This is a genomic window from Micromonospora sp. NPDC023814, from assembly GCF_040639595.1.
Lineage (GTDB): Bacteria > Actinomycetota > Actinomycetes > Mycobacteriales > Micromonosporaceae > Micromonospora.
On the sequence record NZ_JBFAAF010000036.1, the window covers coordinates 1 to 57,671 of the forward strand.

General features: G+C 70.8%; 3 protein-coding genes (1 of these 3 running past the window's edge). 1 reads left to right on the forward strand and 2 read right to left on the reverse strand.

The features are described 5' to 3' along the window. A partial coding sequence (locus AB0G14_RS20185) for a zeta toxin family protein (RefSeq protein ID WP_357699484.1) occupies window positions 1–49,203 on the reverse strand: 49,203 nt, incomplete at its 3' end. 529 nt (window positions 49,204–49,732) lie between these two features. On the opposite strand from AB0G14_RS20185, the gene gcvH reads away from it, so the two are divergent. Continuing rightward, window positions 49,733–50,122, forward strand: coding sequence for a glycine cleavage system protein GcvH (gene gcvH / locus AB0G14_RS20190; protein ID WP_357699518.1), 390 nt, complete (start codon window positions 49,733–49,735; stop codon window positions 50,120–50,122). An 85-nt stretch (window positions 50,123–50,207) separates the two neighbouring features. On the opposite strand, the gene AB0G14_RS20195 is transcribed toward gcvH, so the two are convergent. Next, window positions 50,208–57,671 carry the 3' portion of a hypothetical protein gene (locus tag AB0G14_RS20195; protein ID WP_357699486.1) on the reverse strand. The gene runs 243 nt beyond the window's last position, so the window shows 7,464 of its 7,707 coding nt (coding positions 244–7,707); the start codon falls outside the window, past its right edge — the gene reads right to left on this strand; it ends in the stop codon at window positions 50,208–50,210.

Genomic DNA, 57,671 nt, shown 5'->3' on the forward strand with positions numbered 1-57,671 from the left:
GACGACGAGCCAACCAGCCACCTCCGGAAGCGCCGCCCCGGCAACCCCATCCGCCCCCGCACCCGGCCCCGGGAAATACAGGCGCGCCGACGGCCAGCGCAACGCCGGCATGTAATGGTTGCCCGGACGCACCAGGCGTAGCACCGGTCCGCCGTCCGGTCCGTAGAAGGTCTCGACCCCGTCGACGTTGAGCACCGACACCGGGACCTCCAGCAGATCCGGCGCCATCCGCAGGAACTCGTCCCACAGCTCGTGCGTCCACTGCCCCGGCTGGTTGAGCTCGTCCCGGAACGCCCGGTACCGCTCTACCGAGCCGGCCAGGGCGGCGAGCGCCGTGCTGTGCTCCGGTGACCCGTCGAGCAGGTCGCCGAGGTGACGGCGCAGCTCCTGCGAGGTCAACGCGGTCAATTTCGCGATCTGGGACGTCGGCTCCTTCACCTCCGCCGCCGCACGGCCGACCGAACTGAACCAGCAGTCCCCATCCGGCGCCGTCCACGCCGCGTAGCGGCCCGCATCGGCCAACACGGCGGCCTGCGCCGCAAGCGGGCGGTTCAGCATCGGTAGCGTCTCGGCCGGCTCCGCCGCATCCGGCCCGCGTCGTTGACGACCGAACTCCCGGGCAATCGCCACCGCGGCGTGGTAGTCGGCCCGCAGTGCCTCCGCGACGTCGAGCAGCACCGGCGCGTCCCCGACGATCAGCTCGATCTCCTGAACCGGGGTCAGCCGGGAACGTGTCGCCTCGCCAAGCGCGCCGAGCACCGGATGCGCAGCGGCCAGATCGGATTCCTCTGGCACCCCCAGGCCGACCCGTCGCACGATCGCCGCCGCGTCCAGCAGCAGCAGTTCGGCACCTTCGGGCCCGAACTCAGTCACCAACGCGGCCTTCCGCTCGGCCTGCGTCAGCGGTGGCTCACTCCCCCGTTGTAGTGCCGATCGAGCGGGGGCATTTCCCGGGCCGGCGGGAACGCGACCGCCGCCGACCGCGGAGGTGGTCCCGCCCGTCCGAGGCAGCGCGATCTGCTCCACTGCGGCCGGCCTGCCCTGGCCCGCCTCGAGCTCCCGGGAGAGCAGGTTGATGAACTCCTCGCTCAGATCCGGACCGTCGACAACGATCCGTACGCGCAGCTCGGGTGTTCGGTCGCTGTTCGGGTCGGACAGCACCCGGGTCAGACCGACCGCGTCGAGAGCCTGCTCGGCGCCACCGGCCACCGGCACGATGACCCGGTCCCCGCTGTCGTTGGACCGCACCACGACGTGGAACGAGCCGTGGCCGTCCCGAACCGTGTTCCAGCGGCGGTGATCAAGAATCAGCCGGGCATACCGTAGGTAGGGCAGCAGGGCCAGCCCGGACATCGGCGGTCGGCCGAGCCGTTGACCGATGGCCACGACACCTTCACCGGCTGCCAAGCGCACATCGCCGAAGTGACCTGACACGCCGGTCATCGGCACCGGGTGCAGGACCCCCATGAGCATGATCGCTCCGCGCTGTTCGAGCGGATCCGCGCCCGCCGGCAGGGAGGCCGCTCCCCCGACCGATTCGGGCCGGCTGGTGCTCGTGTCCTCGAATTCCGCCAACCGTGTGACATAGGGCGTTCCGTCCGCCCGACGGGCCACCATCACGGCAAACACGGTGCCCTCGGCCGCGACCGCGACCTGCGCCCTGGTCGCCCGCACCGTCACCAGGGCCGGCTTCTCCTCAGCCGCCAGACCGGCTTCCAGACTGGCGCGGAGGTTGACGACGAAGTCGCCTATCGCGGCTTCGTCCGCCAGCACGACCGCCGTCGAGAATCGCAGACCGAGTTCCACCAGCACGTCGGCCAGGACATCGGGGAAAACCTCCCGTCCGTCTACATAAATCTGCCCGCCGTTGCCGTTCAGCATGAGCCACAGCTCGCCGGACGCCGGCAACGCCCGTGCGGCCCGTTCGGCATGTGCTCGGTTGCGGTGGCTACCGTCGGCTCCGGTGTTGAACCAGACGACGTGTCGCTCCGGTCCGGAGCTGCTCACCTGTACGGCATTGAGCAGGTCCTCCGCCGACCACGGCTGACCGCTCGCGACCAGCCGTCCCCCCGCGAAGGTCAGGTTACCGGCGAGCACGGCCCGACCCGGTGCTGCCGGCTGAGGAAGCGTGCTGGCCCATTTCACGATCTCGCGCTGGGGGATGTGATGTACCAACATCGACTCGAAATCGAGCACCTCGAACATCGGCCCGGCGGTGGAGGTGAACACCGACACATAGCGCAGTGCGTCCGGTGGACCGACCAGCATGGCCCCGAGGCTCCGCACGCGATCCCAGAGCTTCCGCCCGGCCTGGAAATCTGTGGACGCTTCACCCTTGATCAGCTGCCACTCGACGACGCCAGGCAATCGGAAGACCTGGTAGACCAGTCGGCGATAGGCGTTCGTGTCGAATCGCGGCACACGGCGTGAGCCACTGGCCGGCAGGCTTCGCACGGAAGCCAAGGAGGTCAGCGACGGCGATCGCCTCAGCACCCCGGGCACCGAGGGGCGTTCCCCGCCCAGCGGGCTGGGCCAGGTCGCCCGCGGGGCGGGGGACGTGAGAAGGAGCGCCACGCGCTGCATCGCCGTTTGCCAGTCACCGATCAGCGCAACCCGAACCTCCCCGACGCGGGCGACGGTCACCGGGCCGGCGGCGCTGTCGAGCAAGGATGTCAGGGCACGCTCGATGCGGTTGAACGCGGACCTGGCGTCGGCGATCTCGCGCATCGCGTGCTGCGTGAACGTCGCTCGTGGCCCGTCGACCTGGCCACGATTCGGGGTGGCTGCCCCGAAACTCCGCTCGATCGCGTCGGCCAGCCGGCGCCCGATGAGGAGCAGGACCGGGATCAGCGACGAGGACCGGAGCAGGACCTCCTGGTCGATGGCCGCCGCGGCGGCGAAGGACGGGATGAACCCGGGCGTTTGACCCACGAGCATCATCTCACCCAGGGCGTCGCTGGCCAGAACCAGTTCGAGCAGCCGGTCGGCGCGCAGTTCCTGCCGCGTCTCCGGCCGGAGGTTGAGCAGGCTCAGCCGGGCCAGCCGCTCAGCCAGGGCTTGGTTGGGCCGGTAGCCGATGTGGGCCAGTGTGCCCGAGTCGTCGAACGGGTCTCGACCCTCGTCCACATCGTCGACAAGCCCTAGGAGCACCGAGGAAAGCGTATCGGGCGACAGAACGCGCAAGACCTCTCGACGGTGGCCATTCTGGCGGGTCGGCACGAGCGCGGTGGAAAGCAACAGATCGTTTACCGCCGAGAGCAAGGATGCGCTGTACTCGTGGTCCTCGTTCCACGGAAAGAGCTGCCTCAGCAGGTCGAGCCGCTCGACGACAACCTCGTCGCGCAGCACACCTACGTGATCTTCTAGCCTCACATTGGCCGCGATCGAGGTCAGGTCGATGATCCGACGGTCGGTCTCCTCCTCAGAGACCTGCCACTCCGGATATTCCGCCAGGAATTCCTGGAACGCGGTGACGTGGCCCTCGGCAACGATTCCGGGCGGGCGCGGACGTGTCCTCGGAAGTGCCGCCCGGTTCGGTTCGAGGATCGCGACGTGGGCCGCGTCGTCCGAGGTGGGCGCCGGCGCGGCCTCGACCCGCATCGGGATGGCTTCGGCGGTGAAGGCGAGGGACGTGTCGGGAAGACCGCCCAGCAACGCGGTGATCGGCGGTTCGATCGGCGTCACCGGTGTGCCGGCGCGCAGGCGCTCGACCTGCTCGAACAAGCCCTCGAAGAGACGGCGGTATTCCCGGCCGGCAGCGACCGCCGCCCGCAACGCGATCAGGTCCCGGTGGGCATCGAGCAGGTCGACTCCTGACATCCAGCCGTGCAACAGCCGCCCGGAAGGCTGCGGCCAGCTCGCTACCCGGCCTTCCGCGTCGTCGATGTCCCGTTGGATCGAGGACGTCTCGACCCCGGCCGCCGTCAGTGCTCCCAGCGCGTCCCGCAAGTGGCCGAGAGCCACGTCGGGAACGAACTCCTCGTCGAGCGCGGACCATTCGGCACGGAGCTGCTCGATCTGCCGCACCAGGCCGGCAGGCGCCCTGACCCCACGCGCGGCTTCCTCGCCCTCGGTCACCACCTGCTCGAGGGCCTCAGCAGCCCGCAGTTGCTCGGTGAGCGAGGCATGGTGCTCGCGCACCTGGTGCGGCGAGTAGTCGTACGGGTTGGTGTCCGAGTCGAGGGGCAGCGCCCGCGCGGCGGCGTTCGCGACGTCGGCGACAGCGCCGCCGATCCGCGCCCGCAGGGCAGACACGTCGAGACCCGCTTCTCCGTCGTCGCCGGCCACGGCCAGGGCCTGCAGCAGGTTGTCTGCGCGTCGGTCGACCGACGCCCGGTGCTCGGCGGTGTCGGAGAGTCTCTGCCGGAGGCCGAGCAGCTGCCGACGCAGGGGGGAGGTCTCCTGCTGGGTGGGTGGTTTGAGGTCGGACAACCACGACTCCAGGCTGGCCTGCAGGGCGCGAAGGTCGCCGTCCAGCGTGGTCTCCGCCTGCCGCACGGCCCACAGTTTGAGCAGTTCGTACGCGGCCCCACCCGCGGCGGGCGTCTCGGTCTGCCAGCGGCGCACGACGCCCCGGGCGCGATCGACCTCCCGGGAAACTCGCTCCCAGTCGCGGCGCACTGCGGTCACGTCACGCCCGGCGGCCTTGCCTGCGTCGATCCAGTGCCGAAGGTAGCGCGTCCGCTCGCGGAAGGCCAGGACGGCGGACCCGAACCGGTTGACGCGGTTCTGGTGATCATCGCCCTCGGGCCGCAGTAGCTCGGCGTGTCGGGTGAACAGACGGTTGACCGACTTGCGGTGGTCCCGGATTGACGCGTCCACCTCTCGCAGCGCCGCGGTGTGCGTGGTGAGATTCAGCGCGGCAGTAAGGATGTCCACCACGTTCAAGGCGGCGGGATCGCCCTCGGTGCCCCGCAACGCTTCGGCGATCGCGGCCGCGTGTTCCTCGCGCAGGCGGCGTGCAGCGTCGAGCTTTTCCTGAGCCCGGTCCACGGCACGGTCGAAGGCCAGATCGCGCAGATAGCCGTCGGCGGTCAGGTCCGATCGGGCGGCCGCGGCCCCGGCCAACACCCAACTCCAGTTGTCGAGCTCCGCGACGAGGTCGGGCGGCGTGGTCACCAGGCCGGCGGCCTCTGCGCGAGCGTTGACGAACTCATTCACCAACGCCGACGACGCCGGAAGACCGAGCCGTCCGGTCAGCGTCTCCTCGCTCCTGAACGGCGCCCGGCCACTCTGTGCGCGGGCCCGCGCGAACAGCTCAGCGCGGGCCTCGTCCGGCGAGTCGCGCCGGATGCCCACCTCGGTCGCCAGCGCATCCATCGCGGCGCGGGAGGCGAACTGTGCCCACGGATGACCGGCCACCAGATCGTCCAGCAGCTGGGCGGCGGCGAGTTCGGCCGGGCCCACCTCGTCTCGCGTCCCGAGGTCGAACCAGTCCCGAAGGCGCTGCTCGACCCACTGGTCGAACGTGGCGTGCGCCCCCACGTTGATGTTCTCGCTGACATATACAGCCGCGGTGCCGGTGCGCGTCCGCAGAGCGCTACCGAGGGCCTGGGCCTGACGCCGGCTCAAGACGCCCAAGGCGGGCTGATTTCCCCATACGCCCCAGAGGATCCTGATGCTCGCGACATCACGCCAGGTCACGCCGTGCAGCGGCGCCAGGCCGGATATCCACGTCGACGACAGGTGTTCTGGTTCGTAGGCACCTCCCGTCGCGCCTTCGAGCACCGCGCGCAGTTCGCTCGGGCTCGTCCGGGCCACCAGGTACCGGCCCCACCCGAGTTCGCTGATCTGGTTGCGATCCCAGACCGGCAGGCGGGTCATGGCCACGTCCAGATCCAGCCAGACGTCGACGAAATGTCCGTCCAGGTTCCTTTCCGTGGTTGACGGCCCGTCCGGCTGCCGTCCTGGACCTTCGGGCGGGGTGACGTACTCCTTGCGGAGGAGCGCGCGGGCCTCCGACGGGCTCAGCGTGACCGCCGACTGGAGATTCCGCACAGTTTCCTCGGCCATCGCGATGACACCGTCCAACTGGAGCGGGTCATCCACCGGGTAGGTTGTGCCGAACTCGTCGTTGAGCCGTTTGAGCGCCGCCACGACCTGGGGGTCGGGGTCCAACATGACCATCGTCAGCAGCCGGAAGCCTTGCCGTAGGACGATGCCGAGTGTGGACGCCAGCCGGTACTCCTCGTGCTCGTCGAGGGCTGCGACAAAGGCGTCGCGGGCGCGGTCGAGCTGCGCCGGCGTGGCCGAGTGCTGGCCCGCCTCGGCCGCTCGTCGAGCTCGATCAAACCGCGCGTCGAGGAGAAGGCCGTAGCCACCGAGGAGCTCCTCGACCCGACTGTTTAGCGACGGAGCCGCCGGAGCGGGTCGGGCCTCCACGAACTCCGAAACATCCCGCACCGGGTCGTGCGGCGACACCGGTGTGACCGCGTCGATGCCGTCCGGCGCAGCCCACAGGTAGGCCGTCGGTCGGACCTCCTCCCGGCCGTAGTGCAGCGGCCTCGCCTGGTCCAGTACCACTGCGGCAAGCCCGAGCGCCGACAGCTGAATGTGAGCCATGGCCATGCTGGCGTCACGGTCCCACGGGCCGTTCTCGCGGATCGCATCGATGAAACGTAGGCGCTCGACGGGGTCGTCGACGTCGATAATTCCCAGGCCGTCCAGGGAATCCGTCAGTGGGTGGTCAGCGTCGCCGTTGAGGTACCGGGCGATGTCGTCCCGCAGAACGTCTACGACGTGGTCGCGGATCAGCGCCACCCCGCGCTCGGTGGTGTCCCAGGCACCGAGGCGCTGGCTCAGCTGCTCGCCGAAGCTCGCGAGGAGCACCTGCTCGACCCGCGAGCGGCCGCCGCCGATGTAGCGGCGCCGCCCGATGCCCGCGACCGCACGCTGGAACCTGAGAGTCACTCGTTGTTGGTCGGCCGCCTCGGCCTCGATGATGTCGCGCATCAGGTCGTCGTAGGCGCTCACCCAGTCCGCGCCGAGCCGATCGGCGGGCACGTCGCGCAGCGGTGGCGCCGCCGGGTCGGGCGACAGGACCGTGTCGAAGGGCAGTGGTGTGTTGACGGCCCGGCTGAGCGTTTCGAGGCCCTCGAGCTGCTTTCTCACCGCGTCGTGACGGGGGCCGCGGAGCAGCGTGTCCAGGGTGTTCGCGTGCCACCTGCGCTCGTCCGAGGTGGATCGCAACTGCTCCTGAGCCACGACCGCGGCGGCGTTCGGGGGCGTCGGCCATTCGCCGTCGGACCCGAGCTGGTTGTGGTACACGTCGGTTCCGTCGCGCCGCAGCACCCGCACCCGGTCGGCCAGATCCTGCTCGTCGAGCGCCCGGGCCCCCCGCAGCACCCCCGCGAACGTCCGGTCGTGGTCGGCCTGCGGGACGACCCGTCTCGGCTGCCCGGTGCGCTCCGCCTCGTTGGCCCGCCGATGGATACCGGTGACGCTGACATACTCGGGCACGGCCAGCAGATCGACCCGGACCTCGTAACCGGCCTGGCGGTACTGACGGATCAGGCCCTCGAACTCCTCCTCGGTCGCCATCGCCGATTCGACGAGCACGTTGTAGCGATGGGTGATCGCGTAGGCGTGGGCCGCCTCCCACCACTGTTGCGTGTCCTCCCGAACCCGGGCGCTCGCCGTCTCGGGATTGTCGATCAGGGCCTGCTGGTAGCTCGGATGATAGGACGTGTAGAAGTCCATGTTGATGTTGACGTGCCGGCCCGACAGCTGCTGCATCTCGGCTCGGGGGGCCTGCGTGACGACGGACTTTCCGGCCCCGGTCTGGCCACCGATGACGTGGACCACCGGCCGGCCCGACGCCGGGTCGGCCTGGAGGAGATCGGGAACGATTCGCTCGGCGAAGGTGTTCTTGTTCTCCACCGGCCCCAGCACCGTGCGGACCGGAATGTCGTGCAGGCGCTCGATCGAACCGGCCAATGACAGCTGGCCGGGTTGGTCGGGCAGGCCGAGGTCGGCCGGCAGCCGCAGCGCCTGGCGGCGGTCCGGGGGCAGCTGCGGGATGATCCGGCTGATCGCGATGAGCAGGCTTACCGGGTCAACTCCTTCGGCGGCGACGATGCTTGTCGTGCCCGCCGGCGTGACCGCCGCAGCCGCCGCGTCCAGTGCCTCCGCCGTGGGCGGCGAGTCAAGGGGATGGATGAGGACGACACCGTTGGCGAAGGGCAGCGCGCTCAGCGACGCCAGCGCCGGGGCGACCCCCGGTGCCGGGGTGAAGCCGGCTACCGCGTCGCCCTCGGAACCCGAGACCGCGTCAGCGTCCCACGCGTACGGCGCGAGGGGTGGCAACACCGGCTTCTGCGGCGTCTGGACGTCCAACTCGCGCAGGCTGTCGGCCAGGTCGACGTAGAGCGGAACCGAGCGCACTCGCGCATCAGGTGCGGTGTCGGGGTCGGCGTCGGGGTCCGGACGCCAGTGAACGACGAAATGGCCCGTGTCGGCGATGTACTGCTGGCCGCCGAACGTCTGGATTTCACCGGCCAGAACGTGGCCGTCGGGAGTCGTGTGGACTCGGCTCGTGGCGGCAACGACCGGTCGACCGACCAGGTCGAAGAGCTGCCGCGCAGCCGACGGGGTGTTGCCCGGCCGGCTGACGTTCGAGCCGACGATCGCGAGGACGTCGTTACCGAGACTCTCGGCCGAGCCGAGGTTGAGCGGCACAAGCACGTCACTGTGGAACTGCTCCACCGTCAGCTTCTGGCCCCCGTGCTGGAACCGGATCGTTCCGTCGGCGGCGATCTCGGTCGTCACGTGCACGATCCGTGCCCCGCCGACCTTCGGAAAGGACATGGCAGCGTGCAGCTCCTCAGCCCGGCGCGACCTGGCCTCAGCGGTGTCGCTGCGGTCGGTGTACACCTCGTGGCTGGGCAGGTAATAGCCGGCCGGGGTCGGAATGCCCCGCGGGTGGAAGATGCCGAATTCGAGGCTCGCCTGCGGTGAGAGGGCGAGAACATAGAGCTCAGGGGCCAGGAAGGTGCCTTCGGTCGGCCGACTCCGGCGGAACGAGCGCAGCAGGCCGCGGCGGCTGCGAGCCTGCACCTTCACATCGACGATCGCGTCGACCGCGACCCGCAGCCAGGGCATGGCGAGCAGATAGCCGTACATCGGCCACTGCGACTTGAGCACCGCCATCGACGACTCGCTCGCGCCCTGGGTGAATGACGCGCCGACGGTCACACTTACCGCCCCCAGTGCGGCGGCCAGGCGCAGGTCCTGGGCTTCGGCCTCCCTCCGGCCGAGCGACTGCTTGTGCTCCGTGAAGTTGTAGGTGGTGAACTCGTGCCAGCCGTCGACGTAGTTGAGCACTCGCGCGTTGGCCAGCTTCCTCACCCGGATCCCTGCCGACCCGCGCTTGTCGGTCACCGGTCCGCCGTCGGCGACCAGGGTGGGTTCCAGCCCGCCCGCGCTGACGAAGTTCTCCAGCTGCCGGGTGAACACGGGATAGCTGAACAACATCTCGACCGCGTCCTTGCTGCGCTGACCGGCCGCGAGCAGGCGACGCACCGAACGGGTCGGGCGTCCCGCGGACGCGTCCGGGCTGACATCCTCACCGCGCAGCCGCCGCAGCGCGAGCCGGCGGAGCTCGTTGAGCCGCTCCGGATCCACGCCGAAGGCGAACATGTTGCGGCTGAGCAGCCGGTCCTTCGTGACCGGCAGCACCCGCGACGCGGCCGGCAGGTCGCTGCCGGCCGGCAGCTCCTCGACCTCGCCGGACGCCGAGGCGGGCCGCGTCTGCATGTCAGGTCGGGTGAGGTCGAACGGCACGACGAGGACCTCGTCGACATCCGCCTGCGCCTGCGCGGGCTGCCGCGTGGAGCTGAACGCCCGACCGAGCAGAGTGCTGAGCCACGGCAGCACCGTACGGGCGAACCGGGACGGTTCACGGACCAGCTCCATCCGGGCCACGACCCGACCCCGGCTCTCATACAGGCCGGCCGCGCCGGGCATGAAGAACGTGTCCCGCGCGGCGTCGGTCGTGGTGAGCCCTTCCCCCTTGACGCGAGCGGCAGTCCGCTTGAACGACAGTCCGAACGCAAGGGATTTGATCAGGTTCGTCACGGCTGCCGTGAACGACGGAGCCGCGGCCACGTCCTTCGAGGTCGTTCGATCTCGCGACACCGATTTGGTGTTGAGCCGGAAGCCGTAGCGCGCGTAGTTGACCTCCGGCTGAACGTGGGTCAGCCCGTAGCCCACTCCACCGATGTCGCGCTGCAGCGACAGGTCGATGACCGCCGCCTCGTGGTAGAACGGTCGCGACCGGGTCGCGACCAGCTTCAGCCGCCCGCCGACCAGGGTGTCCCCGAGGGCGGTGGCTGTGCCTGGGTTCAGGGTCGCCGAAAGGCGGCCTCCCGGGTGATCGGCCAGGCCCTCGATGGTCCAGCGGCTCTTGCGGAACCGCTTCGGCAGCACCTGGGTCACCACGTCGAGCAGCGGGTTCGGCTCCCCGGTCGGGTTGAGCGGCCGTTCGCCGCCGGAGTCCCGTACCGCGCGCAGGTGGTCGATCGCACTGCCGATCGGGGCCCGCTCCAGTGTGTCCGGGAAGTCGGGCACGTGATGGACCGACGACGCGTCATCGGGCCGGGCCGCTCTCGCGAGGGGCCCCAGGCCCAGCTTCCAGGCATGGTTGGTCGCGGTGACGGTGTTGACCGTGTTATCCCGGGACTGTCCGGCCGTACTGGCTCGCGACTGCCCACGCGGCCGACGGGACCAGTTGCGCCAGCCGCGCGACGATGGCGGCTCCTCCTCCGGCTCTGGGCTCGCGAACCGCGCCTTCCGGGCGAAGCCCGTCACCGCGAGCCGCCCGGTCTCCGACCTGATCGAGTCCTGCCGGGTCAGCCCCGGCGGCTCGGGGGAGGGCCCGCGTTGCGGGGACGGCGGCTCGATGACGATCGAGGGGACGGACGACTGCGCACTCACCGCGCTGATCGAGTCCGACGAGGAGGTTCTGCGACGGACCACCGGCCGGTAGAAGCCAAGCCCGTCCTGGATCTTGAGGTTACGCGTCTGGCGGTGGCGGAAGAAACTGCCGAGCCAGTTCTTCTGCCGGGAGGAGACGCTGACCCGCCAGATCACGTTAGACACGTTGGGTTGGTAGTGCTGAGTGATCTGGGTGAGATGCCCGGTCTGGGCGTTGTAGCCTTCGCCGGTGCCGTGGCGGGTCGCCCAGCCCACGTTGCCCGGATTCTCATAGTTGTGCGAGTGGTCGCCGAGCGTGGCGCCCAGGGAGAACGCGGCACCGGCGCTGAGCGCGTCGGTCACGCCCTTGTTGTACGCGACCGTCGGACCGCCCTCGTCCACCTTCATCTTCATGAACTTGACCGGCTCGCCGTTCTCCCGGCGCTGCAACGGGAAGCTTTCCAGGATCACCTCGTACTGGGTGTCGAAGAACAGCCCCTTGACGGTCATGACCTTTTCTATTGTGGAGGGCCCACGCACGAACGACGCGTTGAGGTGTGAGGTGTCGGTGGCCATCGCCGCCAGCCGGGTGGCGCGGGTCGTTGTCATCCGTCTGCGGCGGCGCCAACCGGTGATCAAGTCCAGCGGGGCCTGCCAGCCGGATCGCGCCCTGTCCTGGTCCACGGCGAGGAGCGACTTCTCGACGGCGTCGTAGAGGTGTTTGCCGCCCAGCACCTCGAGCACCAGGTCGTCGGGGCCGATCGGATCAAAGCCGTCGGCGTCCGCCCGCAGTTGCGCCACCGCCTGCTCGTCGGCGGTGAGTCCGCCCGGGTGGTCCTTGAGGTGCGTCACTGCGCCGGTGGCAGCCGCGGTCTCCGGCGAGATCGGCTCGGTCGATGTCGCGTGCTCCGGGGTCACCCACCGGGCCGATGCCGGAAGGTCCCGGGCGGCGGCCTCAGCCCGCGTGTGCCGCTGCCAGCCCCGGCCTCGGACCAGATGCCACACCATCCGCAAGGGCAGCATCAGCCGCTCGAGCCAGCCCCGCCGGAAATCGACCGACACCTCGAGATGCAACGACGAGGAGTAGTCGAAGAACCGGGCTGGCCCCTTGTAGAGGATGGCCTGAACCTGGAAGCCGGACGCCCCGACGTACGTGCTCTCGTCCTGACCGCGGGTGAGGTTGGCTCCGGCCGATCCGCCGAAGGCCCAGTGCAGCCAGGGAATCCTGGCCAGGAACGTGAACTTGAAGCCGCCACCGGCGCTCGCGGCCACCTTGTCGTCGTTGCCGATGCCAGCGAAGCCGGCCGGCATCAGCTCGAGTTTGGCGTTGGCGATCCTCCCCTTGCCGACCGGATCGCCGTCCCGGTCGCCGCGTACGGTGAACGTGACGTACTCGGTGCCGCCCCTTCCGGGCAGCGCCTCGACCCAGGTATACCCCTTCCGGCTGAACACCTGGAGGCCGTGATTGAGCAGCGCCTCCCGGGTCGCCTTGGCACTGATCCGCCGGCGCAGCGCCGCCTGGGCGAGCGGGCTGCGCCGCCGGGGGCCGAGCACCTTGCTCTCGGCCTCATCGAGCATCTCGAACAGGTTGGGCAACACCTGTTCGCCGCCGCCGAGCCGCTCCAGCGCCGACTTGCCCATGTTCTGCATGGTGGCCAACGCCGCCGGCGGGTGCCGCTCCTGCGCCTCGGCCGCCTGTTGGGCCTTGGCCTCGGCCGGGTCGTCCGGCACCGGATCCCGGTCGACCGGCAGATCGGCCCAGCGGTCCCTCGGGTCGACCTGCGGTTCGTTGAGAGCCAGCTGGAGCATCTTCTCGAACCGTGCCCGTTGCTGGACGGGCGTCCGGACGAAGACCTCCACGACGTCGTCCACGCTGGATTCCGGCGGGACGCCCTTCGCCTTGGCCGCGACGTCCGCCGTGAGGTGCAGCGTCAGTTTGTACCGGATGCTGTCGCCGGCGTAGACCAGGCCGCGGATGTCGCCGGCGCCCTGGTTGCCATGCGTGCCGCGGGAAAACGAGTGCTCGGCCGATCCGGAGATCGCGCCGCCCACGCTGAGGCCGGCCTGATCATCGGCCAGCGGATCGCCCAGCTGTCCCTCCAGGCGCACGCCGCCGGAGAAGCCGGCCCCACCCGACTCCGCACTGTCGTCATGGCCGCTGGTGAACCGCTGGATCTCCTCCTTGAGGAACACGCCCTCCTGGCTGACCGCTTGGGCGCCCAGCAGCCGCCCGCGCCAGGAGATCTGGGAAAGCGACTTCCCGCTCCTGACCAGCGGCGAGGTCGCGGTCGACCCGATGATGTCCTGATACATCCGCAGGAACGCGGGCTCGCTCAGCCACCAGGAGACCTCGGCCTGCGCGTCGGCGGTCAACCGCCTCTCGCCGCCGCTGAGGACTCGCCGGACCTTTCCTTTGATGTGCTGATACATCCACAGGAGCCCGGGCTTGCTCCACCAGGAGATCTCGGCCTGCGCGTCGGCGGTCAACCGCCTCTCGTCACCGTTGAGAATTCGCAGGACCTTTGCTTCGAGTCGGTCCAGGCCGGGGGCCGACTCGGGGACGGTGAAGATGTAGCCGAGCGCCCGCGTCATGGCGTCGGCCCGACCATCGCCCAGTGCGGCGTGGTAATAGGCGGGGCCTACGCCGACGTACTGCGATCCTGGCAACACCAGCGGAGTCGACGACAGGACACCGCTCACGCCCTCCGGGCGCGGCGGTGCCAGTTCAGCCGGGAACTCGACCCGCAGGACCTGCTTCGACTCGTTGGCCTGGACGGGTCCGGGCTGACGCTCGGGGCGCTCCAGCCACAGCCGGGACGGCCTGCGCGGCTGTGGCACCAACTCGCGCACCTCGGTGCGCACCGACGCGTCGCCGAAGTCGAAGTAGGCCGGCAGCCCGGACAGGTCAAGATAGCGCTTTGTCGCCGACACCCAGTCGAGGCCCTGCCCGTAGCTGCGGCCGCTGCTCGCGAATGGGCCGAAGTTGGCCGAGACGGCGAAGTTGCCCTCCGAGGCGAGGTCAGCCGTGCCGACGCTGAGCACCCCCTTGCGGCTGTTGGAGACCCCCCAACGCGCGAGTTCCTGGACCTCGTGGTCGGCGTTGACCGGGATGTGCCACTCCAAGCCCGGTCGCACCCGTTCGCCGTCCACCAGCCGCACATACTCGGCCAGGTTCAGGTTGCCCAGGTCCAGCCTGAGCACCACCTCGTAGCGGCGTTCCCGCTTCGGCCGCAGGCGGCGCAGGCCGGCCCGGCCCGGCTCCGGAATCCGGACCTCGACCGTCGCGCCGCCTTTGAGCATCATCTGCTCGACGAACAGCCGGGTGTCGTACATCCTCAGCCGCTCGAGCACCGCGTCCCGCACCGGGTCGCGCAACGCGGCAAGGGTTTCCGGAAGCGATGCCGCGGCCAGCTCGGCGATCGACCGGGGATCGGTCAGCGACGACGTGCCGGCCGACAGCACCCGACCGTGGTGGCCCAACGCGAGCTGGCGGTCAGCCCCGTCCGGACTGTGCGGGTCGACGTCGCCGAAGCCCGGAGGCAGGATGCGCGGCTGGTCGTTCATCGCCGTCCACAACGCCGACTCGTGGCGCAGCGACCACGAAGCGAGCTGGTCGACGACGTGGACCAGCCGAGCGGCGTCCGCTGTGGGGACTTGGTCGGCCCGGGCGAGCGCGTTGCGCCGGGTCAGCTCGACCATGGTCCGCTGCTCCTGGTCGAGTGCGGCGGTCCATGGGTCGGACCCGGTCAGCAGGCCCTGCAGCGGCCGCATCGGCAGCGGCTCGAACAGCACCCGCCAGCTGTCGCCCGACCGGGTCCACGCATTCAGCCCGAGCAGGTCGGCGCTGACCAGCACTTCATCGCCGCCGGCGGCCGCCGCCTCCTGCGGCGTGGCTCGATGCACGATCCCGGTCGACTCCAACAGCAGCATCTCGACCGGATCCACCAGCAGGTCGCCGAACCAGCGCCATCCCCCAGACTCGATGATCCGGCCGTCGAGCAACCGCATCCGGCCGTCTCCACTGAAGTCGACCCGGCCGATGCCCCTTGTTCCGGCCGTGCCCACGCGGTACCAGGTGTCGGCGCCCAGCATCACTTCCGGCGTGGGCCCGAGGAAGTACGGCGGAGGCGGCGTCGCCGATGTCGCCATCGAGTCCGGAGTGGACGTCCGCCACTTCGGCGCTGCCGCCAGGTCAAAGCTCGGCTGGACCGGGCTGACCGTGCCGGCGGCCGCCTTCTCCGCGTCGTTCCCGGTAGTCGTCCGGCCCGGACCGCCGTCCGCCCCGCCGTCGGCGACCGGGTTGCCGGTCAGCTTCAGCCCATCGGGCAGCGCGGCGTTCACCTCGGCGAGCAACGACGTGCCGACGGGGAACAGGAAGTCGAGCCGCGGGGCGTCGTCGACGGTGGCCTCCGTCGCCTCCACCCGCCGCTCGCCGCCGACGGGTTCGGTGGCACTGTGGTCGGCCGTCACCGCGGCTGCCGCGACGTACGCGGCAGTACTCGACGGCGAGATCTCCTCGATCTGGGCCAGATTCACGACCGGATCCATGTCGACCGCGATCTCGCCCGGGGGATCCACGTCGCCGCCAGGCCGGTGTCCGGCCAGCTCCCGCGCCCTCTCGACGAACTCGTTCCCCCGATCGAGAACCCCCTGCCAGTCCTGGCTGGGCCCCAACCCCGACACCCAGGTGTTCCAGGCACCGGCCAGCTCCACCGCCTGATCCCACGACAGCCGCGCCACCCGCTCCAGCTCGTTCCGGAACTGTCGCGTCAACCACGGGCCACCCAACCCCCACTGTTCCCGCCCCAGCCCCGCCACTCGTGGCGCCCGACCGGACAGCTCACCCCACGACGGCAGGAAATCTGCCTGGCCGCCCAGCCGCTCCGACACCACCCCGTACGGCGTCCACAACGCGCCCAACGACGCCCGCACCGCCGCCACCTCGGCGGCCCCGACCAACATCTGCTGGACTTGGGCCGTCAACGCGTCGACGCCCCCGCTGAACGCTTCCCACGCCGCGACAACACCGTCGCCACCATCGGCCAGCCGCGCCGCTTCCTGCCGTACCCGATCGGCCAACCGATCCCGCCCGTTCCGCACGCTCTCGGCTGCCGCCACCAACGCGTCCACGCCCTCACGGACCACGACCCGCGGCAACGCCGGCGACGCCCCAGCGTCCGGTGTCGAAGGAGACGCCGACGACCCGTCCACCGGCAGCGAGAACCGGGGCCGGTCCGCCAGCCCCCACTCCCCCAGCAACGCGTCGAGCACCTCGGACGGGACAGGCCGCCCGGCCACCCGAATCCCGCTCGCCGAGGCCTCCGCATCGACCACCACGTGCCTCGCCGGCACCACCGCCGGATCCACGACCCGCTCCGCGTCGGACATCGGCGGGCGGAACCGCACCACCACCCGCCCCTCAGCGCCGAACATCAACCACGCCGCCCCCCGCAACAGCGGAACCAACCGCCCCACACCCACGGGCGACACCACCGGAACCGCAGGTGCCCCCCGCCACACCGCCACCACATCGTCAGCCCGCCGCACATGGCCCATGCCCGCCGGATCGACCACCACCACACTGCCCACCGGCCGGCCCAACAACACCGACACGTCCCGCCCCGAACCCGCCGGGAACTCCACCACAACCCACTCAGAACGGCCCGGCTCAGGCCGCGTCACCTCACCCACAACCAACATCCGACCCGCCAGCGGATCGTCCGCGTTGGGCAGCACCGCGAACACCGGCGAATCCACCACCGGGAACCGCGCCAACGCCGCGTACGCGCCGCGCAGCACCGCGCGTGCCCCGCGGTCCCCGTTCACGGCCCGGACGTCAAGATCGCCCCGGTCGTCAACGTTCAGCACCTCACGGGCGGAGTCGGCCCGGGACATGACCGCGAGGACGTACCGCAACGCGATCAACCCTGTCGCGCCCGGACTGGTGGTGACGGCCGCGTCACGCAGGTCCGGCGGGAGACCACGTGAGGCCATGTGCGCGTGCAACGCCCGGGCACGGGGCAGCGTCACCTCAAAAGCGGCCTCCACCTGATCCCGCCGAGTCGGGCGGTAGCCGACACGCACCGGCCACGGCTCAGTAAGGGCCTGCACGGCCTGCGGCGGGAGGGACAACGGTGGGTAGGACTCCACCTCGGCGGCCTGCGGCGGGAGGGACAACGGTGGGTAGGACTCCACCTCGGCGGCCAGCCGCGACATGCTGTCGTTGACCACGGCCAGAATCGCGTCATTGAGCGTGGTTGGCTCCGCGTCCTCCTGGATCTCGAAGACACCGTCGAACATTCTGGCCAGATAGGCCTCGACGGTGGTGATCTGGGTCGCGGCGGTCCTGGTAACCGCCCGCTGCGCCAGGCCGCTTCGCACGCGCTCCACGAGGTCGTGCCATTCCATCCGCCGTCTGGCACGAGTAAGGCTAAGGCGCCATGCCTCCCTTCCTGTCGCGGGCGCAGTGCTGAGCAGGGGCGTCCCTCCCGGCGCCCTGGAAACCGTCTGGTATCCCCCGGCCGCACGGATCAGGTACATGCGCGGTGGCTGGGGCTCCGTCCCGCGGTGGACGATCTGATGGCCGTCCACGGTGTAGGTCAGCACGGTCAACGGCACGTCCAGCACGTCCGCGAAGACCCGCTCCAGGCCGGTGACGTGCTCCGCGCTCGGCATCCGGTTGCCCCGCACCGCGAGGAGCAGCGCACGCTGCGCCGCCTGCTGGTCGGCGCGGCCCCGCGGCCACGAGAAGTGCACAGCCCATCGCGACGGTTCGCCGCGTCGCTCTGCCGCGAGATCGTCGGCCAGCGCGGACGCGACCCTGTCGGTAATGGCCTCCGGCGTGGCGTCCTCGTCGAGCCACCGGTGTTGGTCGTCGTCCCGGTTGGCGGCCCAGATGGCGCCGGCCAGACCGGGATGGTTATCACCGCGTGACCTGCCCAGCTCTATCAGGATCTTCTGCAGGTCGGCAACGGCCCAATCCTGGAACAGCTCCTCGGCGATCAGCCGTGACATCACGGCCTCGTCGTCTCCAGCCAATCCCGACAGGTCTTCAGCCCATTGCGACAGCTGGCGGATCACCCCCGGCTCCGGCCGGAGCGCGGGGCGCGCGACCGCGGGGCGCGCGACCGCGGGGCGCGCTTCCTGATCCGTCGCCGGGTACGCGGGCGGCGTCGGCTGCACCAACGCGCGGATCTGCAGGGAGAGGTAGTCGGGAGGGTCCGCCGGCCACTGGCGCAGCGGCTCGGCGAGCCAGGGCGTGGGGTCGAAGTCCGCGACCGGGACGTAGGAGTAGTCGCCGAATCGCGGGTCGCCAATCGCGAACACTTGGGTGCCGTCATGCCTGCGCAGCGCCTGCAGATACACGTCGAGGGGGGCGGGCCCGTCGTGCTCGCTGCGATGACGCAGCTGAAGCCCGTTCGTCCGCCGCAAGTCGAGCCACAGTTCCCGGCGGGCGAGCGGGCCGGGCACGTCGGCCAGCGGGCGTGACGGTTCCTCGCCCACCCCGGGCAGCGTTTGGCTGACGAGCTCCCGGTACGCGAGGTCACCCTCGCTCACGACGCCTCGCCGCTGCGCTCCGGGAACGTTGAGCGTAGCGCGGACGCGGTCAGCGACCGCCGCCAGATCCGAGCCGTCGAAGTGCCGGGGCACCACGCGGCTGGTCAGCACCGGCGGTTCGCGGAGGTACGCCACCGTAACGGTCACCTCCGGACCGCCCTCCGGCACGCGGGATCGGACCCTGACCTCCAGGTTTGGATGCGACGCCGTCACCCGTTGCGCTTGCCCGTCGCGCAACGTGACCAATGCGTTCCATTGCGTCCCGTAGCGTTCGCGCACCTCCACGACCACGTCGTCCGCGGATTCGGACACCGATGCCGCGAACCAGACGGTCCGGGGTAGATCCTCGAAGGCGTACAGACGGTGACGCTCAATCCTCCCGGGGCCCACCGCCAGCGTTGTGTCCCGGAGCTCCTCATGCAGGTGGGCGTAGGCGGTGAGCTTCTGCTGAGCCCGCGCCAGCTGTTCGATCAGCGGCGCGAGTGCGTCCCCGGCCTCCGACGGCGTCGCGTTGCCGGCAACGAGGGCCTTGATCTTCTGCGTGATCGTGTCGATCGTCGTCTGGACGGCTGCAACGCGCTGTTCAGCCGCCTCACCGACGGTCCGTGAGCGGCCTTTCCATCCACTGCGGTCAGGAATGCCGAGCAGGACGGCCTTCCGCTCCTTGAGCTGATCGAGCTGGGACTTTACGCTGCTGGCGGACCTCTTGCTGAGCACCAGGACGGCGGCCAGCGACAGTTTCGAATGGGCTGCCCACTGCAGAGCCGCTGTCGGCGTGACGCCCACGAATTGGGCGAGCACCGGATGGCTGGCCTGGTACCACGTCTCGGCCAGCAGCGGGCTCTCTTCCAGCAGTGCGAAGACCTCATCCTGCACCGCCGACTCCGCGTTCTCCCAGAACGCGAGCGCGTTGAGGCGGAGCAGGCGGCCACCCAGCGAAATGTCTGGGTCGTAACCCACGGCCAGGAAGTTGCCGTCGATGGCAAACAGATCGACCCCATGAGCGACGCGGGTGGCCACAGAGTCCACCAGCGTCAACGCGTCGAACACCGTCAACGGCTGGATCGTCTGCCGGTTGTAGCGGCCGTCGCGGCCGACCACCCGCGACTCCCTGACCGGCACCAGCGACGCAGCCAGCAACACGTCCGCGACCAGCCGCACCAGCAGCTCGCGACGCTCCGGCGGCAACCCGTCGACGTACGCGTCGATCCGGCCCACCGCCTCACGCAAGCCGGCCTCGCCGAACGTCTCCGGTACGTACACCTCCAGGTGCGCGCCCGGCCCGGCGAACGCCGCCAGCTCAGCCACCAAGGCACGCAGCCGGGCGTCGGACACCGTCATGATCCAGGGGGCTTCCTCACCCAGCGCCGAGTACGCGGCCACGAACTCGTCCGCCACGGTGTCATGAGGATGCGCCGGTGTCGCCCGCTGAAGGCCGAGCGGGGACGGCTCGCCGTCGCCGCGCTCCAGCGGCTCCACACGGTGCCCCCGGACGAGTTCCCCCGTGGCCGCCACGTCGTAGACCGCTGCCACCGCCACCTGGTCAAGCTGGGACGCGGCGAGCAGCAAGGTGCCGCCCTCCTCGGCGAACGCCAACATCGAGGGACGCGACGACCAGGCCCGGCCGGGGACGCGCGGCGGGACCAAGACCGCCGCCCCTGGCGGCACCCGAAGGGCCAACACGTGCCCACCCGCATGTCCGCGCGCCACCTGCCGCGCGGTCAACCGGGCCACCAGATACGGCGCCGCCGTCACCAGGCCCGAGCGCAGCACCTGCCGCACCGGCACCGGGGACCACACCATCAGGAACGCTGGGTCCCCGTTGACCAACACCGGCCCGCCCAGATCGGGCAGACCGGCCAGCACCGACCGCCCTCCCTTCAGCGGCACGAACGGCGGCCCCTCGCCCACCTGACCCGCCGCGGTCACCGGCACGTGACCCGCCTCGCGGGCGGCCGCCACCGCATCGGTCTCGCCGGCCCACTCCGCCGCCGAAACGGGCACCAGCCGCCGGCGCCCCGGCAGCCACTCAACCGGCGGCTGCCATCCGTGCTCGGTCCATGACGCGAACACCAGCGGCAGACGCAGGCGCGCCGCGACGCCCATCACCTGCTGGGCATGCTCAGCGTCGGTCGCCGCCAACCGCACCCGCCACGAGAGGCTCGGCGGGAGCACCTGCGCCAGTTCCCAGACCCGCATGGCCAGCGAGGCCGGGTCCGTCGACAGGACCAACACGGTCAACCACCGGGGATCCGCCGGCCACGCCGACCACGCCTCCGGCAACGGCTGCTCAACCGCCGTGTCGTCGGGCAGCACCACGAACAGATCCGAACGAACCTGCCGGACCGCAGCGGGCAGCCGCACCCCGGCCAGGTCCCCGATCCACGGCGGCGCCGGATACAGGTTGCCGTAGTCGTGCGTCTCCACCCCGTCCAGGCCTGCGACGCTCAACCGCCACGGACGTGTGGAGTACAACGTGCCCGCCGACCCGCCCCACACCTCGCCTTCGGTGTGCAACACCTCCACACCCAGCGGAATCTCGTCCGCGACGGCCGCGGGCAGCACCCCGCCGGGCAGCGGATCGATGAACACCAGTCGTACCGCCCGGGCCGTCCGCTGGGCCAGCCTCATCGGCAACGCCGGCCACACATCCGTCCCGGCTCCCGGGCCACCGACGACCCACACTGGCCGCACATCTTGCCGCAGGCCCCGCACCGCGGTCTGGACAGCCTGCTCTCGGGGGGTCGACGGCTCCGCCCCCGATCGCGACCACTGACCGGCCGGGATGGACTCCTCCCGGAGACCGTCGGCCACGACAGGCTGCTCCGGCGGGTGCAGCCGCCACCGGCCGAAGCCACCTACCGCCGGACCCGCATACGGCAACGGCACCGGATAGTCACCGATAACCACACCAGACTCGTTCGGCACCAACCGCAGCGAGGGCGCCGACGCCGCCCCCACCTCCACCTCATCCACCGCGTCCTGCCGACCGATCACCTCCAGCCGCCCGCTCGCCGTCAGCAGCACACCCCCACCGGGATGCACGAACGTGCGGGCCACCGGCCGCCAGCCCGACGCGGACACCACCGGGATGCCCGGCACCTCGATCCGCCCATCGGCGAACACCTCGAACGTGCCGGGCCGCCCGACGTCCTCAGGCGTGTCGTACTCCACCACACGCCGCAGGTGCAATGCTTCCACCGCGTACGCCGAACGCTCATCCGGCAACCCGGCCACCCCGGCCACCGCCGCCGTGTACACCGCCTCGGCGTCGGTGAGGCCCACACCGCGCCGGTTCGCCCGCACCAACGCCCGCCCGGCCTCCGCCAACGCGCGCAGCGCCTGGACCCGCCCAGCCGCGCCTTCCCCGTACAGGTGGTCGTAAAGCTCACGCCGCCACCGCGGCCACCCCTCCCGCGCACCCGGCCCAACCATCACCTCCGCCATCCGCGTCGTCACCTCGTCGCGATCCGGCACCCCATCCCGCTCGCCCACCGCCAGCAGCCGCAACGCCTCCAGGTGAGCCAGCTCGTGCAGGAACGCGGTCGACGCCTCCTCGACCCCCGGCCGGTCCCGCACCGCCAACGACCACGTCAGCCCGTCGACCCGACTCGACTCCTCGGGTCGCTCCGCGGCGTCCTCCCCAGGCTCGTCCCGCAGCTCCACCACCGCGATCCGCGGCACACCCACGATCGGCGCCGCCCGCTCCGCCAACTCCCGGACGAACTCCACCGCCGACCCGCGGAACGGCACCTCCTCGGCCAACGAACGGATCCGGCCCGCCACCGCGGCGTCCGACAACCGCAACCGCCAGTGCCACGACGGCAGCTCCCCACCCGCGGCCAGCGCCAACACGTCCACGCCCTCACGGACCACGACCCGCGGCAACGCCGGCGACGCCCCAGCGTCCGGTGTCGAAGGAGACGCCGACGACCCCTCCACCGGCAGCGACAACCGGGGCCCGTCCGCCAGCCCCCACTCCCCCAGCAACGCGTCGAGCACCTCGGACGGGACAGGCCGCCCGGCCACCCGAATCCCGCTCGCCATGGCCTCCGCATCGACCACCACGTGCCTCGCCGGCACCACCGCCGGATCCACGACCCGCTCCGCGTCGGACACCGGCGGCCGGAACCGCACCACCACCCGCCCCTCAGCGCCGAACATCAACCACGCCGCCCCCCGCAACACCGGAACCAACCGCCCCACAGCCACGGGCGACACCACCGGAACCGCAGGTGCCCCCCGCCACACCGCCACCACATCGTCAGCCCGCCGCACATGGCCCATGCCCGCCGAGTCGACCACCACCACACTGCCCACCGGCCGGCCCAACAACACCGACACGTCCCGCCCCGAACCCGCCGGGAACTCCACCACAACCCACTCAGAACGGCCCGGCTCAGGCCGCGTCACCTCACCCACCACCAACGTCCGACCCGCCAGCGGATCGTCCGGATTCGGCAGCACCGCGAACACCGGCGAATCCACCACCGGGAACCGCGCCAACGCCGCGTACGCGCCGCGCAGCACCGCGCGTGCCCCGCGGTCCCCGTTCACGGCCCGGACGTCAAGATCGCCCCGGTCGTCAACGTTCAGCACCTCACGGGCGGAGTCGGCCCGGGACATGACCGCGAGGACGTACCGCAACGCGATCAACTCTGTCGCGCCCGGACTGGCGGTGACGGCCGCGTCACGCAGGTCCGGCGGGAGACCACGTGAGGTCATGTGCGCGTGCAACGCCCGGGCACGGTTCAGCGTCACCTCAAAAGCGGCCTCCACCTGATCCCGCCGAGTCGGGCGGTAGCCGACACGCACCGGCCACGGCTGGATGGAGGGCAGCTCGGTCTGATCCTGCCGAGTCGGGCGGTGGCCGATTCGCACCGGCCACGGCTGGATGGAGGGCAGCTCGGCCTGCAGCGACATGGCCTTGTTCAGCTCGTAGCCCAGCCGTACCATCGCGGCCCGCAGTTCGTCGAGCTCGGCGACGTATCGCGTGTTGACGTTCTCCGGGTCGGCGGTGATGCGAGCGAACGTTCGCTGGAACTCGGCGGTGAGGCGTTCCATCCGCAACGTGTACGGGTGCCGCACCTCTGGGTTCAGGTCGTCGATGCCCCGAGCCTCCATTGTGCGATAATTTGCTGCCTCGGCGTCGTCGTACGCCTGAGAGATTTCCTCGCTGCGATGTGTGAGCGCCGCCGCCTCCTGCGGTGACACGGGGGAGAGGTTCGGCTCAGGGGTCGGCGGTTGGCCCCAAGGCCGCCCGATCGTCGCCTCGTAGGCGGTTCCCGCGCGGATCACCTCCACCCTCGTCGGCCCGAACTGATGCACGGTCTGGACGCCCGGCGCGGTGGGGTTGAGCACGACCAGCGCCACGCCCCACACCTCGGCGGTGACCCACTCGATCTGCGCGGCCACGCCGCTCGCGTACAGGTCGTCCCGCCGGATCGCGTCGAGCACCCGCCGCTGCTCCGCCAGCCGGGTCGACCCGATGCTCGAGAAGCCGAACGAGGCCGCCCACCGCGACGGTGCACCGCGGGCCGCGGCGGCGAAATCCTCCTCCAGCGCGCGCAGGACCAGTTCCTGCACGTCCTCGACACGCATCCCGTCCGGAACGCCTACCCAACCGGCATTCACGGCGGTGGTCCACAGGGCTTCGAAGAAGCCGCCACCATCGACCGGTCTGCGCGTCAGGCCCCACACGCTGAGCGCGTGGTGCAGGTCGGTGACGGCGAAGCGGACGAACCGTTCCTCGGAGATGAGCGCGTGCAAGCTGTCGGAATCGAATCCTGACGCGAGCAGCGTCGTGACGACGTTCGGCGGTGGCGGTCCGTAGTCGAACGGGCCGGTCCGGTCCGGGTCGCCGAGGAACGGCACCCGTCGCTCCGCGAGACTGTCATAGCTCGGCGGCCCGTCCAGATCCTCGATCGGCTCGACACGCATCCCGCTGCCAGTGAACGCATCGAGCGGGATGTGCGTGGAGTACCCCGTCCCGGGATCCCCCACCACGAACTCCCGGGCCCCTGCCCGACCGCGGATCGCCCGCAGTACCAGGTGCGCATCGCCCACCGCCGGCGGCTCGGGAGCAGGCCCCCTGACGTGCACGCCGCCCGCGATCCACACGTATCGCCAGAACGCCGCGCGCCCTTCGGGGTCACCGAGGCGGCCGGCGAGGTCCTCCGTCGGCGGACGTCGCGCTCCCCCCGTCAACAGTCGCATGACGCGATCGCTGAACGCCTCCGAGTCGATCGCGGGCTGATCGACCGGCCGGTCCGGATCGTCGTGCAGCGTCGGCGGGACGGTGTCGACCGAAAGAACGTAGGCCGTCGCCGTTGCCTGGCCGTCGGCCGTCGCTCGCACCCGATATCGCGGTTCGGTGAGGCGCACGTCGATCGCGGGGTCGCCGGACCCGAGCACCGCGAGCTCGCGCCAGGAGATCTCGTCGCGGGACTCCTCGAGGGCCACCGTGGCGGTGCCCCGGACGTCGGCCCAGTCGACCCCGAACCGGGCCGGCGTGGGCACCTGCGCCTCCCACGTCGGCCCGTGATGCACTCCCGTTCCGATTTCCTCGAAACGCCTTTCCTTCCCGCGAAAACCGAAATCGAGGCGCCTCGCGAGCTCCAGAACGGTCCGGACCATGTCCTGGATCAGCGGCGGCAGCTCCCGACGCGCCTCCGCGGTCATCGACTGGTGCGCCAGTGTCCGCGCCTTGTTCTCGACCGCCCGCACCGCGTGACGCACGGCCTCCACCCGCTCCCGCGTCACCTCAACGAAGGTCCGAAGCGGTTGCTCGGCATCGCGCACCGCCTGAGCGAGCGACTCGTCCACGATCTCTCGCAGCGAGGCCTCCATGTCCCCGGCGTACGTGCGGACGACCTCCACGAAGCCCCACAGGTGGAGCCGGGTCCGCAGATCCCAGAGGTGGGCAGCCGCCGCGGTGGCGTTCCGGAACGGGGAACGGGGGAGGGCGACGGCGTACCATGCCTCCACCATCACGTCGGGCTGCAGGTCCGCGCTTCTCTGCAGCCGCCTCAGCACGAAACGCCGGGCGGTTTTGGTCAGACCGAGCAGGTTGAGCCGGGCGAGCCGCTGATACAGCGGCAGATCCGTGCGGTAGCCGGTCGTCTCGATGTTCTGGCCCCTGCCGAACGGGTCGTGACCCGCGTGCAGCGCACGGGCGATGTCGGCGAGGACGCCGAGCATGATCCGTGGCGTGACCGGCTCGACGGTCCGTCTCATGGAACGGACCGCGTCCACCCGGGTCTCCCTGGTCGGGACGAGAGAGACGGCCAGCAGCAGGTCGGCGACCAGTCGCACCACCTCGTGGCGACGCGGCTCGTCAAGGTACGCGACCTGGCTGTCGATCCAGCGGAGCGCGCCCGCCACCACAGGATCGCCGAACACGTCCGGCACGTGCGCCGTCAGCCGCGCCAGCGACAACGGGAGCTGGGACAGCTCCTGCAGCAACTGCCGTACGACGATATCGTCGAGACCCAGCACCCGCGGCGCCTCGTCGCGCAGCGCGCGGTAGCCGGCGGCGAACTCGTCGAACGCGGGCTGGTGGGGCGACTGCGCCAGGATGAGGCGCAACGACCGCCGGGCGGCCGCGCTCTCGGGCGTCTCCAGCGGCTCGACCTCGTGACCGCGTGCCAGCCGGCCCGCGGCGTCCACCTCGTACACGCCTGTGACGGTCACCTCTGCGAGCGCGGACCTCGTCAGCAGAAACGTACCGTTCTCGGCGGCTCGCAGTTCGGGCGCGTTCCGGGGCCAGGCCGGTCCGTCCGGCGTGCTCAGCGAGACCGCCGTGTGGCGCGGCACCCGGACCCGCACCAGGAAACCACCCGAGTGGTCGGCTGCCGCGCGGACCGGGTCCGCCATCGCGAGCACGTACGGCCGGTTCGTGACGAAGTCCAGGCGAACCTCCAGCGACTCCGGCGACCACACCACGAGATCGACCGGATCGGCGTTGACCATCGGCGCCGGGCTCTCCGCCGTCGGGTCGCCCCACTCCTTCGGCAGGGCGGGCGCCGCGACCAACTCCGGCTCGCCCACGTACGGGTTCGCCGTCATCGCCATCCGGCCCGGCTCCGGCACGGCAGGCGGCATGCCGGTCCACTGCGCCGCGGACACCGGCCGCAGCCACCCCACGCCCGGCAGCCAGCGCGCCGGTGGACGCCACCCTTCCCCCGTCCACACTGTGGCGACCAGCGGCAATCTGAGCCGTTCCGCGACATCGGCCACGCCCGCGGCGGCGGCTGCCGTGCCGATCACCGCCAGCCGCGTCGCGCGGGCCATGTCGTCCGGCAGCACGGACATCAGCTGCTGCAGACGGTGCATCAGCCCGTCGCCCGGCTCGACAAGCACCGTCAGCCGTGCCCGCTCCGCCGGCAGACTCCACAGCTGCGGCGGCAGCGCGGCGACAGGATCCTCGCCGGAGACCACCAGCAGGTCCGATCGGATCTGTACGACGTCGAGCGGCAACGCCGGCGGTGCCGCCCGCTTCCACCACGCGGGCTCCGGCAGCACGTTCCCGCCGTCGACGGTCCGCACGTCTTGTCCGTCGAGGCGCATGACGCGCCACGGCTGTGTGCTGTACAAGGACCCGTTCTGGCCGCCGAACACCTCGCCGGCGGTGTACCGCACCGCCACGCCAGCCATCACCTCGTCCGACACCAACCACGAAGGCATCCCGCCGGGCAGCATCGCGCCGGCGAGGATGAGTTGGCTGCCCGGGCCCGGCAGGCCGGCCAGGCGGCCGTACGAGTTGGCGACGAGGATGTTCACCGGTCGATCGGTCAGTTCCACCGCGAACGCTCCCGGCCCGCCGACCACCCACAGCGGCGTCTTCGAGCGCAGGCCCTGGACCGCGGCCTGGAACTCGCGCTCGCGGTCGGTGGACGGCTCCGCCGCCGACCGCAACCACCAGCCGGCCATGATCCGCTCCATCACCGGCTCCGACCCGGTCACGGGCCGTCCGGTCCAGCGGCCGAACCCATGCCGGGCGGGTTCCGCGTACGCCAACGGCACGAACGTCCCGTCGACACTCACTCCGTCAATCGGATCATCCCCGCCGGCGCGCCCCAACGCACCCGCCTCGGTCGGCACCAACACCCGCCGAGGTGTTCCGGCCTCGGTCGCCAGCCGCAGCGCATCCTGCCGGTCGAGTCGCTCCAGCCGGCCGTCCAGGCGCAGCAGCAGATTGTCCGCCAGATGGACGAACCCGCCGACCACCCTCCGCCACCCGATCGATGCGACAAAGGTCCCGTCCGAAAGCACGATCCTTCCGTCGGCGTAGACGTCGAACTGCGGGACCTCCCGCACGTCGCCTGGCGCCTGGTCGCGCACCGCACGCCGGATCTGGGCGCCCTCGACCGCGTACGCCGACCGCTCCGCCGAGGTTGTGGCCACGCGGTTCGCCCACTCGACGTACGACTCCCCGGCGGCGGTGACGTCCGGGCCTTCACCTCGCCGCGCCGCCGCCAACGTGGCCGCCGCCCCGGCGAACCCCTGATGCGCCCAGGTCCTTACCTGCGCGCCCGCACCGAACATGGCCTGGTACAGCTCCTGCCGCCAGGCCGGCCACTCCTCCCACTCCTTCTGGTCTACGCCCTTGGTGGCCATCTTCGTCAGACGGGTGATCAGCTCGTCACGGCGCAACACCGCGTGCCCGGCGCCGGCCGCGAGCAGGTACAGCGCCTCCAGGTGCGCCGCTTCGTGCAGGAAAGTGACCACGGCGCCGGCTTCGGACAGCCCCGGGTGCACGCGCAGCGACCACGTCAACGGGTCGACCCGGCCCGACTCCTCCGGCCACAGCGCCTGCTCGTCCGCGGTCGGCGCGACCGGCAGCGTCAGCACCACCGGCTCCCGCACGCCCAGCAGCGGCGCGGTTTGATGCGCCAGCTCCCGCACTAACTCCACGACCGATCCGTGGCCTGCCAGGCGGGCCGCGACCGCCAGAATCTGCCCGGCGATCGCGCCGTCGGACAGCCGCAGGCGCCAGTGCCACGAGGGCAGCTCCTCCCGGCTCGCTGCTGCCAGCAGGTCCACGTGGTCGTCGACGATCACTCGCGGCAGGCCGGCCGGGGTCGGCTGCCCCGGATCGGCGGCTGCCGTCCCGGCCACGGCATCGAGGTTGCGCCGCGCCAGCTGGGTCGCCGGATGCCCATCGCCCAACGCCGTCCGGTAGCCGTCGACCGCCTCCTCAAGCAGCCGCACCGAGCGGGCCACGTCGCCAGGGATCCCGCCGCCGGCCGGCGTGCCCTGCGTCGAGCCGGGCAGCAGCACACGCCCCTCCCCGGGCTGCCAGCGGTACCGCGTGCCGTCGGGCGCGGTGTAGTCGGCGGAAAGCCCCGGACCGGGCCCGTAGGCGGACTCGGGCCCCTGCGCCAGGGCCGTCTCGGCGACGGCGTCGATCCGCCGCAGCGCCGTGGTCAGCAGACGTCCGTCCAGCACCGGGCCCAGCGAGTCGTCGACCTCGTTGTCGAAGGTGACCAACCGCATGCCGATCGCGGCGACGAAGGGTCCTCGGCCGTCGGCATGGGCGACCACCAGCGGAGCACCCGGGCGCTCGGTGTCCGCCGCGGTCAGCGGGTAGAGCATCGACAGCCGGTACTGCCGGCGCAGCTCGTGCATTCGCGGGTGGTAGCCGGCGACGACGAACAACGCGCTGCGGGCCAGGCCGGGGATGTCCCGCAGCAGCGTGTCGAGGCGGTCCACGGCCGCGTCGTCGATGCCGTGCCGCACGACCACGTCACCGGGCGTCGGCTGCGGATCGGCCGCGATGACGACCACCGGCCGGCCCTGCGCCAGCGCCACCTCGTGCAGCTCGTCGACGTGCGCCGGCCGCGCACCGGCGGTGCCCTGGAGGTACGCGACGACACCAGCCGGTGTTTCGGCCCGCTCGGACCAGGCCCGGCTGTCGGCATGCCGCTGCTCGGGAGCGACGATGAGCACCCGCTCGTACTCCTCGGCGCTGACCTTGGCCAGGCCCTGGTGGAACTTCCAGCCGCCCGTCTCGGACATGAACTCCAGGCCGACGCCCCGCGCCTCGCCGACCAGGTGCTCCTCCAGCAGCAGCCCACCCGCGATGTCCGGCGGCACGTTGGTGATCTCCCCGAAGAAGATCGTGTGGTCCATGGGCGGTACGTCCTGCCGGAGTCCGCTCATGAAGAAGTCCCACACCCGGACCGGGGACCCGTCCCTAGTGAGGGCGGTGGTGTCGTCGGTCAGCTCAAATCGGCCGCCGGAGTCGCTGACGAGGGTGCCGAGCCTGTGGTTGGTCCACTGCTTGAACCGTTCCCAGATCGCGTCGGCGTGCTCGGCCAGGAACACGCGAACCGACTTCGGGTAGTTGTTGAGCATGGCTTGGAAGGGATAGCGGGCGACAAAGGCCACGTTTTGCTTGGGAACCGCACTATATTTTTTTGCCAACGCGTACGGCAGCGCGAAGGCGTGGTGCATCAGCCAGGCGGTGTACCCGCTGATCATTTCGGCCGCGACGGCCGCGTCCACGTCCGGCCCGCCCGCATCGGGCTGGGTGTCGCGACTCCGGCTCCACGGCCCATAGCCCGTGGCGATGCTGTCGCCCGCGAGGAGGCTCTCGTCGAGACTCGCCTTGATCAGATAGCCTCGTGACTCGTCACGCCACACCCGCGGTGCCAGGTAGCCCAGCAGACGGCGCAGGCCGCCGCGCACCACGCCGGAGCTCCACTGGAAATGGGAGCCCAGCAGCGGGCCTTCCGGACCCCGCGCCAGCAGAAGCTTGTCCCCCATCTCGGAGAAGTTCAGGCGGAGGCCGTCGAACAGCACGGGCATCGGCTTCATGTCGCCCGGGCCGATCGCGGCAGTGCGGCGGGTCATCTCCGCGTAGGCGTCATAGATCAGCCTCGGCTCGGGCCGGGTCACCTCGTGCATGTGGGTGCGAGCGACCCCGCTGACCCGCTCCACGATGTGCTTTTCCACCTGCGAGCCATCGCCCCCCGCCCGCTTCGCGGCGGCAGAGGTCCGGTAGAGCTGCCTGCCCGGCCCGGCGAAGAACTGGACCATCTCGTACTCGAGCCGGAACAGCCCATCCGCGTGACGCGCCACCTCATCTGGGCGGAATTCGCCAGATGACGCCCGGCCTTGCGGTGTGCCCGAATACACGACGAAGTCGCGTTGCTCGTCCTCGTTGCCGGTGCCCGCGTAGTGCAACCCGCGGTCGAGGAGTGCTTCGAGGTCGCGCGACGGAAGCGAGGCGGTCACCGACGCGGGGATCGGCAGCGGCGCCCCGGCGCTGTCGTAGAGGCGGACCCGCAGATCGAACTGCCGCGCCCCGGTCGCCGGGCCCTGGCCGTCGTGCACCGCGAGGTCGACCAGCGCACCCCCCGGCCAGGTGCCGGGCGGCAGGAGGCGCACGCCGCCCGCACCCGGATGCCGCGGATCGATCCAGCGCGCCGCGCCGTCGTGATGCATCACCACGTAGGCGTGCCCGATCCTGCCCGGCCACGCCTGCACCACGAACCCGAAACTGCCCGGCTGCTGCTCGACCAGCCGATGGATGTCCGCGAAGTCGTTCACCAGTGGCCACGTGCCGGGCCTGCCCCAGCCGCGCCACACCACGTCGCTGGCGTCCCCGTCCTCGCGAATCCGGCCGCCGCGCAGCCCGTCGGGGGCGATGACCTCCCGGGCGGCGGCCATCGCGACCACACAGAACTGCTCGGCCGCCAGGTCATCCCGCCGCGACCACGCGTCCACCTGCCGGACGATCCCGTTCACCACCACCACCGGATCGAGCCCGTCCGGGGAAGGACCGGATCTCACCTCGTCGCGCGTCGGCTGCTGGGCGAGGATCTCCATCGTCGCTGTGAGCAGCCGCCGCTGCGACTCGCTGACCTCGCCGGGCGTGAGGATCCGCAGGGTTGTCCCCGTCATGCCCGGGTGAAGGTGCCGACGGATGAACGCCGCAAGCGACTCCGGGTCGGCCTGGACCGGCCGGCCGTATCGGTACAGCACCGAATCGTCGCCGCGCCGATCGAGCAGGAACGTGCTGTAGCCGGGGTCGCTCATCATGTCCGCGGGCGCCCGGTCCGCCATACGGGCAGATACGGCCACGCCGTGGGGAAACGTCACGTAGTCGTATCCGTCCGCGTCACGGTCGGCTGACCGCTGACGGGTACCCCAAAGGGTGGCCGCGTGGTAGGCGGCGCCCAGGGCGATCGCGCCGACGGTGAACGAGATCACCGGGAACGCCACGAAATTCGACCGCGACGACGGCGCCTGTCCCGGTCGTCCGCCCGCGTCGGCGCCGTCGAGGCGGACGAACTCGAATCCGCCGAACACCGTCCCGTGGAACTCGAACTCGTCTGACTGGCCCGGCCATTGCAGCGCGATGCTCTGCTCGGCCTCCCTGCCGAACAGGTCACGGCCCCGCACCCGCAGCCGGCCGGCCGGGTACGGAGGGTTCAGCTCCACGCCCTCGCGCAGGGCCGCACCGTGCTCAGGACCGAGCGTGATCGCTACGGACTGCGACCGCCCGGGACCGAGCAGACCGCTCTGGCCGACCTGACGGTCGCCCAGGTACACCTTCGTGGACGCGAGGAACCAGCCCTGGTTGCTCACCTGGATACGCACGGTCAGGCCGGGCTCGGCCCGCATCGCCGACGCCGCCCTGGCCCACTCCCAAGGAGCATCCCGGCCGCCCGGCAGCGCCCGGTAGTACTCCCACCCGAACACGCCACCCATCGACGGGTACATCGCCATCGCGGCCGCTACCGCATCCCGCAGTCGCTGCGGATCCAGGTAGCCCGCCGACCCGTCCTCCGGGTGGGCCATAACCCCGGCCACCACCTTCTGCGCCGGGAACCGCTCCTGTCCCCGCTGCAGGCCGTCCACGACCAGGGGGTAGCTGATCAGGCGGTCCAGGGTGAGGTCGGTGTTATAGAACTGCACATTGAGATACGCGATGTCGTCCCCGTGCCGGTCCCACAGCTCGCCGTAGGAAACACCGGTATGCGAGACGTCGACCAGCAACTCGGGGACGTGCGGGGAGAGCACGATGTCGAATTCCGGCCCGAAATCTGCCCTGATTCTGGTGATCAGCTGCGAGATGAACCCGGTGCCGACGTTCTCCTCGATGTTGAGGTCCACGCCGTCGAAGCGGCGCTGTTCCAGCAGCCGCCGCAGGTTCGGGTAGTGGATGTCGAACTCGTCCTTGAACTGCCGGAAACCGCCGCCGGTGCCGCCGATCATCAGCAACACGCGCGTACCCTGGCGCTGCATGGCCGCCATGTCGTCCCACAGCCGCCGCAGGCGCGGCGCTCCGGCCGGGTCGTCGTTGAGCAGCACCGTGTCGGTGGTCGCCTCCCGGGAACGGGGACGTGGCTGGCCGGCGGCGGAATCGTTGAAGTGCACGGCGGCGACGATCAGGTCAGTGAGCCCGGTGCCGTGCTCCACCAGGCCGAGCGGGGACACGTACCGGTCGCCTTCGAACACCGTCTGGTGGTACATCACCACCCGGCCCGCGAACCCGCCGGGCGACACGCCCGCGCCGGGCTGGGCCGGACCACCCGGCACCACGCCGCTCGGCGCCGCCGACCCGCTGACGCCGGCCGACTGCATCCACGAACCGCCCCCGAAGATCGCCAACGCGCTTAGCGCCATCCGCGCGATCCCGGCCAGGCTGACGGGCGCCGCGCTCTGCCGCGCACCGCCCGCGCCGCTCGCCGAGGTTTCCGCATCCGGCCCGGACGGGCGCCCATCGACCGCCACGGACTGAGGCGCAGCGGAGGCATCCAGATCGGGCGGACTGGGCCACGCCGACGTCGGGTCCGGTTCCTGCCCTGCCTGCGTGGCGCGACCCGGGTCCGGTAATGCCGGCCCCTCGACCAGGGGTAGCGCCGGGGCAGCCGGCTCGGAGGAGGTGAAGACCGACAGCGACTCCGCCCCCGGCTGGCGGAGCAGCTTGTCAATCTGGTCAGCCGGCGTGTCCGGCGCGAGGTAGGCACTCACCAGCGTGCGCCTGCGCTGCTGGGCGGGGAGAGCGGCGAGCCGGCCGACCACGGCGGATGCGCTCGCCGCCGACAGCGGTGCCCGGGGCGAGCCCAGAATTGCCAACGTCAAGGGGTCGAGCATCTTCTCCATGTCACCGAGCAGGAAGGCCGCGAACAGGTTCTTCTCCTCGCCGACCACCGCCGCCAGCCGGCGAACCTCGTGGACCTCCCTGTAGTCCCGCGGCCGGATGTGACGCAGGTCGTCGGCGGCCAGTTGCGGCAGGCTCGCATAGTCGCCCTCGACGATCGCCCGCGTTTCAGGATCGCCACTGAGGAAGTCGGCCTCGAGGCCGGCGTAGATGATCCGGCTCAGCCAGGTTGGCAGGCCCTCGGCCAGCACCCGATTGGCCAGCGACGCCTCCGGCAGCCTTAGCCGGAAACCCTCGTGGCGCGGGTGCTCCATGACGTGGAACAGCTCGTGGACCTGGGTGAACGCGACGGCCCATCGCTCAATCTGGTTGACGCGGCCGCCGGCATCGGGGACCAGTACGCGGACGTGGACGTCCCGTCCGCGGGTCAGGGCCGGCCAGCCGCGCTCAATGCCCAGGACCATGGCAGAAACGTCCGGCTGCTGGGCGAGACGGGCGATCACGCGCTCCATCGTTTCGGCCTCGACGTTGGCCGGCTGGTTGAAGCGCGGCGTCGCGCGGTGGGCGCGAAGCAGGTCGACCACAGCCTTGGTGGCCCCGTAGCCCCGCAGCGCCTGCACGACTTCGTCCCAGCGCTCCGACTCGGTCGCCGCCCTCTGCCTGTCCAACGCCGCGAACCAGCCGTCGTGCAGATCGCCGGGCCGCCCCGGCCGGTCGGCTGTCAGTTGTGGCGCTGTGGCGAGCCGACCGAATACTCGGTCGATGTATCGCGCGGCGAGCCGTGTAATGGCTTCGTAGTGCTCCAACATGCGCTGGAGCTCGTCGGCGTTGACGGGATCGAGGTGCTGTCGTTCGACTTCGCCGAATTGCGAATTCCACTCTCCCTGCAGATACGCCAACAGAGTCCGCTCGTACTTGGACTCGAAACCCTCTGCCTCACCGGGCAGCCGGTCGACGAAACCCGCGGAGACGGATTCGCTCGACGGCGCGGCGGTCGCCGTAGCCGGTGCGGGCGTCAGACCGAGCACCGTGGCGACCCAGGGGCCCTGGAAAGCCGCGGGCGTGATCGTGATCTCGCGGAGCACGGCCGCGGTCGCGCCCGGATCCAGGTCGCGGTACAGCTCGTCGACGACCCGGTCCACAACTTCGACCGCGACGGACAGGCCACCACCGACGTCGATACGCTCTTGGTCCGGTTCGGCTGCGCGATCGCGCAGCGACTCCAGCCAGCGCACGGCGACCGCCCGCTCGCGCGGCGACAGCGGCCGTACCTCCGCGACAACAGCGTCGATCGCACCTGCCGCCAGGTTCTCGGTCAGCGCACGCAGGTCCGCGGCGCCCGCCGGAGCGATGCCGCGCGGGCGCAGGTCGCGCGCCGTGACGGCCCCGGCGCCGGCCACGAAGCGACGCTCCGCCAGCGCCAGGAACTGCCGTATCACGTCGTGGTCGACCAATTCGCCCAGTGCTGTCATGACCTCGTCGTCGCTGACCATCGCGATCAGCGTCGGGTCGTCCACGGCGCCGAGGAGCACGATCGCGGCCAGCTGCTCCGACGTGGTGGACCCGGCTCCGACCAGACGCAGCACCAGCACCCGCACGTCGCCGACCGGCAGCAGGACATCCGGATCACCACGCCGGTACCGCAGTGCCAGATTGCGCAGCGCGGCACGGGGGGCCGGCCGGACCGCCCGCGACCCGTGCGCCCAGAAGTCGGCGTGAGTGAATTCGTGACGGCTCAGGTAGTGGCCGATGTCTGACAGCTCCACCTGAGTGCCTGCCGCCTGGCTGGGCCCGGTGAGCAGAAACCATCGGCGGCCCTGATCGCTGCCGGCGTGCACCGCCAGCATCGCGGCGCCCGGACCGAACAGCAGCGCGCCGCCCTGGTACGCCACCGCCTCCCACAGCCAGCTCAGGCCGAGCTCGTGGACCAACCACGGACGCAGGTCCGCCGCCGCGCTCAGCACCGGCACGGCCAGTAGCTCGCTGATCGCGGCGCCGAAAACCGATGAGTCCGGGGCCGGGCGACGGGCCGCCAACCACCAACGACTCGCCGGTTCCACGGCATTCTCGTCGGCCGGGGCCGGATCGCCGCGGCGCAACGCGACGAGTGAGGAAACGTCGTACAGTGCTCGGGTCGCCGTCGCGCTCATGGACCGCAACGTCCTGACCACGTCGGCGTCAGCGCCGCTCCCGATCAGGTCGCGGGCCTCGGCCTCGATCCTGTCTAGCGTGGCCTTGACAGCGGCCAGTCGTGACCGCCCCCACGGCTCGATGTTGGCCCGGATCATCGGCCCGAGCTCGTCGAGATCAGCCTCGGCTCGGCGGGCCAGGCCCCGGGCGACGGTCATCAGGCCCGCCACCGTGGGCAGGCTCGTCAGCACCGGCAACGGCAACGGCACCTCGGGCACCCTGCCGAAGTAGGTGACCGGCGACGAGCCGGCCGCCGCGAACAGCGCCTCGGCCAGCAACGGGCTGTGCAGGAACGCCGAAAAGAGCGACCCCGGCTCGATCATCTCCGCCGCGACGGCCGGGGCGAGGTTCAACAGGCCCAGCCGCGCCCACCGCATCGTCAGTGGTTCGCCACGGTCGTAACCGATGGCGGCCAGCTCAGGTGCCGCCAGCGGATCCCCACCGTCGGCCAGGACAGCCGCGACGTGGTCCAGCAACACGCTCAGGCGGGCCGCACTCATCGGCGCGACCGCGCGTCGTGCGACCCTGCCGTCCCGCGTCCATGCCTCCCGGGTCGGCACCAGCGCCGCCGCGATCAACGCGTCGTTGAGCAGCGCCGCCAGCTCGGGCACGTCCACGCCGGCGACCGTGCCCAACGCCTGCTCCACCAGCTCGATGCCGTGCCCGATCTCCACGTTGTCGAGCACCTCGGAAACCCGATCGGCCAGGAAACCACCATCAGCCAACGACCACAAGTCGCCAACCATGGATGACAGTTGGCGCTCCGTCAGTTGCAGGTTTTCCATTGCCGCCATGACGTCGCCGTAGTGGGACAACAGCCGGATGGCGGCCGGATCGGTCGCCCATGCCGGCCCGTCCACCATTGCTGCGTGGTTGCCGTGCACAAGGGGACCGCCGTCGACCGCTTCAGAGTCCGCAACGGACTCGCTGGCGGACACCTCGGAGTCCGCATCGGACTCGCTGCCCGACAGGTTCCCGCCCCGCAGGTGCAGGTCGCCCAACATCTCGAAAGGGTCGTCCGCGGGGACCGCCGGAATCAAACTTGATCCGGTTGGGACGGTGTCCGCGGGCGGCGGGTCAGGCGAGGTGGAGGCGAGAAAGGTCGACCGGGAGAATATCGATCCGTCGAGCCTCCTCATTCGCTGCAACAGCAGCTCCCGCCGGGCGGCCTGCGGGTCTGCCGGCACTTCCTCCCGGGACATCGAGCGCAACTGGTCGCCAGCGTCGTCCAGATAACGGTCCAGCTCGGCTACGAGCGTGACCGGGTCGCGCTCCGCCGGATCGGCGCCGGCCTTGTCCAGCAACGCGTCCATGAGGTAGTACATGGCGAAGGGCCCTGCGAAAACCCTGGGCAACTCGTCTCGCCAGTGCTCCCCGAACGCTAGGTCGAGCAGCCGCCGGTCGTCCTCGGTCACCGCGTGCACCGACTCCATCGACGGCCACGGCCGCGGCAACACCGGAGGCGCCGGGCGGTGCACCCGGACGAACTGCGCATCGGCTACCACCCCGGCGTGGCTGGCCAATGCCCGGGCAACCCACATGCCGTACTGCCAGACAGTCCACGGCGTGTCCCGGTCCGGGCCGCCGATGACCACCCGGGGGTCGCCGTCACCGATCCGTGGTGACGTGTCCGCCGGCCCGATCCACACCCGGTCGCCGGCCACGACCGCGTGCCAGCCGGGCAGCAGCTCGTACCGGCCGCCGCCGAGCATCGTCGCCTCGAACATCTTTTCGAGCATGAAGTCGGGCCGCTGCGGTGCGGTGTGCACGGTGTGGTACCCGGCGAACGGTTCCATCGTCGTCTGATGTGCCCGGCTGCGCGCGACGAAATGGTCCGCAAGCGCACCGGAGAAGTCCACCAGGTCCGTGCCGATCGCCAGCTCGTGGTTGTCGCCCAGCACCTTCGCGAGGGCCACGGCGTCCACCGCGGACAGCCGCTTGGTGGGCACCAGCTCCACGAGGGCGGACACCGGGAGCCCGTTCCGCAGCTCGCCCAGACGCTGCCGGGCGTGCACCGCGTCCCTCGCCTCGACGACCACCAGCGGACGCCACGGGTGGGCCAGCCGCGGCGGCGGCTGCGCCGAGGGCGTCATCGGCAGGAAGAAACCCGCCGGACCGAGGCTCACCGCGCCGTACTGCTCGAGCGCGGATGCCAGCTCGTCCCCCTCAAGGTGCCAGTCACGCACCGACCCACCGGCGGCGAACGCCAGCTCCAACTGGAACGCCTGCGCCTCGAACGGTTCGGCGAAGTAGGCGGCCCGCACCTCGGCAGAAGCCATTCGCAGGTGATCCACGCCCCGCTCGGCTCTTCGCAGCATCCGCGGGCTGTACCTGAGCCGGCGTCCCTGGTCAAGCCGTGAGGTCGCGTTGGCCAACAGGTTGTCCAGCGGGTATACGATCCGATTCGCCTGACCATCGTCCGTCCAGGCGACCAGCTGCCGCTCGGCGGCCGGATACCTGGGATCGTCGTCCGGTCGCCGCGTCCTGAGCTCGGTCCGAACGTCGGCGTCGTCGGTGATCCGGGCGTATGCCTCGTCGCCGTCCCGGCCCGCCAGCCGCCAGGAGAGCACGGTGGCCTGCTCGACGTGTAGCACCTCGTGGACGAGATTCAGCATGATGCGGTCGAGCGGCTGGCGGATCTGCAGCCCCATGGCCCACTCCGGCGGTTCGAACACCCCCTCTGCCTCGGCCGGGGGCGTGATCCGTGCCAGCCTGCGCAGCGGCGGGGAGCCGATCCAGTCGACGATGAACCTGGTGAAGTCCTCAAGGGCGTCCCACTTGCTGTCGAGACCGTCCTGTCCGATCAACCGTGAGTAGGCCATGTGTACCCGCCAGCGGATCTGATCGTGTAGCTGCGGATCGGCCAAGCGGAACAGGCGGACGTCCTCCGTGAGGGTGATGCCGACCAGCGCGTCGTGGGCCTCCTGCAGCACAGGCCAGGACCTGCCGTCGAAGGGGTCGATGTGGACCTGCGGGGGCATGCTCAGGGCAGTCCGGTTGGCGGTCCAGTCGAGGCGCTCGATCCGACTGTCGTGGCTGACCCGCACCGGCCACCCGAACCGGTCCAGGTCGGCCAGGATCTCGTCACCGCGGAACCGCTCCAGCGTCCGGTCCAGCGGCATCGGCCGCCGCGCCGCCACGACCCGGTCCTTACCGGCCGCGTCCGGCTCCACCCGGGCCCGCACCGTGACGACCTGCCCGTTCACCGTGGCGCGGTACACACCGTAGCCGTCCAGCACCAGGTCGCGGCGGACCTCCCTGCCGGTGTCGACCACGTGCTGCACGAACTCGCGAGCCTTGTCCGCCTCCGTGCGCAGGCCGCCCACCTTCTGTACCCGGTGCAACGCCCGTCCCAGCGCATCGGTCTTCGAGGTCCAGCCGACACTCTTGGCCAGCCGGTAGAAGTACCGCACGTCGGCGGGCGGCAGGACGTCCCCGGCGGCCCCCGGCGCCTGCAGCCGCCCGTCGGCGTCCCGAGGCGGGCCGAACGGCGGCGTCGCCGCGGTGCCGCCGTCGGGCGCCAGCGTCCACCCCTGCTCCGCCAACCGCTGCCGGGCGATCCGGTTGACCACCTCCCGCGGTGCCTGGTAGTCGCGCGACCCCGCCTGCGACGACGGCAGCAGCGTCATCCGGTAGTCCCTGGCGCGGATCTGCTGCACCTTCTCGTTGATCACCCTCACCGACCGGAAGTACGGCTTGTCGCTGTGCTGGGTCGCGAAGAACGTGGCCAGGTCCAGGGCGCCCGGGACGTCCGAGTGGTTGAGCAGGCGGGACGTCGCGACGTGGTCGCCCTCCTCGTAGGTGTGCGCCTCGTAGCTACCACGCGGCGTGCCATCCGGGCCGTAGATGAGGAACCCGGTGAACCCGGGCCGACCGTCCGTGCCGGCCGGCGCCGGCTTGGCCACCGCGTAAGAGCCATCGGCAAAAACCCCCACCGTGTACGGCGGCGGCCATGCCCCCTGCGACGGCTGCGCCTGCACCGGCCCCCCCGACCGGACCGACGGACCGGGATCCGAGTGCACCCCGGACGTGCCGTCAAACACGTCAGAGCCCGCGACGGACTCGCCGTCCGACAGGCCCCCGCCCCGCAGATTCAGGCCGGCAAACATCGCGAGATCGTCGGCCGGGGTGACGGCCCGGTCCGGGCTGTGCCCGGTGAACAAATCCGGCACGGCGGCACCCGATGCCGGACCGGCGGCACGCGACTTCCCTAGCGCGGCCAGGGCTCGCTGGGTGACCGGTGCGGACAGTGCCTGTTCCAGCTCGGCGAGCACCGTGTCGTCGAGCCGGGCCACATCGACGATCAGCTCCACGGGCTGTCCCGGCTGGTAGCCGGTCTGCGCCGCCGACAGCAGCGCCGCGAACTGCTCCGGGACCATGGCTGTGGTGCCGTCGACCACGATCCGGTCGCCGGAATCGGTGCTGCCGACCACCACCCGCAACGTCCCGTCGACGCCGGTCGGCAGTCCCTCAGCGCGCAGCTCCCCATACCGCTGTGCCGACACCAGCACCAGTACCGTGCCGTCGGTAGGCCGCACCGGACCGACCAACCAGCCCCCGACAGTCACACCCCCAGCCGCCGGCAACTCGACCGGCGCGCTGACCCGACCGTCGGCCAGCCGGTTCGACGCCCCCGGCGCGAGCTCGCCATCGACGAAGACAAGCGGTTCGTTCGGCAGCCCGTCCGTGACCTGATCCAGCCAAACCCGCAGCGCATTCGGCAGCGCATCCCGCCCCTGCGGCACCGGGCCCGTCATCTCCACACCCGCCGGGCCGTACCGGTCGAGGATGTACGCACGGCGTCGGATCAACCGCTGTGCCACCGAGGCGTCCACCCCGGCAGCCGCGGCCAGCTCCTCGATCAAGGCAGGGGAGATGGGCACCAACAACGCGGCCGACTCGGCAACCTCGGCATCGTTCATGCCGGCGAAGAGCGACCCGGGTTCGTCCCGCATCGAGTCGAGTTCGGGCACGGTGTCGCCGAAGTCCGCGCCATGCGACCCGCTGTAATCCCGCGACCACAACGCGCCACCCACGTCGACCAGCAACGGGTCGCCGTTCTCGTCGCCGACGATTTCCCAGCCGCGGCGGGCCAACCACGCGTGGACGGCGAAGCTGGCCTTCACCTTCTGGTGGGCACCACCGAGCTGGGTGGCCACCGCGGGGAACAGACTCGTGATGTTCTGGTGGATCTTTCCACCGGCCAGCGGCGGCACCAGTTTGCCTTGCCGGTCGAGCTCGTCGATCTCGACCCGGGTCATCCACCGCGCGTCCCCGACCTCCCCCGCCGCCAGGCGTTGCGGGCGGAGCCGCGTCGGCACCGTCGCCGCGACTGAGACGTACGACCACGGCACCCCAGGCGGAGGACCCGGCAGCATCGCGTCCGCGGCCACGAACGTGTGCATGCCGTGCACCATGGCCGTGTCGAGGTCGCCGAACCCGACCTCTTCGATCGTCTCACGCGCGGCGGCCTCGTAGACCGACTCATGCTCGTCCCTGGCACCACCGGGGAGCTGCCACAAACCGGGTTGCGCGATCCCCGGCCCGCGCTGAACCAGCAGGAACCGCTCCACGCCATCGGCCTCGACGTGGCGAAGCATGACTCCGGCCGCACCGTACCGGCCCCACGGGCCCGTCTCGTCGCCGCGGATGAACCCGTCGCCAGAGCGTCCGCGCTGCGCCTCCGGCTTCACCTTCAGCAAGCCCGGGGTACCGAGCGGGTCCGAGACCCGCGTCTGCGCGGCGGCGACATCAGGCGGTGACGCGACCCGGTCACGGACCGTCCACGTTGGTGTCGCGTCCTGGATGGACCGCGTGTACGTCTGCACGTCACTGGAGAGATCCGGCGCTCCCGATCCCACGCCGACGGTTGTCGCGTTGACGCCGGCGAGGTTGTACAGCCAGGACGTCAGCTGCGCGTTGGCGGCGTCCTCCGGTGACCTCGCGGCCTTGACGGAGTACCGCTCACCTTCGGGTGACCGGTAGCTGCCATCGTGCGTCGAATCGACCTTCGTCCAGCCGCCCAGGTCCACCACGCGAGCAGGAGTCTCCGTCACCACGAAGATCCGTGGCACACCGCGGGACGGGCCCGTGGTGGCCGACCCGTCTCCGGCCAGCGTGACACCGAAAAGTTCCGTCGACGTGACCGGTGGCGAGTACGGCAGCGGCGGTTGGTAGACCAGCAGCCCGCCGTCGAGTTGCTTGGCGGCCCACCCTCCAGTGCCGGGCAACAGGCGGCCGCCGTCCTCGTACCCGTGACGCTCCAGGCTCGGCGCCGCGCCGGCCGGGGTCAGGTACGCGAAGGGCCGGCCGGGCAAGGAAAAACGGAACTCCACGGCGAGTTCGGGGTGTGTCGGCATCTCCAGGTCGCCGTGTGCCCCGACCGGGAACGCCTCGAACTCGGTGGGCAGCACGTCGAAGGACGCCCGAGGCGCGGTCACCGCGGCCGTCGCGTTCGCGTGGTACGATCCGACCGGCTCGCCCCGCGCCTCGGCCCACTGGCTCACCTGCGCCGCCCACCAGGCCATGTCGTGCTTGGTCAGGCCGCCGCCCGTGGATGGGCGCAGATCCAAACTGGTGAACTGGGCTATCCCGGGCGCCAGCCCGGCGAACGCCGCCGCGATCTGCTCCTCGGTGATCCGGCCGCCCGCCACCTCGACCGGGTCCACCGTCACCCGGAAGTCACCCGCCGCCGTGGGCGCGGCGTGCGCGATGTCGGGCGGCACGCTGCCGTCCACGCTCAGATGCCAGCCCATCGGCGTAATTGCCGCCTCAAGCCCGGCCACCTGCGGCGTTGACGCCAGCCCCGCGTCACGCAGCTGAGCGAGCGGCACCCGTGGCAACGGCAGCCAACGCTTCCGCTCCACCAGCTTGTCCGCCAACACCTGCGCGTGTCGCGGCAGGCCGATCTCCGCCCGCACCAGGTCCCGGATTGCCGCGTCCGGCACCGCCCACACTCGCTGGGTCGCCGCGAACCACTGCACCGGCGTCATCCCCGCCACGACGGCGGCCCAGGCCGGGTCCACCGAGGCATCCTCGGCCTCGCCGGATGCCACCGGCCGGCGTCCGAGCGCCAGCAACGGCTTCTTGAAGCTCGTCGGCGCCCGGACCGCTCCCGCGGCGCCACCCATGACAAGCCCGGTGACGACCCCACTCTGCAGCAGCAGGTCGGCCGCCACACCGTTGACCAGCCCCTCGCTCAGGGCCGTGGCCCGACCGGCCATCCGTCCCGGACGGAACTGGTCGGCGTCCAGCGGGATCGCTCCCGGGATCAGCTCGACCGCCACCTGGCACGCATAGTGGTCGCCCTCGGACCCGCGCACGAGGACCGCCTCGGCTGAGGCGATCCCGAACAGCCGGTACAGCTTCGCGGTCAGCACGACGTTGACGGCGCCGTCGCGGTTGTAGACCGGGAAGCACCACGACCGGCCCGCCACCGCAGCGGCGACACCGAACCGCCAACCACCCGGAGCGGGCGGCCCGAACGACGTGTCCGCGCGGGGCAGGCTCTCCCCGTCGAAGTCCGACAGCCAGCCCGCCACCGACTCGTCCAGCCCGTTCGGTTGCACCAGGCCCCGCACCACCACCTTCGACCAGTCCCGCCTAGGCAGGGCCAGCCGGCCGTCGGCGTCGACCGAGCCGACCCCGGGCGGGACCGACACCTCCAGCACGGCATCCGACGGCCCCGTCCCCTCCGGCGGGGTCTGCAATGAAGCAGACACCCCGTCCGCGGTGTTCCCCGATGTGGGCATCGTGACACCGCCGCGGAGCAGACCCACGGGCGTGACCGGAGCGCCCGCGCTTCCCGGCACCGTCACGAATGCCCGTGGATACCGGAACAGGTCCAACGGTGGGTCACCGTCGCGGTGCAACACCACCTCGAAGTCGAACCCGTGCTTGACGGCAAACGCCTCCAACTCGTCCCGCTGCCGCGACGCCTGCGCCAGGCCGTCCGCCTCGTCGGCCGACCAGCTCAGCACCACCCGCTCGAGGTCCTTCCACCGGGCCGGCCGGTTCAGCAACGCCTCGATGATCTCCGCGCCTGGGATGTCGGGTTCGGCCTGCAGGGCGCTGATCTGGCCCGGCGCGAGGTCGAAGCCGGTCGCCTCGCCCACCATCAGGTCGACGACCGACTTCCCGCCGCGAGCCACCAGCCAGTACAGGTTGTTCAACCATCGCACCGGCAGGACGCGACCAGATGAATCCTCCCGGAACGTGACGGCGTTCAGGAGCTGGGCCGTCTTCCAATGGAACACCGCTCGCCCGTAGAAGGAGTCTGTTCCGCTCGGCCGGAACACCGAGATCGGGCTCATGTACAGAGGCAGGCTCCACGGCTCCTCCGGACGGAACAGGTGACCCGTCTCCAGCGATGCCGCGTCACCTCCCTTCGGCAGCAGCGCCGGCCAGTAGCCGAACCCGGACTCTTTGCCTCCACGCCAGTTCTGGTACAGCTGCCCTGCCACCATTGCGGACCTGGTCTGCGTGGTCCACGTGTTGAGCAGGGCGACCTGCGGGACGGCCTTCATGAACTCCCACACGGTCATCGACACGTGGGTCTGCCCCGCTGGGAAGGTGCCGCCCGGCTGGTGGCCCTGCAGCAGCTCCCGCACGGTGGTCCTGAACCCGGATGCCTGGCCTGCCTCGTCAGGCAGCCACAACGGCCGGTCCAGCTCGAGCGTGACGATGGTGTCGAGATTCAAGTTCGTGACGAGATCCATCCCGTGGACGAGGTGCTCGACCGCGCTGTCGAGCACCGCGCCGACCTGCCGGTCGGTGGCGTCGGCCAGACGCGGGAAGGTGCGCAGCCGCTGCGTCGCCGCCGCCCGCGCGGCATGCCGGTCCGCCTCCCCCTCCAGATATGCCTTCAGCAAGGCCCACTGCTGGACCCCGAACACCCCTGCCGTGACCGCCCCACGCAGCTTGAGGAAGTTGGCCAGGTCCCGCCGCGTGCGGGCCAACTGCGCCCGCAGCCCCGACGCGCCACCAGTCAGATACGTGCGAGATATCGTCGCCATCGGCCCGCCCGGAAGCAGCCGGGCCCGCCGCGCCGACCAGAGCTCCTCAGAGTCCCCCGCGGACGACATCGCCTGCGCGGCCCGCTCGAGACCGTCGATCGTGTGCTGCAGAACCTCCAGCGCCGTGCCCGGCCCGACGCTCCTGCTCGCCAGCGCCACCAACTCCACATCACCGGGCTGCGGAGCCCACGCACGGCGCTTGTCGGCCTCAGGCTGAGCAGCCGCCCGATTAGCCAGACCCGCCAGAACCGCCCGATCGTGAGCCACCCGGCGCCGACGCCGGGTGACAAGTACGTAAGCAGTGCCGCCTATCGATGCCAGCACCACCATGGTGCCGATGCCCGCGCCGACACCCGCGCCGATGCCCAGGTTGAGCTGCTGGCGAGCGCGCTCCCCGGGCACGTAGTCGCCCTCACGCATCGCTCGCGCTGCCCGCTCCGTCCAGACCCACGGCGCGTCCCCCGGCTCGGCATGGCCGAACTCCCAGCCGGCGACCCCCAGAATGTCTGGAACCGCCTGGGCCAGGCCGCCGACCCGGCTGCTGATGCTCTCCTCCGTGTCCGCCGTCAACGCGGCCGGACCCTCGACGTACTCCGCCGTGCGCACCAGGACGATGACCCGGTCCGGGTCCAGTCCGGTCTGGCCGATGAGGTTCTGCCAGCCGTTCCGCACGGTGCCCGTGCCGTAGAGGATGTGCCAGTCGACCTTGTCCATGACGCCGGCGAGGTTGTCCGACCAATCGGGGTCGAGCGCTCCACGCCGCGTCATCGCGATGAGGAACGAGCGACCGAAGTCGGCCCGCAGTGCGTCGACGAGTTGTGAATAGTTGAAGGCCGCGTCCCTCCCGGCGTCGGGGAAAAGATTGATTCCGGAGAACGAGTACGTCCGCAGCGCGTCGCGCAACGGCGGATACAGCTGCGAGAAGGTCACGTTCCAGGCATCGGACGGTAGATAGCCGCCCGCAAGCTCATCAGAAGCGCCGTTAGTCGCGCCCCCCAGCATCGCCAGCCGGTTTACGCCGTCCAACTGGGCCACGTCCTGCAACAGCGCATCACGGTGAGACCCGTTCACCGGAACGCCGTTGAGCAACAGCACGGGATCCAGCCCATCGACATAATCGTTCGTGTCGTTGTCCAACGGATGCGTCGTGTTCACCCGGAACTGGAAGCCACCCACGATCACGTCTGTGGCACCATGATCGGCCAACTCCGGCAAGCCCTCATGCCGGTCCCGGACGACCATCACCACCCGCTGGGCCGGATTCGAGGCGGCCGGGGCCGACGACACCAGCCCGGCCAACCCCGCCAGCACCGCGACCGCCGCCTGCCCCGGCCCCGGCACCCCACCCAGCAGGCCGCGGCGTGGCACCCACCGTCCCGACGACAGCTCGTACTCCCCGCGCCTGACACCGGTATCCGGGTCCACCTCGACGAACCTGCCGTGGCCACTACGCCATCCGTAGGCTTGCTTTGTGGCCGCGCCGCTCCTGCGGGACTCACGAACTGTGATTGACTCCAGAAGATCGCGCAACGCGCCAGCCGGCGAACCACCGCCCGCCAGACGCACCACCTCGTCGGCCGCCCGGTCCAGCGCCCGCGCCGCGTCGGGACCGAACACGTCCGCCCACAGGTCCTGCCGCCACACCGGCCACTGCCCGACCACCTCCGGCCTGCCTGCCACGTGCCTCAGAACCGAAGCCAACGTCTTCTGCGACCACGGCCATGGCGTACCGTCACCGGTCGCCACTCGCCAGTGCGCCTCCGCCCTCATCAACCCACGCAGCAGGTCCTCCCACGCCTGCGCCCACGGCACCCCAACCCGCACCGACACCGCCCAGCTCCCGACAGCCAGCTCCCCTCCCTTGCCATCGGTTGCCGGCACCGCCTGGACGGGCGGCATGCCCACCACCCCGGACACGAACTCCGCGGCCTCCGCCAACGCGCCGCCGACGCCACCCGGGTGCAGCGCCCGCACCTGCCGGCCGAACGACCACAGCTGGCGCACGAACTCGGTGTCCCCGAACCGCAGCCTTCCCACCCATCCCGGCGCTCCGTTCGGCTCCGAGTCCGCATCGGACGCGCGGTCGAACACCTCGGAGTTCGCATCGGGCTCACCGTCCGACAGGCCCCCGCCCCGCAGATTCAGCTCGTCGAGCGTCGCGAGACCGCCCGGGGTTACCGCCCGGATCGAGCCCCGGAACACCGACAGCGCCTCCGCCCCCGGCCGGCTGATCACGTCGGTGACCTCGTGGGCCGGAGCCGTGCTGTCCAGATACGCGTTGACCCACAGGCGTTGACGCGAGGACAGGCGACCCAAGCGCCCGGCCACCTCGGCCAGTTCGCCGATGGTCAGCGGTGCCCGCGGAGAGCCGAGCAGCGCCACCGTCAACGGGCCGGTCATCATCGCGATGTCGCCGGGAAGGTACGCCAGGATGAATTTCTCGGCACCCACCACCGCCGCGAGGGCGTGGACCTCGTGAATCTCGGGATAGTCATCGGGGCGGACGAGCGCGAGCTGGTCCTCCTCCAACGCCGGACCGGCGGTCAGGGCCATCCCCTCGACCGTCGCGCGCAGGTCCGGGTCTCCATGCAGAACGGCGCGCTCGACACCGGCCCACACGACGCGGGTCAGCCAGGAGACCACGCCGTGCTTCTTGGCCTGCATCGCGTGGAACAGTTCGTGGACCAGCGTGCCGCTGACCCGTACGTTCCAGATCCGGTTTTGTCGCGTGTCCAGATGAGGAACGATCAACTGCACGTACACGTGGTCATCGATGGTGTGGGCCGGCCGACCGCGTTCGGTGACCAGCACCCGCTCGACCAGGCTCTCGTCCTGGATGAGCCGCTCGACCGCCCGGAGCATCGCCTGGGTCTCGTCATTGGCCGGCCGCTGGTCGGCATCGAACTCTATGCGGGCGTGGTGTTCGGCTATGACCTGCGCCACCTCGACAGCGTGCGACCGGTAGGACAGCAGCGTCTCCACCAGGTGCGCGTGCCGCTGGACGGCATCCATCCTCTGTTGCCGCGCCAATTCGAACGGGTCCGGGTCGTGCGGGGTTCCCGGAGCGTCCGGCCGGTCGGCGACCAGCCGTGGCGCGGTGGCGAGCCGCCCGAACACCTCGTCGATCCACCCGGCGGCATGGGCGATGCCCTCGACATGTTCCAATCCGCGCTGTCGGCCCTCGGCCATGGCCGGGTCGGCATGCTCGGCCTCCACCCGTTCGACGTCATCCGCCAGGTCGTCGTACACGTACCTTCGCAGGGCGGCTTCCAGCCGGGTCTCGAAGTCCGCGTCGACACCGGGGATGCGCGGCTGGAAGCCCGACGGCCCGCCAGCACTCCGATGGTCCTCATCAGACGAATCGGGGTGCCCTGCCCGACCTCGCAGGGTCGGCACGACGCCGGCACCCAGCAGGTCAGAGACCGTGGTCGTACGTCCTTGCGCGTCCAACGCGACCACCACGGTGCCGGGCATCCACAGCCACCGCAACCACCGATCCCCGGCCGGACTCCCGGCCGCGTCCGCGGCCACCCGATGCTCGAACGCGCCGTGGACCAGCGTGTCCAACACCCGGATCCGCGCCGGCGCCCCATCCACCCCCGGCTCGCTGTACAACTGGAACACATGCTCACGCTGGTTCGGCGGAGAGATCCGCACCACCACCATCGAACCAGGAACGCTCTCCAACACTCGGACAACATCCTCGGCCGCGACGCCGTCAGGATGCGCGACACGCTCCGGCACCGCGTCCAGCACCTCGAGCAGCCCCGGCCAGTCCCGCTCGGACACCAGCCCACCACCAGCACCGACCGTGCGATCATCCAGACCGGCCCGGTTACCCCACCGCCCATACACGGCACGGAACCCATCCAGAGCCCGCGGCACACACGTCGTCTCATCACCCACCTCACCGGGCCGAACCTCGACCCGCCCCACCCACGCCGCCACCGCGGCCGGCACCATGCTCCGGCTCGGCAACCACACCAACCCACGCAGCCGGTCAAGCCCGACCACCTCACCCGCCGGGAGACCACCCACCGCCGACAACAACAGCCGGGCCTTCAACACCTCCTCGAACGGCCGCCCATCCGGCAACCACAACTCACGATCGTCGATCCCCGCATGGACGAAGCCCCGCACATCCGCCCAACGCCGCCACCGCACCCCACCATCGACCACCGGCGCCGACAACACCCGAAGCGCCGCAACCACATCCCTGACCCGGAACTCGCCCACCCCGTACGCGGCGGCGGCCAGGAACGCGGCCTCAGCCAACTCAAGCCCAGCCGGAATCGAAACGCCAGCAGCCAACATCTCAGCCGACTCGAGCACCGCCCTCAGCCTGACCAGCAGGACATCAATGTCCACCTCGGCCAGCTCCGTGGCGAGCCCGTCGAACATCGCCGCCGTCGGCAACCCCGCATCCACGGAAACGGTGGCTGACGCGCTTGGGGTCGGCTGGGCAGTCGACGCTGGACTGCCCAGGGCCCCGTCCGGCAGGCGCGGCGCGACCTCCGACTCCCCCAGAGGGCTGGGCCACCGGGTAGCCGGCGCCCATGCGATCGGCGGCACCGACGGCCCTGCCGGCGATCCGAGGAGATCGGCTGGCGGGTCAGGGCGACGGTCCGGGCGCGAAACCGGATCCGCACGCCTGGCCGCCCCATCGGGTTCCTTGCCAAGAATGCCAGCCGGCTCGTCCTGTCGCCCCGCCACCGGGCCTCATTTCCGATCTGTGTCAGCGGTGTTTCAGAGGACGCTAGGCCGTGACGTTGATCATCTGTAGTTCCCGATAGTCGGGTCACGATGTTCCGTCCCGAAGGTCCCCCAAACCGGGACGCCCGGCCGCGGATTGCCACGCCCGCGGTCGTGAACCGAGCCGCCGCTGGCATCGTTCTCCGGTAAAGGTTGCGCTGCTCGATGCGCCAGAGGGGAGATTCCGATGATGATGGTGCCGGCACACCTGCGCTATACCGCCGGTCACACCTGGCTGGACGAGGCCGGCGACGCGAAAACGGTCGGCCTGACCAAGCATGCGGCCGATGGCATGCGCGACATCGTCTACGTCCAGCTGCCCGACATCGGTGCCGAGGTGACCGTGGGGCAAGCATGCGGCTCCGTCGAGTCGTCGAAGACGGCCAGCGATGTAGACGCCCCCGCCTCCGGTGTGGTCCTCGCGGTCAACGCCGCGCTCCGGGACGACCCGAGTCTGGTCAACCGCGACCCGTTCGGTGCCGGTTGGCTGTTCCGGATTCGCGTCACCGATCCCGGGGCGACCATGACCGCCGAGGAGTACGCGAAGCTGATGCAGGTGCCGTTCCCCGACACAGTGTGCTGAAAGCGCGAGCAAAGCTCCACCACCGCTGCGCCCTGGACCTCGCCCCCGTCAGGGGGGCGAGGTCCAGCACTTTCTTTCAGGCGCTTTAGCAGTCGACGGTCGCGACCGCGATCACCCGCAGGGTATTCGCCAGGCTGGGATGCCGGGCGATCAGGCTGTTGATGATATCGATCCATTCGACGCGTTCCGCGTCGGTGAGGTATCGGGGGACGAACTCGCGCGAGATGCCCAAAGCCGCGGCCATCTCGCGGTTGGGGTCGAAGACCCAGTCGATGCCGGCCGTGGGGGTTCCAGGGACGGGCTCGCGCAAGCTGTCCAGCGCCGCAGCCTTCGCGGACGTGTCGTGGAGGTCAGGGACGTCAGCAGGGACAGGCTCGCGCAAGCTGTCCACTGCCGCAGCCATCGCGGACGTGTCGTGGAGGTCAGGGACGTCAGCAGGGCGTACCAAGGCGTTGGCCACCGTCGTGATCATGTTGACGTCGGCCTTCTCCGAGGGAAGCTTCGCGGTGCCGCGGGACAGGTCCCCGAGCGCCTTCAGCAGGTCGGCGTCGGCCTCGGGCACCGCGGCGCGGACGATGCGTCGACGGCGGGACGGGTCGGGCTCGGCAAGGTAGCCGAGCGCGGTCTTGATCGCGCCCCGTCCGGCGAGGTACACGGCCGCGTCGCGCACTGAAGCCGGATCGTCGGCGGGCCGGGCTGCCAGGAAGACATCGGTGATCCGAACGGTCGCCGCCTTGAGGATCTCCAGCCGATCCGCAGTGGGGTCCACCGACGACACCCAGCGATTCCAGTCGAACGCCGCGCCGCGGACGTCGGCGTCGGGAACCAGCGCCAGCGCGTTGAGGGCCTTGCCCAGCGCACCGGCGACAAAGCGCCCGTCGGCTCCCGTCGTGGCCGGCAACGGACTCAACGCCGGGGCCACGCCGAGGACCTGCGCCACCGTCGGCAGCACGCTCAGCTGCGTGGGCAGTTGCGCGGAGGCGTCGACGTACGCACGGACCGCCGTTGCGACCTCAGCCTGCGCCGCCTCGTCGTCCGCACCCGCCCGCAGTGCGGCGTTGCCCACCGTCTCACTGAAAGCCCGCCAGGTTGCCTGTACGTTGCCGGCCGACGGCCCGGCCTCGGCCAGCCCCTCGTCGACCTTCGCCTGCAGATGGTCGCGCCACACCCGCAGTCGCGCCAGGTCCGTGGACCGTGGTCGGTTCACGGACCACCCGCGTGCGTCGGCCTGTGGTCGCACCAGGAACGCGGCGGCCACGCCACTGCCTTGGAGCGGTCGACCTTCGGCGTCCAGGCCGATGCTGTGCGCAGGCGCCAGCTCGGCCAACTCGCCGTCCACCAGGACCGGAGCGCCCAGAATCTCGGCGATCCCGGTCAGCCACTCCGGCGTCCGCTGGGCGCCGGCGAAGCGAAGGTCGATGAAGATCGGCGCGTTCGTGGCGCGCCGGGACTCGACGGCGGCCGCCAGCGATCCGAGATCGGCGAACAGGAGGGCATCCGGAACGACTCTGGTCCCGAGGATCGACGTGGGCAGTGCGCTGGCCGCGTTCAGATCGGCGGCAGACCTTACCGGGCCGTGCAGGAAGAACCCGGACGGGATCTCCGCAGCCGAGACGCCGTCCGCCGGTTCCATGTCGCCGTAGGAGGATGGCGCGGTCACTGACGTGCCGTCCGTCACCGAGGCGGCACCCGAAACCGAACCCGTATCGCTGGTCGCGGAGGCCGGTGACCGACCCTGCGGTGACGGAAGCACCAGGTAATGGCCGGTGACCGAACCGATCGGCACGAACTGATTCGGTGCTGGCGGGCCGGCCAGGTCGCCGGCGGCGATGAGGACCGAAACTCCGGCCCGCTGCCGCAGTTCCCCGGCGGTGTTGGCGGCCCGCACCGGGTCTACCGGCGTTGGCGGATTCAGGTGTGCCACCACCCGACCCCGCACGGTCACATGGGCCGCGGTGAGGATGTCGGTCACCGCGTCGGTGTTGCCGATGGACGGGTCGAGGAACATCACCACCGAATCGGTCAGCCGCGGCATCGTCCGGGCGGACTCCAGGCCCGCGAACCGAGCTCCGTCGCGCCCGACGACATAACCGGCCGGCACCGGCTCCGCCCTGTAGCCGGACGGCATGCGCTGCGCGAGAGCGGCGAGCTCCAGGTCAGCCAGCCACGAGGCGAGGCCCCGCCCGCTCCGCCCGTCGACCACGAGGTCCACCGTGGGCGGGAGCCCGCTCAGCAGTCGATGCACCTGGGCCTTGACCTCGGGCGGCATCGTCGCGGAGCCGGTGACCTCGAGCCTGTTCGACCCGGGCGGGCCGCCGGTCAGCGGGCGCGACGGCGGTTGCCCCGGGCCGGCAGCGGGTGGGCTCACCAGCGCCGCGCCCGGCCGGGCGGTGTCGAGGACCCAGCCCTGGCCGAGCTCGAACTGGTTAGCCAGCCCCGACGCCGGAAGGTTGTGCGGCGTGGCGCCGGGGACCGGGCCGGTTGACGGGTACACGAGGAAGTATCTGGCGAACTGGTCCGAGGTGGGCCCGCGCAGGTTCGAGGTATCGACGTACGGCACGAACCATTTCGAGTTCGGAGCTTCGTCCAGGCGGTCGACCCCGACGATGATCGGTGCCGTCCCGCCCGGTCCGGTCCAGCCCTGGTCGGCCCACCCCTGAACGACGTCGACCGGCACGCGCGGCCCGGCACCCACGTCGATCAACGTGGCCTCGCGATGCGCGTCGGGCAACCGGTCCAGGAAGTCCGTGACCTCGGCGGTGTCGCCGGCGCCGGACACGCCGGGGTTCACCACCAGGACGGACCGCTGACCGAACGCCAGGCCGGACGCCGCCCGGATCTGGTCCACCCCACCGTTGCGGGTCAACGCGTAGCCCGGCTGATCCGCCAGCTGCCGGATCTCCAGCCCTGCCCCGGCCTGCGCGGCGGCGCGCAGCGCCGAGAGCTGCACGGCAGGGTCGATGGGGGCTGCGCCGGATGGACGCAGCATCCCCTCCACTGCCGGGGGCGTCAACCCGCCCGGTACGGCATTCCGCGCCGAGGCCGGTGGTTGCGTACCGTCGGCGGGCACTGCGGCAGGGTGCTCCGCAGGCGTCGTAACGTCCACGCTCGGCCGGGCAGGCGTGCCGGCATGCGCCGTCGGGACCGGTGTCGGGACCGGATCGGCCACGGTGGGACGCGGGGTGGGCGTGATCGAGGCGAGGAAGCGTTCCTGCGCTTCCGCCTGCAGGACCGGAACCAGCGCCCGAACGTCCGCTTCGGCTTGCTTGAGGTCGGCGGCGCTCCACAGGGTGGGCAGGTCTTGGTTGGCCTGTTTGGCGATCTCGTACCGGGTGATGGTCACGGTCGCCCGGGGACTGTTGGCGTTGACGAGCAGGTCGTCGTCCAGCGAGGTGTAGAACTGTGCGCGGCCAGGTTGCCCGCTGCGAGCGGCGCGGTTCATGGCCTGGATGTCGATGTCGTGCGAAATGGCGGACCGCGCGGTGACCTTCACGTCCAGGCCACCGAGCTTGGCCACGCTGGCGCTGATCGGGACGTCGACACCGCGCGCGCCCTGCAGGTTGACGACGGTGATCTTGCCCACCTGGCCACCCTCGTCGACGACCCGCTGGAATGCCGCTTCGGCACGGGGCCCATGCTTCAGGAACCAGTCGGCATCAACCGCAGTGTGGTCGACAGCCTTTGCCTTGAACATGTCCGAGAGCTTCGAGACGAGGGCGTTGTCATGCGCAATGATCCACTGTGGCCGGCCCGCCGCCGCGTCCCGGGCCGCATGGGCGACGAGTTCGCCGAGCTTCTCGTCGGTGGTGGCGAATACCAGATCGTTGCCTTCGATCAGCTTCGACTTGAAGTAGCGCGGGACGTCCCGGATCTTCCCAGAGAGGCCCTGTTGGGCGAACTGCACTTCCTTCCCCAACGCGGTCCCGGATGCGCCTACCACGACGTCGTAGTTCTTGCTGCTGTAGATTTCTCCCGCGCTGACCTTCTTGAGGGTATCCGCGTCGGCGCGGATGGGGAGGTTGTGCTTGGCTTCGATCGCCTGCGCCAACCCATCGTTCCAGCGGGTCTCGCGGCCGAACCTCTCCGTCGACGCCCCGAGGTCCTTCAGGACCCTGTGGGTCGTCTGGTTGATAATGACGACCTTGCCGTGCTCGTCCAGCGTGTAGTGGGTCTTGTACCGGTAATGGAACTCGGCGAGCGCCGAGAGGTTCAGCCGCTTCTGCTGCCACTCAGACGGCGCACGTCCAAGTATCCGCTCGACCTTCGCCAGGCCCTCCTCGGTCAGCCCGGGCGCCCCGCGCCGGCCCGGGCCGAGGTTGAAGTCGTCCGCGGTCAGCGAACCGCCGGCCCGGTGCGAGTTGAGGAAGTCGCGGGCCCAGACCACCTGACCGACGACGGCCTTCGCCGCCGGGTTGCCGACTCCTGTGCTGTGCTGGAAGAGGGTGTCGTCGAAGACCAGGGCCTCGTCGATCTCGTCCATTACCGCGGTCCGGCCGGGTATCGGCTTGTCCCCCAGGTAGCTGAATCCGATGTCGTTGTGCGTCCCGACGTAGATGGTCGGCTCTCCCGGCACCGGCGTCGGTACGTTGCCCTCCTCGTTCATCCGATGGATCTTGGCGCCGTACGGCTCGTACATGCCACGAAGGGCCTGAGCGTCACGTGCGGCCAGGTTGTCCCGGGTGCTGATGTACTGCACTGCTTCTCCCCGGAAGGCCAGGCGACCCACCGCGGCGTGGTAAGCCAGGGACTTCCCCTCGCCGGCCGCCATGTTGACCACCGCGATAGTGGTCAGCCCATCGACCGCATCCGCCTGGGTCCACCGCATCTCCATGCCCGTGTGCCGGCGGATCACCTCGTACACAGCCGCCGTCACGTCGTCGCCTTGGTCGGAGCGCAGCAATCCGCCGATCGCGACGTCGTCGAGCTCGTTGAGCCGCCGACCGGGGGCGACCCGCGGCCCATAACGTTCGGCGATGGCAAACAGTTCCCGCGCCGCCTGTGGCGCCTTGTTCGCCGCGGCCAGCCACCCCTGGAACTCAGGCAGCCGGATATCCGCGACACTCCAGCGTCCATCCCCCATGCGCAGGAACGTGTTGCCGCTCCCCTGAGGTCCGAGGCCATCCACGGCATCAGCGCCCCGGCCCACGCGATAGGCCACCACTTCGTTGGTGATCTCGTGACGGACCTGGTCACCCGACCTGAGTGTGATGGTCCGGCCATCAGCCAGCGTCAGCTGCTCCGGCATGGTGAGCCTGCTGACGGTGATCTCGCCGCGCTCGGTACGCGCCGACCAGGCTCCAACGAGGTCACGGTCGAAGCTGAGCCCGTCAGGCCGTATGACGAGGCGCAGCTCGCCCGCACCGTCGAACACCGCCCTGGACCCCGGCGGCACGTCTACGAGGCCCGGCTCGGTGTCCCCGCTGCCCAGCCGCAGCGCCCCACCATCGCGGGTTTCGTGCAAGCCGTCGGGCAGCCGGGTCCATTCGGCACTCGCCGCCCGTGCGGGGTCCGTGCCGGCCGGGTCGCCGAGGTTCGTGGACGCCGGTCGCCCAGAGTCCGCATCCGGCACGGGCCGTTGTGTGGGGCTCGGCAGTCGACTCCCGTCGTGCGGCACGGAAACCGGTTCGCCCGGCAGCTCACGTGTTGGTGGCCGGACCCCGGCGGCCTGCCCGGCTGCCACGCTCGCCTCACCGACCGACGTCACGCTGGAGCTTCCCGCCCGCAGGGCGGTTGGCGACCATGTCGGGTGAGCCGACCTGGCCTGCGCCTCGCTCCCGAAAACGCGGAACTCGTCGGCTTCCGCGGCCGGCACCGGCCTGCCGCGAAGCGTCGGCACCACCGAGGGGTCCGTCGGCAGCCCCTTCACCCGAGACGCCCGCACCACCAACTCACCCTCGGTGCCAGCCCATATGGTCTGCCGCAGGTTGGGCAGGCTGGAGGCCGGGAATTGCCCCTCACCACCGCGGATCGCCACCGACCCGTTCGACGGCAGCTTCCCGATCGCTCGGCTGTCGGCGGCACTCAACTCATGGCCCGGCGACAGCGACACATCCACCTGCCGGCGTCCGGGAGCGCCCGGGGCCAGCGAAGCAGCCTCATCCGGTCCACCATGCGGTGACGGTGCGGCCGCCCTGACGTTCGGCGGCGCCGCGCCGAGGTGCGCCGGTTCAGGCAAGCGCGGCACAGGCACGCCCGCGCCCACCCGCGGCACGGAGCCCGCGCCCGCGCCCGCGCCATCATGACCCACACCGGGCAGGTCCACCGCACCACCGCGAGGCCCCCCACCGGCCAACCGACCCACCGGCGGCAGAGCCTGCTCACCTACACCCGCCGGCACCACATCCCGCACACCGGGCAACTGCGGCACAGGCGCGCCCGCACCCACCCGCGGCACGGAGCCCGCGCCCGCGCCACCATGACCCACACCCGGCAGGTCCACCGCACCACCGCGAGGCCCCCCACCGGCCGACACATCCGGCGGTTGCACCCAGCGCTCGCCGGTCCCGGGTGGCGGCGGCTCCATCCGCAACGTCGGCGGCACCGGCTCACCGCCCCTCCCGACCGGCAACCGCGGCACCGCACCCGAGCCCTCGGCCGGGTGCGTCACAGCCGGTTCACCTCGGCTCGTCGCCGCCGGCGGCGGCGCAATGTCTCTCGCGATGCCCGGAGGTGCCACCGTGCCGCCGGGCGGCGTCGCCTCGAACAGCGACGGTGTGCCGGGCCGCGACGGTGGCACGACCGGGTCCGGCGTGTGCTCGACCGACGGCCCACGACCGGCGCCGCGCGGGCCCACCACCGGCGGCGGCACCGCGACCTGATCCGGGTGCCCGGCCAGGGCCTTCGACGACGCCGCACCCGCCGCCGGCGGGCCGCCCGCGCTCGCCGCGTCGGGGACGGGTGATGGGGTCCGCGCCGAGATTTCGCCGGGGGCGACCGTACTACCGGCGGTGGACGGTCGCGAGGTGAGCGGAGATACCCCGTTACTGTCCAGATTCCTGGGCACGATGCCGAGCCCAGTGCCCTCGATCGTCTTGATTAGAGAGGGTTGGTTGGAGATGACCGACGAGGTGGTACTGCCCGTAGAAGTTCGTTGGCCCGACACTCCCCCGACGTTTGCGACGTCTGTCGCGCCGCCCGCGCCGGCCTTGGGCCCCCTCCAGAAGAATGGATGGGCGAAGACCGCGCCGAGACCGAACACCACCCCGAAGGCGACCGGCTCGAAGGCCCAGTTGTTCGTTAGGGAGGATGCGAGGAGCTCCGGCGTCCCCCAGATCGCGAGCGACACCGGCAACATGGCCACCTGGCCAAAGACGAACTGCACGACAGCGCCTTTGGGCATGACCGTGCCAAGCCTTGTCGCGATCCAGGTGAACGCGCGGGACAACCCATTGACCATGGAGCTGAGAATCTTACCGAGCGGCAGGAAGATCGTGACAACGTCGACCAACAAGCTGAACATCTTGAGGTAACTTTGCTTTTTCAGTTCCGCCCAGTGCTTTTCCGCCTCATCGGCGAGCTGCCGCACCGAGGTCGCGAACTCGCGGTAAGC

Coding starts and splice junctions, on each gene's coding strand:
- gcvH (WP_357699518.1), top strand. CDS start 49,733: ATGGTGCCGGCACACCTGCGCTATACCGCCGGTCACACCTGGCTGGAC.